41 protein-coding genes and 1 pseudogene (1 of these 42 only partly in view) are annotated in these 55975 nt (G+C 67.1%); 16 read left to right on the top strand and 26 right to left on the bottom strand.

The annotated features are described in order from the left end of the window. Nucleotides 1-423: 423 nt before the first annotated feature. Together WG924_RS20090 and WG924_RS20085 are read left to right on the top strand one after the other, a co-directional pair. A complete protein-coding gene (locus WG924_RS20090) occupies nucleotides 424-1005 on the top strand; it encodes a flavin reductase family protein (RefSeq protein ID WP_345934873.1) in 582 nt (193 codons plus the stop codon). 134 nt (nucleotides 1006-1139) lie between these two features. Next, nucleotides 1140-1592 (top strand): hemerythrin domain-containing protein, encoded by a 453-nt coding sequence (locus WG924_RS20085; protein ID WP_345934872.1) that lies wholly within the window; start codon nucleotides 1140-1142, stop codon nucleotides 1590-1592. Here WG924_RS20085 and WG924_RS20080 read toward each other — a convergent pair whose 3' ends face one another. After that, nucleotides 1593-2174 carry a DUF2147 domain-containing protein gene (locus WG924_RS20080; protein WP_345934871.1) on the bottom strand — a complete coding sequence of 194 codons (582 nt, stop codon included), beginning with the start codon at nucleotides 2172-2174 and terminating at the stop codon, nucleotides 1593-1595. 196 nt (nucleotides 2175-2370) lie between these two features. Between WG924_RS20080 and WG924_RS20075 the strand changes: the two genes are divergently transcribed. From WG924_RS20075 to WG924_RS20065, 3 genes are all read left to right on the top strand, one after another. Beyond that, nucleotides 2371-3033: a histidine phosphatase family protein gene (locus WG924_RS20075; protein WP_345934870.1), complete on the top strand. Its 663-nt coding sequence runs from the start codon at nucleotides 2371-2373 to the stop codon at nucleotides 3031-3033. A gap of 295 nt (nucleotides 3034-3328) precedes the next feature. Beyond that, entirely contained in the window at nucleotides 3329-4588 is a 1260-nt protein-coding gene (locus WG924_RS20070; RefSeq protein WP_345934869.1) for an MFS transporter, read from the top strand. An 89-nt stretch (nucleotides 4589-4677) separates the two neighbouring features. Continuing rightward, a complete protein-coding gene (locus WG924_RS20065) occupies nucleotides 4678-5397 on the top strand; it encodes a hypothetical protein (RefSeq protein WP_345934868.1) in 720 nt (239 codons plus the stop codon). Here the strand turns inward: WG924_RS20065 and WG924_RS20060 are convergent. The 8 genes from WG924_RS20060 to tmoA form a co-directional block, all read right to left on the bottom strand. After that, nucleotides 5331-6224 carry a class I SAM-dependent methyltransferase gene (locus WG924_RS20060; protein ID WP_345934867.1) on the bottom strand — a complete coding sequence of 298 codons (894 nt, stop codon included), beginning with the start codon at nucleotides 6222-6224 and terminating at the stop codon, nucleotides 5331-5333. The genes WG924_RS20065 and WG924_RS20060 overlap by 67 nt on opposite strands. Nucleotides 6225-6318: 94 nt before the next feature. After that, on the bottom strand, nucleotides 6319-7494 hold the full coding sequence (locus WG924_RS20055) for a M50 family metallopeptidase (RefSeq protein ID WP_345934866.1): 1176 nt from the start codon (nucleotides 7492-7494) through the stop codon (nucleotides 6319-6321). After that, on the bottom strand, nucleotides 7491-9911 hold the full coding sequence (locus WG924_RS20050) for a lantibiotic dehydratase family protein (protein ID WP_345934865.1): 2421 nt from the start codon (nucleotides 9909-9911) through the stop codon (nucleotides 7491-7493). Before WG924_RS20050 ends, WG924_RS20055 begins: the two co-directional genes overlap by 4 nt. After that, nucleotides 9908-10789 (bottom strand): hypothetical protein, encoded by an 882-nt coding sequence (locus WG924_RS20045; protein ID WP_345934864.1) that lies wholly within the window; start codon nucleotides 10787-10789, stop codon nucleotides 9908-9910. The genes WG924_RS20050 and WG924_RS20045 overlap by 4 nt, the downstream gene beginning before the upstream one ends. Next, nucleotides 10789-11718 (bottom strand): MbnB/TglH/ChrH family RiPP precursor modification enzyme, encoded by a 930-nt coding sequence (locus WG924_RS20040; RefSeq protein ID WP_345934863.1) that lies wholly within the window; start codon nucleotides 11716-11718, stop codon nucleotides 10789-10791. Before WG924_RS20040 ends, WG924_RS20045 begins: the two co-directional genes overlap by 1 nt. Before the next feature lie 61 nt (nucleotides 11719-11779). Continuing rightward, nucleotides 11780-12403, bottom strand: a complete 624-nt coding sequence (locus tag WG924_RS20035) for a LysE family translocator (RefSeq protein WP_345934889.1) — start codon at nucleotides 12401-12403, stop codon at nucleotides 11780-11782. Between the two features lie 150 nt (nucleotides 12404-12553). Beyond that, entirely contained in the window at nucleotides 12554-14614 is a 2061-nt protein-coding gene (gene tmoD / locus WG924_RS20030) for a 3-thiahomoleucine biosynthesis radical SAM protein TmoD (RefSeq protein WP_345934862.1), read from the bottom strand. Nucleotides 14615-14901: 287 nt separating this feature from the next. Then, nucleotides 14902-15126 (bottom strand): pearlin 3-thiahomoleucine biosynthesis carrier peptide TmoA, encoded by a 225-nt coding sequence (gene tmoA / locus WG924_RS20025; RefSeq protein WP_345934861.1) that lies wholly within the window; start codon nucleotides 15124-15126, stop codon nucleotides 14902-14904. Between the two features lie 422 nt (nucleotides 15127-15548). Here tmoA and WG924_RS20020 point away from each other — a divergent pair, with 422 nt between their 5' ends. The 10 genes from WG924_RS20020 to WG924_RS19975 all read left to right on the top strand — a co-directional run bounded on the left by WG924_RS20020 (nucleotide 15549) and on the right by WG924_RS19975 (nucleotide 32547). Then, complete coding sequence (locus WG924_RS20020) at nucleotides 15549-20273, top strand: choice-of-anchor I family protein (protein WP_345934860.1); 4725 nt, start codon at nucleotides 15549-15551, stop codon at nucleotides 20271-20273. 21 nt (nucleotides 20274-20294) lie between these two features. Beyond that, complete coding sequence (locus tag WG924_RS20015) at nucleotides 20295-22310, top strand: calcium-binding protein (RefSeq protein ID WP_345934859.1); 2016 nt, start codon at nucleotides 20295-20297, stop codon at nucleotides 22308-22310. A gap of 249 nt (nucleotides 22311-22559) precedes the next feature. Continuing rightward, entirely contained in the window at nucleotides 22560-23942 is a 1383-nt protein-coding gene (locus WG924_RS20010; RefSeq protein WP_345934858.1) for a TolC family protein, read from the top strand. Further along, nucleotides 23939-25765 carry a type I secretion system permease/ATPase gene (locus WG924_RS20005; protein ID WP_345934857.1) on the top strand — a complete coding sequence of 609 codons (1827 nt, stop codon included), beginning with the start codon at nucleotides 23939-23941 and terminating at the stop codon, nucleotides 25763-25765. Before WG924_RS20010 ends, WG924_RS20005 begins: the two co-directional genes overlap by 4 nt. Then, nucleotides 25749-27056, top strand: coding sequence for an HlyD family type I secretion periplasmic adaptor subunit (locus tag WG924_RS20000; RefSeq protein ID WP_345934856.1), 1308 nt, complete (start codon nucleotides 25749-25751; stop codon nucleotides 27054-27056). Before WG924_RS20005 ends, WG924_RS20000 begins: the two co-directional genes overlap by 17 nt. Before the next feature lie 99 nt (nucleotides 27057-27155). Beyond that, the gene (locus WG924_RS19995) at nucleotides 27156-28622 is read left to right on the top strand and encodes an ATP-binding protein (protein ID WP_345934855.1); all 1467 of its coding nucleotides are present in this window, start codon (nucleotides 27156-27158) and stop codon (nucleotides 28620-28622) included. A gap of 270 nt (nucleotides 28623-28892) precedes the next feature. Next, complete coding sequence (exaC, locus tag WG924_RS19990; protein ID WP_345934854.1) at nucleotides 28893-30419, top strand: acetaldehyde dehydrogenase ExaC; 1527 nt, start codon at nucleotides 28893-28895, stop codon at nucleotides 30417-30419. A gap of 15 nt (nucleotides 30420-30434) precedes the next feature. After that, a complete protein-coding gene (locus tag WG924_RS19985; protein WP_345934853.1) occupies nucleotides 30435-30971 on the top strand; it encodes a pyridoxamine 5'-phosphate oxidase family protein in 537 nt (178 codons plus the stop codon). A gap of 196 nt (nucleotides 30972-31167) precedes the next feature. After that, complete coding sequence (locus WG924_RS19980) at nucleotides 31168-32040, top strand: hypothetical protein (RefSeq protein WP_345934851.1); 873 nt, start codon at nucleotides 31168-31170, stop codon at nucleotides 32038-32040. Nucleotides 32041-32142: 102 nt separating this feature from the next. Continuing rightward, complete coding sequence (locus WG924_RS19975; RefSeq protein WP_345934850.1) at nucleotides 32143-32547, top strand: pyridoxamine 5'-phosphate oxidase family protein; 405 nt, start codon at nucleotides 32143-32145, stop codon at nucleotides 32545-32547. A 13-nt stretch (nucleotides 32548-32560) separates the two neighbouring features. On the opposite strand, the gene WG924_RS19970 is transcribed toward WG924_RS19975, so the two are convergent. The 6 genes from WG924_RS19970 to WG924_RS19945 all read right to left on the bottom strand — a co-directional run bounded on the left by WG924_RS19970 (nucleotide 32561) and on the right by WG924_RS19945 (nucleotide 39540). Next, entirely contained in the window at nucleotides 32561-33079 is a 519-nt protein-coding gene (locus tag WG924_RS19970) for a carboxymuconolactone decarboxylase family protein (protein WP_345934849.1), read from the bottom strand. A gap of 227 nt (nucleotides 33080-33306) precedes the next feature. Continuing rightward, complete coding sequence (fliS, locus tag WG924_RS19965) at nucleotides 33307-33780, bottom strand: flagellar export chaperone FliS (protein WP_345934848.1); 474 nt, start codon at nucleotides 33778-33780, stop codon at nucleotides 33307-33309. Between the two features lie 32 nt (nucleotides 33781-33812). Continuing rightward, nucleotides 33813-35933: a flagellar filament capping protein FliD gene (gene fliD, locus WG924_RS19960; RefSeq protein WP_345934847.1), complete on the bottom strand. Its 2121-nt coding sequence runs from the start codon at nucleotides 35931-35933 to the stop codon at nucleotides 33813-33815. A gap of 138 nt (nucleotides 35934-36071) precedes the next feature. Then, a complete protein-coding gene (locus WG924_RS19955; RefSeq protein WP_345934846.1) occupies nucleotides 36072-36491 on the bottom strand; it encodes a flagellar protein FlaG in 420 nt (139 codons plus the stop codon). Between the two features lie 291 nt (nucleotides 36492-36782). Next, entirely contained in the window at nucleotides 36783-37946 is a 1164-nt protein-coding gene (locus WG924_RS19950) for a flagellin N-terminal helical domain-containing protein (RefSeq protein ID WP_188574357.1), read from the bottom strand. 430 nt (nucleotides 37947-38376) lie between these two features. Then, nucleotides 38377-39540, bottom strand: coding sequence for a flagellin N-terminal helical domain-containing protein (locus WG924_RS19945; RefSeq protein WP_345934845.1), 1164 nt, complete (start codon nucleotides 39538-39540; stop codon nucleotides 38377-38379). 371 nt (nucleotides 39541-39911) lie between these two features. Here WG924_RS19945 and WG924_RS19940 point away from each other — a divergent pair. Beyond that, nucleotides 39912-40289: pseudogene (locus WG924_RS19940) on the top strand (carboxymuconolactone decarboxylase family protein); the annotation flags it as partial. 133 nt (nucleotides 40290-40422) lie between these two features. Here the strand turns inward: WG924_RS19940 and bcsN are convergent. The 11 genes from bcsN to WG924_RS19885 all read right to left on the bottom strand — a co-directional run. Further along, nucleotides 40423-41097: a cellulose biosynthesis protein BcsN gene (gene bcsN, locus WG924_RS19935; RefSeq protein WP_345934844.1), complete on the bottom strand. Its 675-nt coding sequence runs from the start codon at nucleotides 41095-41097 to the stop codon at nucleotides 40423-40425. Nucleotides 41098-41212: 115 nt separating this feature from the next. After that, nucleotides 41213-43675 (bottom strand): hypothetical protein, encoded by a 2463-nt coding sequence (locus tag WG924_RS19930; protein ID WP_345934843.1) that lies wholly within the window; start codon nucleotides 43673-43675, stop codon nucleotides 41213-41215. Beyond that, entirely contained in the window at nucleotides 43666-45039 is a 1374-nt protein-coding gene (locus tag WG924_RS19925; protein ID WP_345934842.1) for a family 8 glycosyl hydrolase, read from the bottom strand. The genes WG924_RS19930 and WG924_RS19925 overlap by 10 nt, the downstream gene beginning before the upstream one ends. Continuing rightward, nucleotides 45036-47948, bottom strand: coding sequence for a cellulose biosynthesis cyclic di-GMP-binding regulatory protein BcsB (locus tag WG924_RS19920; protein WP_345934841.1), 2913 nt, complete (start codon nucleotides 47946-47948; stop codon nucleotides 45036-45038). The genes WG924_RS19925 and WG924_RS19920 overlap by 4 nt, the downstream gene beginning before the upstream one ends. An 18-nt stretch (nucleotides 47949-47966) precedes the next feature. Beyond that, a complete protein-coding gene (gene bcsA / locus WG924_RS19915; RefSeq protein WP_345934840.1) occupies nucleotides 47967-50297 on the bottom strand; it encodes a UDP-forming cellulose synthase catalytic subunit in 2331 nt (776 codons plus the stop codon). Between the two features lie 313 nt (nucleotides 50298-50610). Then, on the bottom strand, nucleotides 50611-51834 hold the full coding sequence (gene fliB / locus WG924_RS19910) for a flagellin lysine-N-methylase (RefSeq protein WP_345934839.1): 1224 nt from the start codon (nucleotides 51832-51834) through the stop codon (nucleotides 50611-50613). A gap of 36 nt (nucleotides 51835-51870) precedes the next feature. Beyond that, the gene (locus WG924_RS19905; RefSeq protein ID WP_188574339.1) at nucleotides 51871-52329 is read right to left on the bottom strand and encodes a flagellar assembly protein FliW; all 459 of its coding nucleotides are present in this window, start codon (nucleotides 52327-52329) and stop codon (nucleotides 51871-51873) included. A 198-nt stretch (nucleotides 52330-52527) separates the two neighbouring features. Beyond that, a complete protein-coding gene (locus tag WG924_RS19900) occupies nucleotides 52528-53430 on the bottom strand; it encodes a flagellin (protein ID WP_345934838.1) in 903 nt (300 codons plus the stop codon). Nucleotides 53431-53515: 85 nt separating this feature from the next. After that, nucleotides 53516-55327 (bottom strand): flagellar hook-associated protein FlgK, encoded by a 1812-nt coding sequence (gene flgK / locus WG924_RS19895; protein ID WP_345934837.1) that lies wholly within the window; start codon nucleotides 55325-55327, stop codon nucleotides 53516-53518. A 60-nt stretch (nucleotides 55328-55387) separates the two neighbouring features. Beyond that, a complete protein-coding gene (locus WG924_RS19890; protein WP_345934836.1) occupies nucleotides 55388-55912 on the bottom strand; it encodes a hypothetical protein in 525 nt (174 codons plus the stop codon). 52 nt (nucleotides 55913-55964) lie between these two features. Further along, a protein-coding gene (locus WG924_RS19885; protein WP_345934835.1) for a hypothetical protein crosses the window boundary here: on the bottom strand, nucleotides 55965-55975 show its 3' portion. 373 nt of this gene lie beyond the right edge of the window; the window shows 11 of its 384 coding nt (coding positions 374-384); the start codon falls outside the window, past its right edge; the stop codon is at nucleotides 55965-55967.

The raw sequence follows: 55975 nt of genomic DNA, 5'->3' as shown, positions 1-55975 counted from the left end.
CGCGACGTCTCTCCACGGGCCGGGCCAGTCAGCGGCATAGCAGTCCTCCAAATCAGGGTGATTCAGAGAATCACGGCACGAGCAAGCCGTAAACCGCGTTAACCCGAGTTCGGGGCCCTGCCCGGCCAGCCTGATGGCTTGCAATTTTCCGATAAACAAGTAAACGTTTCACAACACAGGTTCTGGCAGCTTGTCGGGCCACCACCGGGGGGGAGGGTGGTCTGACCGAGACGCCCGGTGCAGGTTCATCCTGCGCCGGGCGTTCTCGTCTGTGCGGCCCCGGCCACCGGAGCATCCGCTGTGCCCGCGACAGGGGATCGGCGGCCGTGGCCTTCTGCCGCCATTTGACTTGGGGCGTGCTGATCGCATATCCATGGGCCAGGGACACGCTTGGTTCCAGACCAGCCGCAGCGGGGGATGGCCATGGATGGCAACGAACACGGCCGATCGACCACCGGCCTCCGGGCGGATGCCGGTTGGGCTGATGCCGGTTCGACTGGTGCCGCTGCGCCGGCCGGAGAGGATGGCCGCGCCTATCGCCAGGCGCTGGGCCGGTTTGCCACCGGCGTTACCGTCGTCACCTGCCGCGACGCCACCGGCCGGCCGGCGGGATTGACGGTCAATTCCTTCACCTCCGTCTCTCTGGCGCCACCGCTGGTGTTGTGGTGCCTTGAGAAGACATCGCCAAGCCTGGCGATGTTCACCACCTGCGGCCATTTCGCGATCAATGTTCTGGACGTGTCCCAACGCCCGCTGTCGGATGTGTTCGCCGACCCCACCGCCGACCGCTTCTCCGGCCTTCCGGTAGAGGATGGTCTTGGTGGCGCGCCGTTGCTGCCGGGCTGTCTGGCGCAGTTCGAATGCGCGCTCGATACCGTGCATGATGGCGGCGATCACGTCATCCTGATCGGCGCGGTGCGGCGTTATCGCCAGCGTGCCGGCGACCCCCTGATCTATTTCGGCGGCGGCTATCGCGATCTCGGCGGCACCGGCGCGGGCGGGTGACCGTCCAGCGGCACAGGCGGGGCCCCGGCATCTCTGGTGACGGCCGTATTGGTGTTGCGCTGGTTGGAAACCATGGCGCACATTATGTAGAAAATATTATCGGAAAATTCGGATCAGGCCAGGTCGAGGTGACAATGTCGGAGATTGACGGCCTGCTTTCGATGATCGAGAGCCGCTATCATCCGATCCCGATCGACCGGCTTCCGGCCATCGTCGGGCTGGCCGAGACGGTGTATGCCCTCTGCCACGATCACCCGTCTCATCCGGCGCGGCTGATCGAGGCGTTGATGCGGCTTCAGGATCTGCTGACGGCCAGGATCAGAACCGAGGCCGGCATCCTGTTTCCGTTGATCCGCATCGGCGGCAGCCCGGTCGTGGCCGAGATGGTGGCGCGTCTGCGGATCGATCAGGGGGTCGCCGCCGGCCAGTTGGACGATATCGGCGCGATGACCGGTGGTTTCAGACCGCCCGCCGACGCATCGCCGTCCTGGCGGGCGCTCTATCTGGCGCTGGCCGGACTGGCCGACAGTCTGGCCGAGTATGACCGGGTGATGACCGATCGGCTGTTTCCGCTGATCGGGAGCTGATCAGCCCTCACGCAACCAGATCTGGCTGCGTCCGAACAGCGACAGGCCCACAAAGCCGCGCACTTCCAGCGTCCGGCCATCGGGTGCGAGCGTCATGCGCAGGTCATAGATCTCACCATTGGCGGGGTCCAGAATCTCACCGCCCTCATAGGTCAGGCCATCGCGCAGCAGGCCGGACATGATCTCCAACCCCACCAGCTTCTGCCCGGCGCGGCTGTCGGTGCAGGTGGCGCAGACCGGGTCGGGATCTTCGCCCGGCTCGCGGAACAGGCGCTCGATCCGGCCGTGATAGCGGCCATCGGTCTCGCTGATCCGGACCAGCGATCGGGGCTTGCCGGTCTCGTCGTCGATCGTCCGCCACAGGCCCTCGGCCGTCGGGGCCGGACCGGCGGTTTGTGCCATGGCCACCCGGCCGATGAGGGTCATGCCCGGCAGAGCCAGTGCCATGGCCACAAGGCCCAGGCCGCGCAGCATGGCGCGGCGGCTGACCGGTTTCGCGGTCGGGTTGCCGGGGCTGACGGCCACGGCCGTGGTGGCGCGGCGCAGGGTGCTGGACCGACCGGCCGGCGGGGGATGGACCATGGCGCGGGGCTCCTGTGGCAGGCGGGCAGGGTGAGGTGACATCTCAAGTCTGTCACGTCACCTTGTGATTGAACAGGTGGGTCTTTCGGCAAGGGCACGGCCGGCATCTTCCGGCACATGGCCGGTTCAGGTGGCGGTGGCGGGGCGTTTGCGGGGTTGCAACCGTCATGCATCCGCGGGCAGGCTCTGAAACCGGATGCCGCGACCGACGGCACCTGGTCCTCCCCCCATGTCTTTCCGAAAGCCGTTGCCCATGCCTGCTTCACCGACTGCGCCAGCCTCACCGATCAAGAGTGGCGACGCCCGCCTGTTGTTCATCCGTCATGGCAGCGCGATGCGCATGACTGAAGATCTGCGTGATCCGGGCCTGACCACCCGGGGCCGGGACGAAGCGGCGGCGACCGCGTCGCAGCTTGCGGTAGCACTGGCCGGGATAAGCCCGCATCTGCTGGCAAGCCCGCTGGCCCGCACGCAGGAAACCGCCGCGATCATCGGCGCCGCCATCGGCTGCCGGGCGGTGCTGGCCCCGGCCTTCGCCGAGGTGCCATGGACCGACGGCCAGCCGGTGGTCTCGCGCGCGGCCGACATCACCGACTGGCTGGGGCGGGGTTGGGGGGACATGCCGGCGGCGCAACAGCGCTGGGCAGGCGATGTTGTGGCTGCTGCCCGTCAACTGACCGGACTGGTGGTGGTGGTCTCGCATTTCGTGCCGATCAACGTCATGGTCGGCCACGCCCGGGGCAGTGACCGGGTGCTGGAATTCCGCCCGCGCCCGGCATCGGTGACCATCATCACCCGCAATGGCGGGGATTTCGCCATCGAGTCGCTGGGCTCCGAAGACGAAACACTGTTTGCCTGATCACATGCGTCCGGTGGCGCTGGTATGCGGGGGTGCAACCTGACGGATGCCGCGCCGCCGGATTGCAACTCACCCGTGGCGATATGATCATGGGATGATATTCCACCATTGAAGCGCGTGCGGCGACGCGCAATACTGAGCGCCAGACAACAAGAACAAGGCTCGATGGAGCGCGCGCACCGCGCTTCCCCAAGGCCATGCCGCCTGGAACGATAACGAGCCAGAGCCCGCAACGGGTCGGCGGCGGAGGTATTTCTGCGCCGACATCTGCGGGCCATGTGGAGGAGACGACGCCATGAGCATGGCGCGCGGCACCGCGGGCGGTGTGGCAAGTGGTCGGGCGGCGGGCAGGATGCCCCGGTCCCTGGTCCTGATCGTGATCTCGGCCGGGTGTATTCTGGCCCTGTCGATGGGCGTCCGGCAAAGCCTGGGCCTGTACCTGACCCCCGTGAGCGAGGCCATCGGCACCGGCCGCGAATATTACGCCCTGTCCATGGGGCTGATGAACCTGATGTGGGGCATCTTCGCCCCCTTTGCCGGCATCATCGCCGACAAGCACGGCCCGATGAAGGTCGGGCTGGCCGGCGGACTGTTCTATGCGGTCGGCGTGATCTGGCTGGCCTTGTCGGGCTCGGCGCTCGATCTGGCGGGGGCCGGCATCCTGATCGGCATCGGCCTCAGCGGTGCCGGGTTCACCGTTATACTGGGTGCCGTCGGCCGGGCCGCTTCTGAGAAACACCGGGCGTCGGCGCTGGCGCTGGCGAGCCTCGGCTCGTCGATCGGACAGTTCGTGGCGCTGCCTTATGCCCATGGCATCACCGATGTCGCCGGCTGGTGGTGGAGCCTGCTGATCCTGGGCGTGACCTCGGCCCTGATGGTGCCGCTGGCCATGGGCCTGAGGGGGGCCGCCAAGGCCGGCGACCCGATCACCAGCAAGCAGACGGTGGGCGAAGCCGTGCGCGAGGCCTTCACCACGCCGGGCTTCTGGCTGCTGAATGCCGGTTTCTTCGTCTGCGGCTTCCATCTTGCCTTCATTGCGGTGCATCTGCCGGCCTATGCCGCCGACAAGGGGCTGGCGCCCTGGGTGGCGACCGCGGCGCTCACCGCCATCGGGCTCGGCAACATCTTCGGCACCTATGGCTTCGCCAAGCTCGGCACGGTGATCCAGCGGAAAGAGGCCCTGGCCCTGCTCTACACCATCCGCGCGCTGGTGTTCGTGGGCTTTCTGATGCTGCCGCTGACACCGGCGCTGGTCATCGGCATGTCGTTCCTTCTGGGGCTGACCTGGCTTGGCACCGTACCGCTGACCAGCGGCTTGGTGGCGCATATGTTCGGCCCGGTGTTCATGTCGACATTGTTCGGGCTGGTGTTCATGGGCCATCAACTGGGTGGTTTCCTGGGATCGTGGCTGGCCGGGCGGATTTTCGACAGCGTCGGTTCCTATGATCCGGTCTGGTGGCTGTCGGTCGGGCTGGGCCTGCTGTCCGCCTTGTTGCACATCCTGATCCGCGAGAAGCCGGTGGCGCGCTTGCGGGCATCGGCGGCGCCGGCCTGATCCAGCCTGCGCGTGGCACGCCTTCCCGCAGCCATCCGGTTCTGACAGGATGTCATGATGATCCGGTGTGCGGCTGGTATGGGGTGACGATGTCGGGTGAGCAGACGATTGGTCGCGACACGGCCGATGGTGACCACGCGGCGGCTATGGCCAGGGCCATTCCGCCGCAACCCGCCCCGGCCGAGCGGCTGGCCATGTTGCGGGATCGTCTGCAGGCGGCCAGGGCGGTCGATTGCGGGATGGTTCACGAACAGGTGGTGTATGCGGCCGATGGCGTGACGCCGGTCAGGGCTGATACGGCAGGCACCGCCGCGGCGTTCCAGCGCCGCCCGTTATGCCCGATGCCGCTGCGGGCGCAGCGGCTCAGTTGCAGCCATACATCGGCACGCCAGACGCTCGGCGATGCGCTGTCGCTGATGATGACGCAGACCGCCGTTGCAGACGGTCAGCGGCGTCAGCGGCTGGGTGAGTTGATGGCCCGGTTCAGCAAACTGGATGCGGCCATCGGAATGATCGACCACGCCCGTGGCGATGCGGAGCGGGACCATGCCCGTGCCACAGAGCGGCAACTGGCCGGTGAGCCCGGTGCGGGCGAGGCTCTGGATCAGGCCCTGGCGCAGATCGCCCGCGGCCGGCAGGAGTTCACGGCGGCCCTTGCGGCGCTTGTCGCGCTGAAGCAGGCGGTGCTGGCTCAGATCGACGACATGCTGCGACAACTGCCGCCACCGGCCGGGTCCGACGGTCAGCCTGCCCGTATCGGCGCCAGCACGCAGAGCGACCACGCGATCGGTGCCAGCCAGCCATCCTGATCCGGTGGCAGTGTCGGGTCGCGGCTCAGCACCCGGCCAAGCACCCCCGGCAGTGCTGCATCGATCCGCGCGCGCAGGGCGGCTGGCGCCTGTTTGCGGGCCGCCGCCGCGGTTTCCGCGACGGCATCGAATTCACGCCAATAAGACGCGGCATCGGTCACCCGGACCGCGGTCTCGCCGGTCTCGACCCGGTCGAGCGCCAACCCGGCCGGCGTCGCCATCTCCGCCAGCACGGCCGGGGTGATGTCGAACGGGCTGGGCACGCCGGCCGGCCGGGTGAGGGATGGCAGCGCCTTGCCAAGCAGGGCGGCGCCGGTGCCGATCAACCGGCAGCGCGCCGCCTCGGCCCACAATTGAACCAGCAACCGCCCGTCGGGCTTCAGCAGCCCGGCTGTGGCCGCCAGTGCGGCCGACGGATCGGGCAGGGTCCACAACCCGCGCAGGCAGGTCGCGACATCGACGCTGCCCGGCTTCAGGGCCGGATGCAGAACATCCGCCGCCAGCCCACGCGGCGACGCCCCGTCGCCGATATCGCCATGGCGCCGCGCGGCGGCGGCCAGGGGCGCTGCCGCGATGTCGCTGGCGACGACCAGCCGGTCGGGCCCCGCCAGTGCCCGGGCCAGCCCGCCGTGCCCGGCGCCGATATCCAGCAGCACGGCACGGCGCGCGCCGGGCGAGGTTGCAGCGGTTCGTGCGTTCAATGTGGCATTGACCAGGGCGACCATATGTCCGACCACGGCATTGGCCGCGATCGCAGTTTGATGATCGGTATCGGCCACCGCATCATGCACCTCGTCCCAATGGTCGCGGGTGCCATAATCGGACATGGCTTGTCTCCGTCTGGTGGGCGGGGGCCAATGGGCATAGGCCAATGGATGGGGCCAATGGATGGAGTCAATGGATGGGCACCGGTGGACGCGATCAGATCAGGCCGGCGACCATGTCGGACAGCCACCATGCCATCCCGATCCACAGCGCGCCCCAGCCGATGATCGTGCCGATGGCGACGAACAGATACAGCGCGCCGCGGCCACCGGCCGCCATGGCTGTGGTCTGAGCCGGTGATGGCCCGGCACCGCCGCGCTTCAAGCCGGCCACCCGGCGCAGATGCTCGAACGACCGGCGGCGCAGATTGGGCAGGCGGAACACCTCGACCAAAAGCAGATAGCCGTCGCCGTTCAGGAATGGCAACAGCGTGACAATGGCGCCGAACAGACCGGCCACGGCCAGCACCACACCGATCGTCGACGCCGTGCTGCCCTGGGCCGCGACCATCATCAAACCCAGTCCGATACCGGCCAGGGCCTGGCTCGCGAACGGGCCGGCCAGGATCGCGACCATCCGGTGCCCCATGGGCAATGCCTCCCAGTCGCGGCGATCGGGCCGGGTCCAGGCGAAGGGCATCAGGAAATAGATCGCAAACCCGGTCTCACGCACCCGCACGCCCATGGCCCGGCAGGCCAGGGCATGCCCACCTTCATGCAGGAAGCCGCTGGCAAGGGTGGTGAGGTACAGGGCGGGCAGGGTCCAGCCGGTCAGGGTGGCGAGGGTGACATCCAGAAAGCGGCCGCCCATCGCCACCAGCAGCACCGGCACTGCCAGGGCAGCGGCGCTGGCAAGAGCCAGCAGCGCCAGCCGCAGCACCAACGGCCAGGCCAGCAGCCGGTCGAGCACCGGTTCGGGCCGCACCGTGCCCAGCCGCTGGATCACCAGATGGTGGAGCACACTGAAGTGAAACCCGGTGAAGGGGTCGCGGCTGCGGGACGTCTGGCCGTCGGCCTCCAGCACGCCCAGCGCCAGCAGTCGGTCCTCGAACCGGGCCAGTTTGGCGGCATCCGCCCGCACGCCCGATGCGGCAAGCCGCGCAGCCAGGTCATCGAGCGTCGATTGCCCGTCGAACACCCGGGCCACAGCGAATTCCGCCGGCCCCAGCACCCAATGGCCCTCGCCCTCGGGATCGGTGATCTCGATGCGGCGGCCACGCGCCGGCTCGGTGATCTCGATATGCTCGAAACGATCGGGGAACCGGCCGCGGGCCACACGTGACGCCGTTGCCGTGGTGTCGATATCGGGTGCGGATACAGGCATTGCGGTCATGGATGAACACCGGCGGCCAAGGTTGAGGGGCGGGCATCGGCGTGGGTGGTGATCCGGGTCGACAGGCGGAACTCCGCGGTGACCGCGCCTTCCTGCCCGGCATCCAGCCATAATTCATCCGGCGCCGGCCGCATTTCCGACAGGTCGATCGGCTCCGGCCGCTCCAGCAACCGCGCCAGCATCTCGGCGCCCTGCGGCGCATCCAGCAGAATGCACACCGGCTTCGGCTCACCCGGTGCCTTGGCAAAGATCGCCGGCGGCAGCCCCAGATCGCGGGCCCAGGCCCGCATCGCGCGGAAGGCCGCGGCATCTTCGGCGGGCTTGCCGCCGGGGCGTGGATCGCCGATCGCCACCCGCCAGCTGCGCCGCTTCACGATCAGCCGGCCCAGTACCAGGCGCGGGCGGAGATGCCGGCCGATGACCGCCGCCGCCAGGGCGAACATCGCCCGGTGCAGGGCGGTCTGGGTGACCGTGCCCAGATCGTCGACCAGCCCGCATCTGGTGCGCACGACCAACCGGCCATCGCTGTCACGCATCACGCGACAATCCGCTGCACGAACACGCTTACGCATGCCGCATGCAAGATCTCCCGGCAGGGCGATGTCCACGAAGGCCGGGTCGTCCGGCCAATCGATATGCGATCGCTGATAATGCTGCCCGTCATCGGCCAGACCCAGCCGGGCCGTGGTATCGGCGCGCGCGGTCGCCATCGCCCAGTTGGCGGCCGTGCGCACCACCCGCGACGGATCGGGACAGAACGGCATCGCCACCGGCTGGGCCGCGGTCAGCACTGCCGGATGAACCTCGCCGATCACCAGCCGGTAATCGCCGCGATTGATGGCGGCGATGCTGGCGGCAGCGATCATCAGATCCGGAGAGGCGATGTCGAGCCCCAGCGTCGCCGGCACAGGCAGATCGGCGGGCAGCAGACCGGCGATCGCCATCGATACCGCCGTGGCAATCCGGTCCGGATCATCCGGCCGCAGACTGATTTCGTCGTGGCTGGCGGGATCGGTCATCCGTTCGCCCGCCAAGGCATCCCAGGCCGCACGCAGCGCCGGTTCCAGAACGGCCACGACTTCATCGGCAAGGCCGGGCGCGGGGGCCGTGGCCAGGAATCGCACCAGATCGATGCCACTGCCATTGGTGTCGGGATTGCCGTCGTCAGCCGACAGCCGGTCGAAGACCTGTGACTGGCGGGCTGCGATCAGCGCCGCCGCGGCGGTGGCGACCGCCCGGTACAGCGCCAGCACCGGTGCCAGATCGGTGGTGGCGGCAGCAAGCAGCGGCCCACCCAGCACAACCCCCGCTCCACGCGCGCAGTCTTCATAGACCGGCTGGCGACCGACATACATCTGTCCGCGCTGCCGCGCCCGGTCGGCGCCCATCTCGGTCAGCAGCGCATGCATGCGGTCGAGTGCCATCATCCGCGCCGGCAGATCGCCGGCGGCGAAATCGTCCCGCGCGGCCGCAAGATCGCGGATCCGCACCCGCCAGCCTGCCGCGGCCGGCGTTCCGATCGCGGCCAGACAGCCATCGAGATGGGCAAGCGGCGCCGGGCCGCCCGGGGCCGGCCGGATCGCCGGCAGCAGCACCCGTCTTGCTGCCAGCACGGCCATGGCGGCGGTGACGCGGCCGGGATCGTGCCCCTGCGGCCGCAGCCGGTCATGGATGTCGTGGGGATGAAGCCCGCTATCGCCGCCGGCTGCCACGGCCGAGAGGATCGCCGCATGCAGCGGCGGCAACGCCACCTGCCGGTCGACCGGCAGATGCAGCCGATTGCCCGCCAGCACCGTGCAGCCGGGGTTGAGCGCTAGAGGCAGATCGTTCTGAAGAGCCGGGTCGGCTGCAACCGCCTGGGCCAGCGCTTCCGCGACCCAGTGTTCGATGACCGTGTGGCGGGCGCCGATCAGACGGTCGGGCGTGCCGGTCAGGGCAAGGGCCCGCGGGGCATCCGGATCGAGCACGCCCCAGGCCACCGGGCCGAAAAAGCTGGCGGTATCGTTCTTGGCAGCGAAACGCTGAAGATAACTCCAGGCCAGCCGCAATTTCTGACGGGCGCGTTTGCGCGGCTGGTCCAGGTTTTCAGCGGCAAGCTCGGTGATCCGCGCCGGCGCATCGCGGTTGGACAGGAACAGGGCTTCGGCGGCCAGCGGATCGGTCAGGCCGGCGACCAGACGCCTGCGACCGCTGGCCGCGGCGCCGGCGAAGACGGCCTGCCGTTCGGCGGCCGGAACGGTGTCGTCGTCGATCACCGACAGCACGTCATCGGGCAGGCAGGCGGCGGTCAACCGGTGGAAACCGAAGCCCGCGCCGCGCATCCAGCCCAGCGGGAACCACTCGATCCTTGTCGAAGACGCCGGTGCGTCGGCGTCGTGGCCCGGGCGTCGGGCAGGCGGCGGCGTCGCGATGGTCATGCGAGGGGCCCGACAATGGCGCCGCGTTCGGCCAGCCGGGCAATCAGTGCCGTGTCCTGGGGCGTCTCGGCCAGCTCTCCCACATCGGCCAGACGCTGCCGCAGACCCTGCCGGTCGACTGCTCCGGCGTTCAATGCCGCCAGGATCCGTGCCGCCCGCAGCGGCAGCCCACTCAGCTTGGGCGACGCCGCCAGATCGGACATGGATGAGAGATAGGCCGACGGCTTCGCCGGCAGATCATCCTGGCCGATCCGTGCCGTACTGCGCAGCCAAGGCGACAGGTCATGGGCCGTTTCCACCGCCACCGCGCGGCCGGTGACGTGCAGCCGTCCATCGTCCGGCGTCGCCGCTTGCGGCCGGTCGGCCAGCGACCGGATCAGGCCCGCGGTGGCGCGGTCGAGCGCGATCAGGTCGCGCAGGCCGGCCGGGTGTGCCGTGGCCGGGGCCTCGGCCAGAAAATCGAGCACCCGCGCGCAATAGCCAACCACGAACGGTCCGTCATCGCGCCACCCGTCGCTGTCGAGAAATTCCGTGGCCAGCGCCTTGAGGTCGAGGCCGGCCCCCTTGATGGCGCGATAGGTGAGCGGGGCCGCCGATTCAAGCGCGTTCTGCACCGAACCGACCATTCGGAAGCGATAGTTCAGGATGAACATCCGGGTCGGCTTGGGCGTGGCGGCATAGGCCCGTACCGCCGCGCATTCCGGTGCCGACAGCGCGAAGCGCCGTTCCAGCGCCGCATCATCGACCGCGTCGTCGAACATGGCCTCGGCCAGCGGTGCTTCACGCAGGATGCGCCGCCAGACGCCATAGACCAGCCGGGCCGGCAGTGCCATGGCGGCGGATTGCGGATCTGTCGTCATCGTTGGCGTCATGGACATCACACCGTCTCCCGCGCGGCCGCCCGTCCGGCCACGGCCATGCCGTGGCGGGCCGCGGCCGCGTCCCAGGCGGTCTTGGCGCGGATCAGGTCGCCGCGGATCATCGCCTCGTCCTCGGCACCGCCCAGCTCGCGGGTCTGGGGATGATGGGCGCGGCCCTGGAATTCCAGGATCACGGCCGAGGGCAGCGTGCGGGCCAGCACCACGTCCAGCATCTCCCACACCGGTTCGGGCACGGTGCTGTCATGCCAGTCGTGATACAGCCCGTCATACCAGGAACCGCCCGCTAGGTGGATGCACAGCACCCGGTCCAGCGGGATCGTGTCCAGATAATCGCGGGCGTCATAGCCCGTCAGATTGACCGAATTGGTATAGACGTTGTGCAGGTCCAGATGCAGCCAGGTGCCGGCCCGTTCCACCATGCGCGCCATGAATTCGGCCTCGCGCATCTGCCCGCCCGGCGTCGGCATGTAATAGGCCGCGTTCTCGTGGGCGAGCGGCATGCCATAGAGATCCTGAAGCCGGCGGGCACGATCGGCCACACGGATGATCTCGGGGCGTGAGAACTGCACCGGGCTCGACCAGATATCGAGCCAGGAGGCATCGCCATAGAAGCAGTGGTCGGCCACCCAGGGACTGTTGATCGCCTGCGCCAGCGCCACATGCCGGCGTACGGCCGGGCTGTCTTCCAGCGGACCGAAGCCGAATTCGCAGCCGTAATTGGAATGGGCCAGAAGCGGCGTCCGGTCGCCGAGCGCCCGGGTGCGGCGTTCCTGTCCGGGACGGAAAATCCACGGGCTGTCCAATGGCCCCATGATCGCGTCCAGCAGCACTTCGAACAGATCGACCGGCTGGCTCTCGAACGGAAACCAGTCGAGAATTTCAGGGTTGTACTGAAGGCCGACGCCGACCGGTGCGGGCTTGTCCATGGCGGATGGTCCTTATGATCAGTCAGCGCGGAGCGTGACGGGCGGCCAGCCCGGGATTAAGTCAGCCCAGGACGATGGGGATCAGAGACGCCACCAGCAGCACCGCCATCACCCAGTTGAAGATCCTGACCGCGCGGCGGGTGGCGAGCAGCCGGCGCACGGCGACGCCGAACCCGGTCCAGATCACCGCCGCCGGCACGCAGACCACGAAAAACACCAGGGCGATGATCACCGCCTGGATCGTCGGATTGTTGGCCGCCGCCCCATAGGCGCCCATGGTCGCCACGGCCATGGTCCAGACCTTCGGGTTCACCCATTGCAGCAGGGCCGCCTGGATCAGCCCGACGGGTGTGCCCTCGGCCTGACCGACCGATTGATCCAGCCCGCGCGGCTCGGCGCTGGCGATCTTCCAGGCCAGCCAGAGCATATAGGCGATCCCGAGGATCTCGATCGCGATCCGGGTCTGGGGGATGGTCTCCAGAATCGTGCCCAGGCCCAGCCCGACCGCCAGGATCAGCAACGGCGCACCGAAGCAGATACCGGCCATCGCCGGCAGGCTGCGCCTGAAGCCGAAACTGGCGCCAGACGTGGTGAGCAGGACCGTGTTCGGTCCGGGAGAGAGCAGGGCGACGGTCGCGAACAGCACGACCGGCCAGACGAATTCAAGCGAGGGCACGTCCAGCATCGGCACCGGGGGGCGCTCCGGAAATGTGGGGTCGCATAATCATAGGTTGATTTTTCAGGGGGCGGAACATGAATCCGGCGGCAGCGCTGCTCCGCCGCCGGATTTCTGCCCGGTACCCCGGATTTCTACCCGGTGCAACTGGGCGTCCCGTCAGGCGCTGCCGGCTTCGGCGACGATGCCGATCTTGACCAGCTTCGACAGGATCGGCGCCAGCCCGGCGCCTGCCGCGGTATCGCGCCGGGCCGCCTCGATCAGCGAGGCCATGCGGCCGCTGATCCGGTACGAGATCGGCACCAGCACGCCCTGGTGGCCGGCCTTCTGGGTGAAGGCGACATGGCTGTCGGCGATGTCCATGTCCATGATCTCGATATCCGACTGGCCACGCGCGGCGATCAGGAAAGCCGGAATGTTGAAGCGGCTGTGCATCAGCTCCACCCGGATCGCCAGATCGGCCGCACCACCACCCGCGGACAGGGCCGGCAGCGGGCTTTCGGCGATACCGCCCACGGCCACACGACCCATGGTGACCTCATAGCGGAACAGGTCGTGCAGGCGTTCGACGATCGCCGGATCGGCCATGCCGGCATCGGCCAGCAGGTGATTGACGACATATCGCTCGAACAGCTTCGACAGATCGATCGCGCGCCAGCGACCTTCCGGCCGGTTGCCGGCATAGATGCTGCCCAGGATCCGTTCGCGGCCCGCCCAGTCCACGAAGCTCTTGATCAGACCGCTGAACCCGGTCAGGCCCAACTGGTCCTTCATGGTCAGCAGGCATTTGATCGTGGTGCCGTGGAAGTGATAGAGGTCGGCGACGGCGAAGCCGAAGGTTTCGACCCAGGCCATCTGATCCAGGTTCAGCCACTTGGTCTCGTAGACCATGTGGTTGGGCTCGCGCATGTAGCGGATTTCGTGCTCTTCCGCCTGCCGCTCGAATTCCGACCCCGGCAGGATCGACAGCCGGAAGGCCTGGATGCGATGCGGCGACAGCGAATAGCAGAAGTCCACGGTCTGCATGAACTGCTCGATGCCATCGCCGGGCAGGCCATAGATGCAGTCGATGATCGCCGAGGATTTCAATTGGTCGGACAGGCGGTTCCAGGCCTTGCGGAAGCGGTCTTCGGCAAAGGGCCGGCGCATCAGCTTCGCGGCTTCCTGGCTGGCGCTCTGCAGGCCGAATTCGAAGGTCACCAGCGGGTTCAACTGGACCAGTTCGTCCATCACCCGCGCCAGATTGTCGTCGATGATCTCCAGCTTCAGTTCCAGAAGCAGGCTGAAGGGCTGCACCCGGCCATCGCGGAGATGTTCGACCAGGATTTCCAGGATCCGCGCCGCCCGGTCCTTGCGCATGTTGAAGGTGCCGTCGCAGAACATGATGTGCGACGGATGATGCGCCAGGATGTTGTGCAGCTCGGCCTCGACCCGCTCCATCTCGTATTCGCGCACGCCCTTGCTTTCGCCCCAGATGCAGAACGAACAGCGATACGGGCAGCCACGCGAGGCTTCATACAGGAAGGCGCCGCCCATCGGCAGGTCGATGGCGCCGAGATAGGGCGAGGGGATGTCGTTGATGTCCTCGATCAGCGTGGCGTCTGCCGTCTCGTGATAGAGCCGGTCGGCCGGCACGCGGCCGAAGCCGTCGAAGATGTGGAAGCGGTCGGCATCGCCGGCGACCTTCATATACGAGATGCCGCCCACCGCCGACAGCTTCGGCGTGCCATCGAGGAAGTTGAGCAGCATGTCACGGAAGGTGACTTCGGCTTCGTTGCCGACGCAGATATCGGCACAGCGCTCGCGGTCGAACACGAACGGGATATACGAGCCGCGGATCTGCTGGCCGCCGAAGATGATGACGGTCTCGGGCCACAGCTCTTTCATCGCCTTGGCCGCGCGCAGAACGAATTTGATGTTCCAGATGTAACAGGAGAATCCGATCACGTCGAACTGGTGCGTTTCCTGCCATTTCAGCAGGAAAAACAGTTGCGCCTCTTCATCCATCAGGGATTTGGGCGTGGCCGCGCAATGCTCGACGAAGGTCACCCGGTCGGCGATGGCAGGCGTGCGTCGGGCGTAGGTCACGAGATTCCACAGGGCGAGCGAGGTATCCGCTTCCCAGTTATAGGCGACGAGGCCCACATTCAGCCGCGCCTTCGCGCCAAAGCCGGCCGAAGCCGAACAACTGGCGCGGGTGGTCATCATGGTATCAGGCATGTCCATCCCCTCGAAATCCGCCGGGCCTGTCTGCGGGGGCCTTTGCGGATTCTGGCTCGTTCGGGGACCGGCGTCTGAGCGCCGGTCATCGGGATAGCCGGTCGTGGGCGGGAACGGAGCGACGCAGGTATACGCCGCATGCGTGGGCCGGGAAGGCTCCGTCACGGATGGCGCACGCCGGATTAGTGGCCCTTATGGCCGGTCGGCGGTCTCTCGTGCGGGGACTGATCGGGCCGTGGATGCGCAGCGGTGCAGCGGGGGCAGCGTCGCGCGGACCGCGCGGCCGGTCAGGCGAAAACCTTGCTTTCGATGATTTCGACGTCGTCGAGGTCGAAATCCTCCAACCCGTCGACATCGCCGTCGCCGGCGTCGACCTTGCCGGCATCGATGCCACCGGCCGTGCTGCCCGTCGCCGTGTCGGCGGGGCTGGACGGCGTCGTGTCGATCTGGGGCGAGACCTCGTCGGCGACACGGTCGTCGGTGGTCTCGATGGTGGTGACGCGGTCGGTCATCTTCGTCTCCTCCTCAACGTTCCGGTGAAGTTGGCACAGGGCAGGTGGCCTCGGTCGTGGGGGCCACTCTTTTTGATATATAGGACTGTAAGTTTTGATCGCGTGAGGATGTTTAGTCAACCCATTGCATATTCATTGTGAAATATTTCTCCGAATAGTAGATGACTTCGCATGCATGCATGAGTAGGTAGCGGCATTTTCATCCGCCTGGCGAGGCTCTGCCAGGATGGGCAGCCACATATCGGCTCGGCACTCATCAGGGCCGGCACAAAGGTTCGCGCCTCGGCACTGATTTAACGAAGTCGACCCATTTCTGAAACCGACCTCCGGCATGGTGATCCCGCAGCATCAGGCGCGGATGGTCGCGGCGTGATGCGCAACCCTGCGTCAGACGCAGTCCCGACAGCCGGAGATAATGGACCATGCAGCTTCAGATCCTGCACGCCTCGGACCTTGAAGGCGGTGTCGACGCCATTGGCCGTGCCGCCAATTTCGCGGCGCTGATCGATGCCTATGAAGACGACTACGGCTATTCGATCACGTTGTCGGCGGGTGACAATTACCTGTCGGGTCCATTCTTCAACGCGGCGTCGGATCCGTCCTTCGCATCGACCGGCGTGTTCAACGACGTCTATAACGATCTCTACGACCTGACCGGCGATGCGGCCTATGCCGCGCTGGCCGTGGGTGGCGGGCGTGTCGACATCTCGATCATGAACGTGATCGGTTTCGACGCCTCGGCGCTGGGCAATCATGAGTTCGACCTTGGCACCGGCACCATTGCCGGCCTATTGCAGCCGGGCTTCGGCGCGGCGGACGGCACCGCCGATGACAACTGGGTCGGCGCGCAGTTTCCCTATCTGTCGGCCAATCTCGACTTTTCGGGCGATAGCAGCCTGTCGGGCCTGTATACCGGCGACATCCTGAACGCCGATGCCTTCGCGACCGGCCCGGACCAGTCGGCCGGCTCGACCACCACGCCCAAGATCGCGCCGGCGACGCTGATCGACGTCACCGACCCTGAGACCGGCCTCACCGAGACCATCGGCGTGGTCGGTGCCACCACCCCGATCCTGGCCACGATCTCGTCGCCCGGCGGTGTCGAGGTGCTGGGCAGTGCCTCGAACGACATGCAGGCCCTGGCCGGCGTGCTGCAGCCGGTGATCGACGAGATCATCGCCGGCGGCGTCGACAAGGTGGTCCTGGTCAGCCATCTGCAGCAGATCGCGCTGGAACAGGAACTGGTCAAGCTGCTCCATGGCGTCGACGTGGTCATCGCCGGCGGTTCCGACACCATTCTTGCCAATGACGGCGATGTCCTCAATCCGGGTGACACGGCGGTTGCCGGCTATCCGATCGTCACCACCAATGCCGATGGCGACACCGCCGTGATCGTGTCGACCGATGGCGAGTATTCCTATCTGGGCCGGCTGGTCGTCGAGTTCGACGATCAGGGCCGTGTGATCGCCGACAGCGTCGCCAATCCGGATAACGGCCCGGTCGCGACCACGACCGACAATGTCGCGGCCGCCTGGGATGGCGATATCGACGCGGCCTTCGCCGAGGGCACCAAGGGCGATCTGGTCGATGATCTGGTCGACGCGGTGCAGACGGTGGTGGTCGAAAAGGATGGCAACATCTTCGGGCAGACCACGGTGTACCTGGATGGCGATCGCGCCGATGTCCGGACCCAGGAAACCAATCTGGGCAATCTTTCCGCCGACGCCAATCTGGCGACCGCGCAGTCGGTCGACGAGACGGTGATGGTCTCGATCAAGAATGGCGGCGGCATCCGGGCCGGGATCGGCGAGGTCGTGGTCGACGATGCGACCGGTGTCGTCTCGGCGCTGCCGCCGCAGGCCAATCCGGTTGCCGGCAAGGACGAGGGCGACGTCTCGCAGCTCGATATCGAGAACGCGCTGCGGTTCAACAACACGCTGTCGATGCAGACGGTCACGGCGGAACAGTTGAAGGCGGTGATGGAACACGCGGTGGCCGCAAGCGGCCCCGGGGCCACTCCCGGCCAGTTCGCGCAGATCGGCGGCATGACCGTCGCGTTCAACCCCGACCGCGCCGCCGGTGACCGGGTCGAGACGCTCCAGATCGTCAATGCGGCGGGCGAGGTGGTCGACACCATCGTGGCCGGCGGCGAGGTGCAGGGCGATGCCGCCCGGCCGATCCGGGTCGTCACCCTGGGCTTCATGCAGGAAGGTGGCGACGGCTATCCCTTCGCCGAATTCGCTGCCGCCGATCCCGACTTCGCCAATGTCGTGGCGCTGGATGGCGACAATGTCGCCGCCGGCGATGCCGATTTCGCGGCACCGGGCAGCGAACAGGACGCCCTGGCCGAATATCTGCTCGACAACCATGATACCGACACTGGCGGCACCGCCTTCGATGCCGCCGAGACCGATGCCGATGCCGACACCCGCATCGTCGATCTGGCAGTGCAGAGCGACATCGACAGCCGCCCGGTGGCCGGCGATCGCGCGATCACCGTCAGCGGTGACGACACTGCGAGCGGCTCGGTGATCGCACAGTCGGTGTGGACCACCACCAACACCGACACCACCGCCGGCGCCTCGGAAATCGTGGCCTATGACAAGGCCACCAACCGGGTGTTCATCGTCGGCCCCAATGGTGTCGATATCATGGATGCGCGCACCGGCGTGGTGCTGGGCGGCCTCGACACCTCGGATTTCGGCGGCGCCAACTCCGTTTCGGTCAAGAACGGCATGGTCGCGGTCGCGATCGGCGCCGAGGACAAGACCCAGCCCGGCACGGTGATGGTGTTCGACACCGACGGCGCCGAAATCGGCCGCTACACCGTCGGCAGCCTGCCCGACATGGTGACCTTCACCCCCGACGGCACCCGCATTCTGGTGGCCAATGAGGGCGAGCCCGAGGATTACACCCAGGGCGATCCGGAAGGCTCGATCAGTGTCATCGATCTGGCGACCGGCACGGTGCAGACCGCCGGCTTCACCCAGTTCAACGATCAGGCTGATGCTCTGAAGGCCGACGGCGTGCGGATCTTCGGCCCTGGGTCGACGGTCGCGCAGGACATCGAGCCCGAATACATCGCGATCAGCGCCGACGGCCAGACCGCCTATGCGACGCTGCAGGAGAACAACGCGATCGCGATCATCGATCTGTCGGGCGATGCCCCGGTGGTGACCGAGATCGTGCCGCTCGGCTACAAGGACCATTCGCTCGCGGGCAACGAGTTCGACGCCTCGGATCGTGATGACGGCATCAATATCGCCAATCATCCGGTCTTCGGCATGTATATGCCCGACACCATCGCGTCTTATGCGGGCCAGGACGGCAAGACCTATCTGGTGATCGCCAATGAGGGCGACGCCCGCGAATGGGCCGATTATGCCGAGGAAGAGCGGGTCAAGGATCTGACCCTCGACCCGACCGCCTTTCCGGATGCCGAGGCGCTTCAGGCCGATGACGATCTGGGCCGGCTGACGGTCACCAAGGAACTCGGCGATACCGATGGCGACGGCGATTACGACGCGCTCTATGCCTATGGCGGCCGGTCGTTCTCGATCCTCGACGATCAGGGCCGGATGATCTTCGACAGCGGCGCCGCGATCGAGAAGACCATCGCCGCCCGCTACCCCGAGCTGTGGGATGACAGCCGCTCCGACAACAAGGGCCCCGAGCCCGAAGGTGTGACGGTGGGGCATTACGGTGCCAGCACGCTCGCCTTCATCGGCCTGGAGCGGTCGAGCGCCACCATGGTGTTCGACATCACCGATCCTGAGAACGTCACCTTCCTCGACCTGATCGCGACCGAAGGCGATGTCAGCCCCGAGGGGCTGCTGTATATCGCGGCCGGCGATGCGGCGGACGGCATCGCCAAGCTGATCGTCGCCAACGAGGTCAGCGGCACCACCACGCTCTACAACATCACCGCACCGCTGGCGGTGTCGAGCGATGGCGATGCGTTGACCTTCTCGGCCGGCGAGGCGCCGACCAAGGGCACGGTCGAGATCGACGAGGCCGGCCGCTATACCTATCAGGCCGATGCGGCGGTGCTGGCCTCGCTCGATCCGGGCGAGCTTGCGACCGACAGCTTCGAGGTGATCGCCACCGACGCGGCCGGCGGCACCGACAGCGCGACCGTCACGGTCGAGATCGTGGGTGCGGCGGAAGGTGGCGCCGGCGATGACAGCTTCAAGGCGGTCGAGGGCGGCGACGCCCATATGTCCGGGGCCGGCGGCGACGACATCATCGTCGGCGTGGGCGGCGACGACATGATCAGCACCGGCAGCGGCGCCGACATCGCCATCGGCGGCGCCGGTATCGACACGGTCAGCCTGGATCTCGACCCGGCCATGGTCACGATCACGCAGATGAACGCCTTCGACATCAGCCTCTACAACCGGCTGCTGGCGGCGGGTGAGACAGCCTTCGATGCCGATGCGCCGGCCTATGTGATCACCGACACCGAAACCGGTGCTCAGAACCGGGTGCAGGCGGATGTCATCGCCTTCGGCGACCGGGCCTATACGGTCGAGGATGGCGTGCTGGTTCTGTCGGCCGGCAATGACGATGCCACCTTCGGTGCGCGTGCCGACACCGTCCGGGGTGGCGCCGGCGACGACGTCATCGACGGCGGTGCCGGCAACGACCGGATCGACGGCGGCAAGGGCACTGACACCCTGATGGGCGGCGCCGGTGACGACGAGCTGTACGACGCGGCCGGCAATGACGCGCTGTCGGGCGGCTCGGGCAACGACACCATCGCGGCCGGCCATGCGGCGGGCGAAAACGTGGTGATGTTCGGCGGCTCGGGCGCCGACACCTTCGGCTTCATGGCGGCGGACGATGCCGGCATCGATGTCGCGGCGGTGATCGCCGATTTCTCGACGATCGAAGGCGATGTGCTCGACCTGTCGGGGCTGCGCGGCGCCGATGGCGCGGTGCTGGTGCTGGATGACGTGATCGGCCGCGCCACCGCCACCGACGGCGATGCGGTCATCGATCTGGACGGCCTGTTCACCACGGGTGGTGAGGCGGTTGCCGGTTCGCTGACCCTGGCCGCGATCGGGATCGACGATCTGGGCGCTGGAAGCTTCGTGTTCTCGAACGGCAGCTTCGACGACGACATGGCCGCGGCGGCGGCCGCCTGATCGGGACGGATGATGATGACCATGAGCCAGATCCCGACCTTCACGGATCTCGGCCTGGATGACGGCACCGGGGGGCTTCGGCTCCCCGGTGCCGCCACCCTGTCGGGAACCGGCCTCTTTTCTGCCACCCGCGCGGCGCAGGCTGCCGATGCGGCCTCGACGAGCGCTCTGCGCCGCAGCCTGCGCAACCGCCTGGTGCGGTTCACGACCGATCGCGGCGCCGGCTTCGGCGGTGTCGCGGTCGCGGCGCTGGCGCTTGCCGCCTGCTCGTCCGACAACAATGATCCGCTGCCGGCGCGGGTGACCGATGCGCGTCTGGTCAAGGATCAGGTCGCGGGCGCCGGTGCCTTCCTGGATGCCGATGGCGACCGGACACGCGACGAAGGCGAGGCCGGTGCCGTCTCCGATGCCGATGGCCGCGTGCGCATCGACGGCCAGAGCGGCCAGATCGTCACCGAGGGCGGCGTCGATGCCACCACCGGTGCCGTGATCGGCCGGCTGATGGCGCCGGAGGGGTCCGAGATGGTGACCCCCCTGACCACGCTGCTGGTCGAGACCGCCGATGCCTCGGCCGTGCTGGCGGCACTTGGCCTGCCCGCCGGCACCGATCTCGCCACCTTCGATCCGCTGGCGGCCCTTGGCGGTGCCGAAGATGCCCTGGCGCGCGACGTTCTGGCCCAGGGCCATATGGTCTATGCCACCCTTGCGGCCCTGCAGGCGGTTCAGGACGGCGTGACCGACATGGCCGCGGCCGATCGGGCGCTGGATCTGCTGGGCGAACGGGTTACCACCGGCGAGACAATCGATCTTGCCGACCTTGCGACGCTCGATGGCTTGCTGACCGCCGCGGCCGGCACCGATGCGGTTGCCGCCGATATCAGCCGGATGGCGGATGCGCTGGCCGCGATCAACGCCCGTCTCGACACCGAGATGGCCGCCGATCCGCTGTCGTCGACCGCGCGGGCGACGGCACTGCTCGCCGATCAGGTGCTGCCCGAGGAAATCGCTGCTCTGGCGGCGGGCACCGCAGATAACGGCGCGGCCGATCGTCTGGAGGCGCGTTACGGCGCCGATCTGGATGCGCTGATCACCCGGCTGGCCGATGTGCTGCCCGATGTGGCGGCGGCGGATGCGAAGCTGATCGCGGCCGCCGACGTCTTCAGCGTCGCGCGCGGCGACAGCCTGACGCTGACACCCGATGACGCGACCTACCCTGTGGCCGACGATGTGGCGCTGGCCGACGGCGCCGGCACGCTGACCCTGGTGTCGGTGGCGGTGCCGGCCGCGATGGCGGGCGAGATCGCGGTGACGCTGGACCCGGACACCGGTGCCCTGACCATCACCCCCGACCGGACGTTCTTCGGCACCACGGCCTTCACTTATGTGGTCGAGGATGCGCTGGGCAATCGGGCCGACGGTCTGGTGCTGGTCGACGTGCCGGCCTGGCGTGCCGGTGCCGGCGACGACCTGCTGATCGGCACCGATGGCGCCGACCGGATCGACGGGCTGGACGGTGCCGACATCATCCTGCCCGGCGCCGGCGAGGACACCGTCTTCGGGGGCGCCGGTGACGATCTGATCGTCGGCACGGCCGGCCCCGATCATCTGTCGGGCGGGTCGGGGGCCGACCGGATCGTCGCCGGTCATGCGGCGGGCGAGGCGGTCGACCTGTTCGGTGGATCGGGTGCCGACCGGTTCATTCTGGCCCCGCGTGAGGCGGATGGCGCGCTCGACCTTGCGGTGACCATCGCCGATTTCTCGGGCGCCGAGGGGGATCGGATCGATCTTGGCGATCTGCGGGGCGCCGATGGTGCTTTGCTGACCATCGCCGATGTGCTGGGCCGCGCCATCACGGTCGAGGGCAATGCCGTGATCGATCTGGACGGCCTGCTCGGCAGTGGCGGCGGTGCCGTCTCGGGCAGCCTGACGCTGGCCGGTGTCGTGGCCGACGATCTGGGCGCCGACAGCTTCGTGCTGGATGGGCCGGCGGGCTGGCGCGACGACCTGGACGATGCCTTGGGCGTGGCGGCGGCCTGAGCCGCATCCGCCGCCCGATCGCCACATGATCCTCCCCACAGGCCTTGCCGCCTGTGGGGACACCCACTTGCAACCCGTGGCCCCCGCCCACGGCCCGACCGACCGGAGTAACCGGCCCTGTTTCCGATCCATATCAACCGCAGTGCCGCCGCCAGACTGGTGGCGGCCGGTGTCGTGACCCTGCTGCTTTCCGCCCCGGCCGTCGCGTCGGATCGTGTCCTGCCTGTCGAGGCGACGGAGGCTTTGCCGTTGACCGGCCCCATGCCGCCGCTCGCGATGCTGCCCGGCATGCCGGTTCTGCCGCCCCTGCCACTGCCCGACGGCTTCCGGGCGCCGCCGGTCGCGGTCGATGCGGCGCCGGTGGCATGGGCGCGGTTCCGTGACCGGCTGATCGCGGTTGCCGCCGATCACCCGCGCCGCGATGCGGCGCGGGCGGTGATCGGCGGCGCCGAAGGCCGGGTCACGGAAGCGCGTGCCGCGCAATATCCGGCGATCGATCTGGGCTTCGATGCCTCCCGCCGGCTGGCCGATAACGGCATCGATGCCCTGGACAGCCGCATCCGCAGTTCCGACGACCGCAGCGACGCGGTGCTGACCGCGCGCCAGCTTATCTATGATGGTGGCGCCACCTTCGACCGCATCGACGGCGCGCGTGCCCGCGTGTCGGCCAGCCGCGCCGAGGATGTCGACGAGGCGGCGCTGCTGATCCGCGACGCGGTGCTTGTGTACCTGGATGTCGTGGAGGCGCGCACCCGGCTGGCGCTGGCCGAGGCCGAAACCGCGGCCTATCTCACTCTGGAAGAGCGCATCGCCGAACGCCGCAGCCTTGGTGGCGGCACGGAGGGCGACGAGGTGCGGATCAGGGCGCGGCTGGCCGATGCCCGCGCAAGCCGCGCCGCCGCCACCCGGTCGCTGGATCAGGCCCGGCAGGCCTATGTCGAATTGTATGGCGCAGCACCGGGCGATGATCTGGCGCTGCCGCCGCGCCCGGATGCGCCGACGGTGACCGATGATGCGCTGGCCTTGATCGAGACCGCCAGCCCGGCGCTTGCCGCCCGCCGCGACCGCGAACGTGCCGCCCGCTTCGATGCCGATGCCGCGGCGGCCACCGACTGGCCCGAATTGAGCCTGCAGGTGCAGGGGCGGCGCTATGACGTGCTGGATGGCGGCCGTGAAAGCGATCTGGTCGGTCGGATGGTGGTCAGCATGCCGCTTTATGACGGCGGCGCGCGCGGTGGCCGTCAGGCCCAGGCCAGGGCCGCGATGCGGGCGGCGGAAGCCGAGACGGCCCGGTTGCGGCGGATCCTGACCCGCGATGTCACGGCGGCGATTGCCGCCCGTGCCGCCCGCGATGCCGAGTTGGGCGCGCTGATCGGCGCGCTGGCCGCCAATGAACGGGCCCGCGACATCTTTCGCGGCGAGTTCGAGGCCGGGGTTCGCGACCTGCTGGATCTGATCGAGGTGGAGCGCGACTACCACCTGGCCGCGAGCCGGCTGGTTTCGGGCCGGGTGGAGGCGGAACGTGCCCATTGGCGGTTGCTGGAAGCCAGTGGTGTCCTGCGCCTGCATGTCCTGGACGGTGACGGCCCCATCGATGCCATGGGTGCCGGCAAGGTGGGAGAAACCGAATGACCGGTCATGACATCGACGGGTCGCCGATGGACCGTCTGCACCCGTCGAAGCGCCCCGGACACTGGTTCTGGGGCAGCGTGCGCCGCGAATGGCGGGCCTTCGGTCAGATCGCCCTGGCGGCGGCGGTCATCAACCTGTTCGCGTTGGGATCGTCGCTGTTCATCATGACGATCTATGACCGGGTCATTCCCAATGACGCGATCGAATCGCTGGTTGCCCTGACCCTGGGCATGGTGCTGGTGCTGGTGTTCGATTTTCTGCTGAAGATGCTGCGCGGCCATGTGATCGACGTGGCCGGGCAGGCGGCGGATGAACGCATCGGCCGCCGGGTCTTCGGCCATGTGCTGCGGATTCCGCTGGAGCATCGCGCGGGGTCGTCGGGCGCCTTTGCGGCCACGGTGCGCGAATTCGAATCGCTCAGGGATTTCCTCACCTCGGCCAGTCTGGCGGCGTTTGTCGACCTGCCCTTCGTGGCGCTGTTTCTGGGCGTGATCCTGATCGTCGGCGGGCCGCTGGTCTGGGTGCCGGCGCTGGCGGTGCCATTGGTGGTGGCGGCAGGCCTGCTGGTGCAGCCGATGCTGGCGCGTGCGGCGCGCGAAGGCCACAAGGCGGCCCAGACCAAGCATGGCGTGCTGGTGGAAACCGTGGGCGCGCTGGAGGGCGTGAAGGGCGCCCGCGCCGAACGGGTGATGGCCCGGCGCTGGCGCGACTCGGTGGAACTTCAGGCGGCGATCCAGTCGAAAAGCCGGTTCTGGAGCCAGCTTGCGATCAATCTGGCGAGCTTCGTGCAGCAGGGGGCGCAGGTTGCGATCGTGTTTCTTGGCGTGTTCCTGGTGCGTGAGGGCACGGTGTCGATCGGCGCGCTGATCGCCAGCGTCATCCTGTGCGGCCGGGCACTGGCGCCGCTGGCGCAGATCGCCACCCTGCTGACCCGGCTGAACCATGCCGCCCAGTCCTATCGCGCGATCGACCGGCTGATGGCGCTGGCCGCGACCGTGGAGCCGGGCCGGACCTATCTCACCCGGCCGCGGATCGATGGACGGGTCACCTTCCGGGGCGCGTCGTTCACCTATCCGCGCGGCCGCCAGCCGGCCTTGACCCAGGCCGGTTTCATCGTCCAGCCGGGCGAGAAGGTGGCGGTGCTGGGCCGCATCGGTTCGGGCAAGAGCACGATCGTGAGGCTCGCGGCCGGCTTGTATGCGCCGAGCGACGGAACGGTGCTGCTCGACGATGTCGATCTGCGCCAGTTGCATCCCGATGAACTCAGCCGCCATGTGACGGCGGTGCTTCAGGATGCGCCGCTGTTCAGCGGCACGGTGCGCGACAATATCCTGATGGGCGCCGACGAGCCGTCGGATGAACGGATGCTGGCCGCGGCCGGGGTCGCGGGCGTGCATGACTTCATCGGCGGCATGACCGATGGCTATGACGTGATGCTGGGGGAGCGGGGCGAGGGGCTGTCGGGCGGCCAGCGCCAGGCGATCGCCCTGGCCCGGGCGCTGGTGTCGCCGGCGCGGGTGCTGGTGATGGACGAGCCGACGGCATCGATGGATGTCCGGTCGGAAACCCTGTTCGTCAAACGCCTGAAGCCGCATCTGGGCGACCGGACGCTGATCCTGGTCACCCATCGCATGTCGATGCTGGAACTGGTCGACCGGGTGATCGTGCTGGATCACGGCCGGGTGGTGGCCGATGGTCCCAAGGCCGAGGTGCTGTCGGCGCTTCAGGGGCCGGTGGCCGATGCGCCGGCCAACCGGCCCGATCCGGTGACGACACCGGCGAAGATGCCGAAGAGGGAGGCGACCCGTGGCCATCTCGACTGACCCCACCGCCGATCTGTTTCCGGGTGAGGCGCCAGAGCGCCGATCGCTGGTGCCGGGCGTCATCATCCTGACGGTCTGTCTGGCGGTGATTGCCCTGATCGTCTGGGCGGCGATCGCCGAACTGGATCAGGTGACCCGTGGTGATGGCCGGGTGGTGCCATCCAAACGCGTGCAGGTGGCCCAGAACCTGGAAGGCGGCATCGTCTCGGAGATCCTGGTCAAAGCCGGCGACCATGTGGAACCGGGCGATCTGCTGATCCGGCTGGATGCCACCCAGTTCGGGGCCGAATACGACCAGCGCCGGACCGATTTTCTGGCCGGTCGCGCCCGGCTGGCGCGGCTGGCGGCCGAGGCGCGGTTCGAGGCGCCGGTCTTCGCCGCCGATCTTCTGCCCGAGGTGGTGGAGGTCGAGCGCAGCATCCATGGGGCCCGGGCGGCGGAACTGACCTCGACGCTGGCCATGCTCGATGCCCAGACCCGCCAGCGGCGCGAGGCGCTGAACGAGGCACGGGCAGCGCTCGACAATGCCGGGCGCCGGCAGGCACTTGCCGCCGAGGAACTGGGTGTGCTGGAGCCGCTGGTCGCGCGCGGACTGGCCCCGCGGCTCGACCGGATCCGGGCCCGGCAGCGGCTGGCCGAGGCCGAGGGCGCGATCGAGGGCGGGCGGCTGGCGGTCGCCCGCGCCGAGGCCGCGATCGACGAGGTCGAGCAGCAGCGCAAGACCGCCCAGGAACGCTTTCGGACCCGCGCGATCGAGGAGCTGGCGACCGCCAAGCTCGATCACGACCGGATGGTCGATCAATTGCCGGCGCTGGTCGACAAGGTACGGCGGACCGAGGTGCGCTCGCCGGTGAAGGGCATCATCAACCGGGTGCTGGTCACCACCGAAGGCGGTGTCGCGACCCCCGGCCAGCCGCTGGCGGAGATCGTGCCGGTCGAAGATGCGCTGCTGATCGAGGCCGAGGTGAAGCCGGCGGATATCGCCTTTCTGCATCCCGGCCAGATGGCGCGGGTGAAGCTGACGGCCTATGACTATTCGGTCTATGGCATGCTGGATGCGACGGTCGAGACCATCGGCGCCGATGCGATCTCCAAAGAAGACGGGTCGAGCAGCTATGTCGTGCGGGTGCGCACCACCGACGGCACGCTGACCGCCCCCGATGGCCGACCGCTCGACATCCTGCCGGGGATGGTGGCACAGGTCGATATTCTGACCGGGCGGCGCACCGTGCTGGATTATCTTCTGAAACCCGTCGTCAAGTTGCGCGAAATGGCACTCACCGAACGCTGAGCGTCAATCGGCGGCATCCACACGCTTTTTTCATGGTTAATGGCGTTTCCTGTCTGCAGTGGCGACTCAACGGGCAGCCACTATGTCACGGGAGACGAGATGGCGATGGGCGTGTACGACACCCCTGGCCTTCAAACCCCGACGGCCGGCGGCCGCCGGGTGGAGGTTTGGTTCACCGGCATTATCGTGCTGGTCACGATGATGCTCGCCCTGCATGTCTGGGCGGGCTATGGCGTGCTATCGTCCAGTCGTGCCTTGGTCAGCGGCGACGCCCTGCTGCGGGAGACCGACAATCTTCTGCATCTTCTGCAAGAGGCGGAGATCGCCGAGAACAAATATGTGCTGACCGGCAAGACCACCGACCTGAACGAGTATCACCTGGTCCGGGGCAGCGCGCCGGCGGCTTTTGGGCAATTGGATCTTCTGGCCCGGGAAGAGATGCCCCATGCCGAGGACACCTGTCAGGTGGTGATCGCATCGGTATCGGGCGCGCTGACCGCGATGGATGCGGTGGTCGCCGCGCGCACCAGCCAGGGCATGGAGGTGGCACGCGCTCTTCTGACGCATGATCAGAAGCTGCGGTCGACGGAATTGGCGCGGTTCGAGATTATCCGCGCGCAAATGGCGATCACGGCGCGGATCGATCAGCGGATCGAGTCGGCGAAATCCGATTTCGATCTGGCGGCGCTGGCATCGTTTCTGGCCTTCGGCATTGGCCTGCCCACAGGCATTGCGATGTTACGACGGATCAGGCGGGCAGGCGCGGCGGAACGGCGCCTGCGCCTGCAGGTGGAGGCGGCCAATCTGCAATTGGAGGCGCGTGTCGCGATGCGCACGGCCGAATTGTTGAAAGCCAACCGGGCTTTGGCCGATGCCAACGCGGTCAAGGACCGCTTCCTGGCCAATATGAGCCATGAGCTGCGCACGCCGTTGAACGCGGTGATCGGCTTCTCGGAAATGATCTCGACCGAGATGCTGGGGCCTGTGGGCCAGCCTCGCTATGCTGATTACGCGCGCGACATCCTGGCCAGCGGCCGCCATCTGCTGGCCCTGATCGAAGACATTCTCGATCTGTCGCGGATCCAGGCCGGGCGGATCGATATCGCGCGGGCCGATGTCGAACCTCGACGGCTGGCGCTGGAAGCCCTGTCGATGGTGGTTCCGATGGCACGTGCCGCTGGTGTTACCGCATCGCTGGTGATGCGTGATGCACCCGATCAGGCGCATCTGGATGCGCGCCGCGTGAAGCAGATCCTGATCAACCTTCTGTCCAATGCCATTCGCTACAGCGATCGCAATGGCACTGTTCGCCTGATTCTGGACCGTACCGAAAGCGACGGGCGCAGCCTGCGCATCGAGATCGTGGATGACGGCAGCGGCATGACCGATGTGGAACTGGCGCGTGCGATGCAGCCCTTCGAACAGGTGTCGCGCGATCGGGAACGCCGCTCCGGTGGCACCGGGCTGGGGTTGCCGCTGACCAAACTTCTGGTCACGGCGCATGGCGGCAGTTTCGATATCACCAGCACGCCCGGGGTGGGCACGCGCGTGGTGGTGGAGCTGTAGGGCCACGTTCGTTTTTTCGGGAGGGGGATGTCTAGCGCATGGCTGTCGCGTCATGCGACAGCCATCCTGCCATCCGCGACACCGACCACTGTCGCGCATCGCGACACCAGCAACGCGGCGTGGTTGAGCCCGCCGCTGATCACGCCCGGATTTCCGGCTGAAATCCTCATCATTCCATCTGCGTCTTCCGGGCATTCCGTTCTGGCATGCCCCTTGCTGTTCAGGCAATGCAGCACGTATCGCGCTGTAAATGCTTAGGGGAGGATAATCATGGACATGATCCAGCCAAAGACGATGGGCCTCGACGTCGACTATCCCTATAAGACGCAGTACGAGAATTATATCGGTGGCCAATGGGTCGCGCCGGTTTCAGGGGAATACTTCAACAATATCTCGCCGATCACCGGCAAGCCGTTCTGCCGGGTGCCGCGTTCGGGTGCCGCTGATATCGAGCTGGCGCTGGATGCCGCCCATGCCGTGCGGCGCCGCTGGGGCAAGACCTCGGTGACCGACCGGGCCAATCTGCTGTGGAAGATGGCCGACCGGATGGAGCAGAACCTGCTGCTGCTGGCGGTGGCCGATTCCATCGACAACGGCAAGCCGGTGCGCGAAACCATGGCCGCCGATCTGCCGCTCGCCATCGATCATCTGCGCTATTTCGCCGGCTGCATCCGGGCGCAGGAAGGCGGCATCTCGGAAATCGACGACGACACCGTCGCTTATCATTTTCATGAACCGATGGGTGTGGTCGGGCAGATCATCCCGTGGAATTTTCCGCTGCTGATGGCGGCCTGGAAGTTGGCGCCGGCGCTGGCGGCGGGCAATTGCGTGGTGCTGAAGCCGGCCGAGCAGACCCCGGCATCGATCCTGCTGCTGATGGAACTGGTCGGCGACCTGTTTCCGGCAGGCGTGATCAATATCGTCAACGGCTATGGCCGCGAGGCCGGCGAGGCACTGGCATCCAGCAAGCGCATCGCCAAGCTCGCCTTCACCGGTTCCACGCCCACCGGCAAGCATGTTGCCCGCACCGCCGCCGACAACCTGATTCCGGTGACCGTGGAACTGGGCGGCAAGAGCCCGAACATCTTCTTCGCCGACGTGATGGATCGCGACGACGCCTTTTTCGACAAGGCGTTGGAAGGGCTCGCGATGTTCGCGCTCAACCAGGGTGAGGTCTGCACCTGCCCGTCGCGGGTGCTGATCCAGGAATCGATCTATGACCGCTTCATCGAGCGGGCGATCAAGCGGGTCGAGGCGATCACCACCGGCAATCCGCTGGATGCGCGCACCATGGTCGGTGCCCAGGTGTCGCAGGCGCAGATGGAGAAGATCCTGTCCTATATCGACATCGGCCGCAACGAAGGTGCCGAATGTCTGGTCGGCGGCGAGCGGAGCCTGTTGGGCGACGACCTGACCAACGGTTTCTACGTCAAGCCGACCATGTTGCTCGGCAACAACAAGATGCGGATCTTTCAGGAGGAGATCTTCGGGCCGGTCGCCTCGGTGATGACCTTCAAGGACGAGGACGAAGCGCTGGAACTTGCCAACGACACCTTCTATGGCCTGGGCGCCGGGGTGTGGAGCCGCGACGGCACCCGCGCCTATCGCATGGGACGCGAGATCGAGGCCGGTCGCGTGTGGACCAATTGCTACAACCTGTATCCGGCCCATGCGGCGTTTGGCGGCTACAAGCAGTCGGGCATCGGCCGCGAGAATCACAAGATGGCCCTGTCGCATTATCAGCAGACCAAATGCCTGCTGGTCAGCTACAGCGCCAATGCTCTCGGCTTCTTCTGATCGGCGGGCGGTCTCATGGCAAGGCAGCCTTACCATGAGGGCGAGCGCGCGGCCCATCGCCGCTTCGGGGTGACCGATGCGGCCGACGCCATCGCGGATATGATCACCGACCGGCTGAGCCTGGGGGTCCGACGCTTCATCGAAGCCCGGCCCCTGGTGTTCGTCGCCACCACCGATGCGGCCGGCCGGCCGGTCTGCGCCGTAATGGCGCGGACCGGCGGGGCCGATCGCGACCCGCCGCCGCTGGTGCGGGCGCCGGACGCAAGGCGACTGATCTTTGCGATTGATGAACCGGAAAACACAACCGGAGGGCTGGACGTTCTAGCTCGACGGTTGCAGGATAGTCGGGCTGCCGATGACGTCGGTATCGGGCTGCTCTTTGTCGATTTTGCCCGACGGGCGCGATATCGCGTCAATGGCAGTGGCCGTCTGGCATCTGATATCGATGCCGTGGGATGGCCGGCGGCGGCAATCGTGGTCGAGCTCACCGTTGTGCAGGCCTATGCCAACTGCCCGGCCCGGATCGTGGCGCCCCAGCCCTTACCCGAGTAACCAGCCCTTACCTGTGTAACCGGCCTTTGTCCGACCAATGGGCCGTCGTGTCAGCCGCTCTCGCCTGACCCATGGGCTCTGACCGCTGCCTGCTTCCGCACCCCTTGTAACCGGCACCTGTCCGCGTCCCGCGACCGGCCGGATTCTCACCATGCTTGCCCTTGATCACAACTTGCGGTTATCGAAGGACGACGTCATGACATCCCTCGCGTCAGCCGACCTGAACAATCCCCGCCAGCAGGCCATCGCGGCCATGAAGGCCAGTCTGACCGCCGACCAATGGGCGGAGAATGCACGCTTCGTCGCCGAGTTGCGGCAGGAGATTTCCGCCCATCCGGTATCGCGGCATCCGGCGATCGACATCCTGAACCGGGGTGTGCTGGATCATGCGGACATGCGCCGGATCCATCTGGAATACCGCCACGCCATCGTCCAGATCTTCACCGATGCCCTGCTGGCGGCCCAGATGCAGAGCCGGCAGCTTGAACCGCGTCTGGCGCCGGCGTCGAAGATGGCCGGCCGCTTTCTGCTGACCTTGAACATCCTGGATGAGTTCGGCTTCCGGCCCGGCAAGGATGCGGAGGGCCATTATCGCGGCAATCCCGCCTGCGCCCATTATCCGCTGTTCGAAGCGGTGCTCGACGATTACGGCGTGACGGTCGAGGACAGGGCCGCTTTCCGCCCGACAGGGATCGCCACCGAGGTGCGGGATTTCCTGGAAGCGAGCTATGGCAGCTATACCGATGTCGCGGCCCTGCTGGCGGTGGCCGAAGAGGAAGTGATCCTGTTCAGCCCTCCCTTGCGGCGCGCGACCGGTGCATTGGGGCTGCCGGTCGATGACGGCTATTACTATGTCCACGGCGTCAGCGAGGACGTGACCGCCGAAGCGGCCGATGACGACCATGAGGATGATCTGTGGTTTATCCTGACCCAGTCTCTGACCCCCGACCAGTACGACCATGTCCGCGCGATCAGCCTGGCCTATTGCGATCTGTGGGTGCGGTTCTGGGATGAACAACTGGTTCTGGCCGGCATGGCGCTGGCGGAAACCGAAGCCGGCCTTGGCTGATCCACGCCGGTTTGCACCCAGAGGAGGGCAGGGGCGGCGGCAGACCGGATGGATGTCGCCGCCTTCTCTCTATGGGGGCGGGTGCACAAGCGGAGAGACGGAATGGAGGAAGACGGAATGGGGATCGATGGCGCGCGCGGTGCGGCACTGGCGCAGTTGCCCTGCTTCATTCTGGCGACGGCCGATGATCGCGGGCAGTGCGATTGTTCCTATCGCGGTCGTGCGCCGCGCGACGACGGCGGCTTCGATCCGCTGGTGGCGATGCCGGGCCCGGCGGAACTGGTGTTTCCGGACTATAGCGGCAACGCGATGTTCAATTCCCTGGGCAATCTGATGGTCAATGACGGCATCAGTCTGTTGTTTCCGGGGTCGGAGGACGGGTTGTGGACCAGAATCGACGGACGGGCGCGGATCGTTGACGATCCGCGCCCGTGGGCGTCGCTATGGCCATCGGCCCAGCGTTGTGTGGTGGTGTCGGTGACGGCGGTCCATCGGCCCACGGAGTGATCAGGGCTGGCCGTCATCTGGATGACGATGGATCAGCCTGCGTCCACGACCTGCCGGCCGCCACGGCCCAGCCGGTTCCAGGCATTGGCCAAAGCCACATGCAGGGTGATGGCACATGCAGGGTTATGGCGGCCTGGGCATCGGGCGACCAGTGCCGGGCCAGCCGCGCGCGCGGTTCATCGAGGGCGGCTTCGTCGCGGGGCAGGGTCAGCGCCTCGGCCCAGTTCAGGGCCGCGACTAACGCGGCATCGTCGACCAGGGCCACGGCCGACGGATCGCCCATGGCGGCGATCAATGCCGGTGGCGCGCCGGCGGCGGTGGCTTCGGCGGCGTGGAGCCGCTTGCAATAGCCGCAATCATTCAGCCGCGACACATGCAGATCGATCAGATGGGGAAGGGGAGCAGGCAGGATCGCGTTGTCGTGCAGGTCGCGGCCGGCACGGACCAGCTTGCCCACGGCGCGGCTGGTTGCGCTGCTGCCATGGATATCGATCAGCACCCGGGCGGCGGGAGGCTGTGGCAGGTCGGTCATGATCACGGGCTCCGTCATTCGTCTGTGGGGTCTCTATCCCAAGGACGAACGAAGGCGCGCGTCTGTGACATCACGACCAAGGTCCGGTCGCCGTTCCCCGAATTGCAGCGGCAGGCATAATCGCCCCGGCAGAATCTGCCGGCCGGCAGATCTTTCCGGGTTACAGCAGACGACACGGGCCGGACAAATATGCCGGCCGGTGCGTGGGGTCTGCGGTGTCAGGTCTGTCAGGCGGTGGCGGTGATCCGGTTCTGACCGGTGGCATTGCCCTGGCCATAGCTCTGCTGACCGGCCGTCCGGCCGGCGGCGCCGGCCTCCGCGACCATCTGCGCATCCAGTGCGTGCCAGGCTTCGGCCAGCGGCCGCAGCAATCCGATCACGTCATCGGCGGCCTTGGCATCGTTGCGCAGATCGATCTGAATCATGCGGGTCAGCATGAAACGGTACAAACGGTCGAGATTCGCGGCAATTTCAGCGCCGCGATTCATATCCAGGGTTGCACGCAGGTGATTGATGATCTCGCCGGCGCGATCATTCGCGGTATGGCGGGCGCGCACATCGCCGCGCTCAATGGCGGCTTTCGCCTCAAGCAGCCAGGTGATGGCACGGTCATAGAGCATCGCCACGCGCTGGGCGGGGCTCGCCGTCATCACCGACTGGATGCGATAGGTCTGTGCGGAGGCGCCGTAGGGGTTGTTCATCGGCTGTTTCCTCGTCTGGCAGCGGCCGCGGATCAGCTATCGGAATTGCTGCTCTGGGCATCGATCTGGGCCTTCAACGCTTCCATGATGGACTCCATCCGGGAGAGCGCTTCTTCCATACGCAAGAACTTTGCCGTTATCCGGTCCTTGTACAGGTCCAGGCGCAATTCCATGCGGTCGATCTGCAATTCTGCCGCAGAATTCCGGCTCTCGAACACGCCGAGCTGCGCCTCGATGGTGCCGGTTTTGGCGGTCAGTGCCTTGTCCGCCGCGAAATACATCTGCGACGCGATGCCCGAAGTGATATTGAGCTGGCTGGTGGTGGTGCCGTCATCACCGGGGCGATAATACAGTTTCAACCCGGCGGCGCTGCCGCTGGTGACGGTCAGCGTGGTGCCGTTGACCTCGACATCCTGGCCATCCAGTTTCGCCGAGGTGATCACCCCGCCTGCGACCGTGACTTCCAGGTTGTAGCCGCCGTTCTTATAGCTGGTGTTGGCACCGAAGTTCACCAGCGTCACATCCGGATTGTCGCTGGAAAAGCGGAAGCTGAACAGGTTCCGGACGTCGTCGGGCTTATTGAGCAGAACCTCGTCGAATTTCGACTCGTCGATGACCAGGGTTTCGCGGTCCAGCGGATCGGTCAGGGTGGCTGTCGGTGCGATGGTGATACCGATGGCCGACAGGGCCGAGAAGTCGATGCCAAGCCCCGCGACATCACCGTTGACGGTGTCGCGCAGCATCGTGTTCATGTCCTTCAGCGCGCTGTTGCCGAACAGCGGCCCGGCATCTTCAGATTTGCTGCCGTCTGCGCCGGTGAGGTTCTGTTCGTTATAGAACCGGCGCATCGCGTTATAGGCGTCGAGGAAGTCGTAGACCTGATCCTTGACCGCATTCAGGTTGCGTTCCACCTGAAGATTGATCTTGGTGCCTTCCTCGGCCTGGAACAGGTTGAGCGTCATGCCGGTGAACAGGTCGGAGATCGTGTTGCTCGACCGTTCCACCACCAGATCATTGTCGACGCCGAGCGAGGCCATCAACCCGTCATTGTCGATCACGCCCAGCTTGCCGCCATTGGTGTCGCGCAGCACCAGGCGCTTGCCGCCGCCATCATCCATGATCGTCGCCTCGACGCCGATTGCGCCGGCATCGGCGTTGATGCGGGCGGCAATGTCGTTGAGGCTGTCGGTGGTGCTGTTGAAATTGATCGCGACCGTGCCGAGCCCGGTCGACAGGGTGAAACTGCCGCTGTCAGGCGCCGTCGATACCAGCGACTTCACGGATGCCGAGGCATTGGCGAAACGCAGGCTTTCATAGCGCGACGGATCCTTCAGCCCGTCGACCGCCAGTCGCGCGGTCTGCGGTTCCTGCAGCACGTTTGAAAAGGTGCTGCCGCCATCGCTGGAAATGCCAAGGCCGGACAGAACGCCGCCGGTCTCGTTGTCGAGCTCGATTGCCTTGCCGGTCGCGTCGTTGGTCAGCACCAGATAATTCTGGCCGGTGGTGACGGACACGATGCTGGCGGTGACGCCGGTCTTGGCGCTGCCGGTGTTGGCGTTGTTGATCTTGTCACGCAATGACTGAAGCGTGTCGGTGCCGGCAACCGTGATCGTGGTCGCTGCACCATCGCCGTTCACGATGTCGAAGCTGCCGGAAATCGAACCGGCGGCACCGCCAAAGGCCGTGCCCAGATCGACGGTTGCCGAGTTTGCGACGCCGGTACCGACTTTGGCCTGGGTTGCAACCCGCAGAATCTCGACCGAACGTGCGCCAACCTCGGCATTGTTGGTGGCGGTGATGCCGACCAGATTGGTGGCCGTCGACGCCGTCTTGCCGTCGACGCGCGAGGTCTGGAGATAGACGTTCTTGGCGTCGAAGGCGTCGCCGCTCTTGTCGAAGGTCACTTTGCCGCGCAGGCCATCGACCGCCGTACGGAAATCCCGCATCAGCGTCTGATATTCTTTCAGGGCCGCGATCTGGGTGTCGGTGGTCTCGATCTTGGTCTCAAGCCGGTCGATCGGTACGCGCTTGGCCGCGACCAGGGCCTCGACCGCCTTCTGGGTATCGATGCCGCTGCCCGACAGACCGGTGACCGTCAGCCGGCCGTTCGAATCCGTGGTCAGCGCGAAATTGCTGCTCAACGAACTGACCATGATGGCTGATCCTTATCGGTTGTCTGTCGTATCGGCCGCGCTGGTGGCGAACGTGCCTGCAAGATGGGTCATCAGGGGACCAGAAGGCCCACGCCTGATGCACACATTCACAAACCGGGCCAGATGGCCACTGACAGTTTACAAGGTTCGGTCCACCAGGGCACCGACCATTTCACGCAAGGCGGCAATCATCTTGAGAGTCTTTTCCGGCGGCAACTGCTCCACCGTCTCCCCCGTGGTCCGATCGATCAACCGGCCGACCAGATCGCCGGTGTTGGTGTCGATATCGATGGCCAGTTTGACCTGTGTTCCCATCGTCTCGGGCCCGAATCCTTCCCGGGCAAGAGCCTCGGCCAATGCATCGGCGACCCGTGCATCACGCTGGGCCAAATCCGCCAGAGACGGATCGTTGCGGTCGATTGTATTGGTCCGGGTCGGATAAGATGCCGATCCGCGTCCGGAAGCAGCGCCATCGCCAAATGTGCTGCGCACGGCCGGAGACGTCCGGTCTGCCACCGAACTGGCCAGGGACGCGCCGCGCGTCGATGCGATGTCCATTGCCCCCTCCATCATCGGCGCTGCCCAACACGGGCCCCACGTATCCTCCGGGGCGATCGTCGTCTGCCGATAGCCGGTCGGATTTACGATCAGGTAAGCATAATGCGGCTTGGACAGGATCCGGTGCGGGTTATGAAGCCTCGTGTCCGGATCAGAAGCCGCAAAAGCGGACGGCAGTGCCCATACTGGCCCCGCCGCCCGTCAGGTGCGATCATATCGATCGTGCCAAAAGGTCAGGCGTCGCCGGCGCCGATCCATGGAAACCATGGTTCGACGCCGGCTGGGCTTGGGTCAGGACAGCAGCTTCAGCAGGTTCTGCGGCATCTGGTTCGCCTGCGCCAGCATGGACACACCAGCCTGCATCAGGATCTGCTTCGAGGTGAACGAGGTCATCTCGGCAGCGATGTCGAGGTCCAGCAGTTCCGAGCGGGCGGCTTCGCTGTTCTCGATGCTGGAGGCCAGGTTGGCCGACGCGAATTCGAGCCGGTTCTGGTTGGCACCGATCGCAGCGCGGCGATCGTTGACCTCGTCGATGGCGGTCGCGACCGCGTCGATCGCGGTTTCGGCATTGGCGCGGGTATCGAGCGTCGCGGCACCCAGGCCGGCCGACAGAGCCGAGACCGAGGCCGCATCAAGGGTGAAGGCCAGATCGTCTTCGGCGGCTGTGGTGCCCGTGCCGACCTTGAAGGTCAGGGTCGTCGAGGTGCTGTTGGCAACCGTCGCGTCGAAGGTGTTGTTCGCCGCAATCGCCGTCGCCGGGTCGAAGTCGCTGGTCAGGGTCAGGGTCAGGCCGAACTCGTCGAACCGGACGTCCTGGGTGCTGCCGGCGGTCGGCGCCGCGGTCACCTGCTCAGAGGTCTGGGCAACACCGGTGGTGGTGTTGGTGACCGTGAACCGGCTGGTGGCGGTATCGTAGGCGATCGAGAACTGATCGGCGTTCGAAACGTTCGCCGCGTTGTTGTCGAACTTGATCGCGCCGAAGCCATCAGCCGCTTCAATATCGGTACCGATGGTGCCGGCCGTGATGGTCTGCGAACCGTTGATCAGCTTCTGGCCGTTGAACTCGGTATCACCGGCGATACGGTCGATTTCCGACCGGAGCTGGGTGAATTCGTCGTTCAGATAGACGCGCTCGGCATCCGACACCTGATCCGAAGCCGACTGGGTGGCCAGGGTCTTCATCCGGGTCAGAATGTCACTGACGCTCGACAGGGCGCCGTCGGCGATCTGGAGCATCGAACCGGCCTGACCGGCGTTGACGCTGGCCTGACGCAGAGCGGCCGTCTCGGATTCCAGCCGCTTGCCGATGGCAAGCGAAGCGGCATCGTCACGGCCCGACAGCACGCGGGTACCGGCAGAGAGCTTGGCGAGCGAGCGGCTCGCGTCGGAATCGCTCTCCTTCAGGTGACGATAGGCGACATTTGCGGAATAGTTGGAGGCAATGGTCATAGCCATGGTACGGTCTCCTACTTGGAAACAGAGGCGCGGACAATACGGCCCGCTGATGCCGACATCCTGTCGGCGGAACGTCCTTCCTGGTCGTTCCTGAAAATGAGTATGCAACGGCGATGCCAGTTACGCAAGAGCGCATTGCGCCTGCCGTTCCAGAGTCTTATCACCTGTCTGCGTGGTGCCGCCCGGCAATTTCTGCCGGGCGCGAGGCGGGTCTTCCGGCAATTTTTGCCCCATGGATGATGCAGGTCGGCGATTTCTGCCGGGTGCCCGATTGTCGCCGGCTGGCGCCGTCACGACCATGGGCCGATGCGGTTCTGAGGAGGCCGCGTTGAAACGGCTTCGGGGCGGCCGGTCCTGCGGATGAGGACGGGCCGCCCCGATGGGGCCGTGCTGGTGACGAGGGGGGCGCCGGGGCAGCGGCGCCGCCGGATCAGCCCAGCAGCTTCAGCAGGTTCTGCGGCATCTGGTTGGCCTGCGCCAGCATGGACACGCCGGCCTGCTGCAGGATCTGCTTGGAGGTGAACGAGGTCATCTCGGCAGCGATGTCGAGGTCGAGCAGCTCCGAGCGGGCGGCTTCGGTGTTCTCGATGCTGGAGGCCAGATTGGCCGCGGCAAACTCCAGACGGTTCTGGTTGGCACCGATATTGGCGCGCCGTTCGTTGATCTCGTCGATCGCGTTGGCGACCTCGTCGATCGCGGTTTCGGCATTGGCGCGGGTGTCGAGGCTGGCGGCGGCGAGGCCGGTTGCGAGCGATGCAACCGCGGCGCTGTCGATGGTGAAGGCCAGATCGTCTTCGTTGGCGGTGGTGCCGGTGCCGATCTTGTAGGTGAAGGTCGTCGAGGCGGTGTTGGCGATGGTCGCGTCGAAGGTGTTGTTCGCTGTAATCGCGGTTGCCGGGTCGAAGTCGCTGGTCAGGGTCAGCGTCAGGCCGAACTCGTCGAAGCGGACATCCTGCGTGCTGCCGGCGGTCGGGGCCGCGGTCACCTGCTCCGAGGTCTGGGCAACGCCGGTGGTGGTGTTGGTAACCGTGAAGCGGCTGGTGGCGGTGTCGTAGGCGATCGAGAACTGATCGGCGTTCGACACGTTCGCCGCATTGGCGTCGAAGGTGATGGCGCCGAAGCCGTCGGCCGATTCGATGTCGGTACCGATGGTGCCGGCCGTGATGGTCTGCGAGCCGTTGATCAGCTTCTGACCGTTGAAATCGGTGTCACCGGCGATCCGGTCGATTTCCGTCCGCAACTGGCTGAACTCGTCGTTCAGATAGACGCGCTCGGCATCCGACACCTGATCCGAGGCCGACTGGGTGGCCAGGGTCTTCATCCGGGTGAGGATGTCGCTGATGCTGGACAGGGCGCCGTCGGCGATCTGGAGCATCGAGCCGGCCTGACCGGCGTTCACGCTCGCCTGCCGGAGAGCCGCGGTTTCGGCTTCCAGCCGCTTGCCGATGGCAAGCGAGGCCGCATCGTCGCGGCCCGACAACACGCGGGTACCGGCCGACAACTTGGCGAGGGAGCGGGTGGCGTCGCTGTCGCTGTCGCGCAGATGGCGTTGCGCGACGTTCGCGGCGTAGTTCGAATTAATCGTCAGCGCCATGACTTGGTCTCTCCGATACTTGCGCTTCCGGTGGCAATGGAGCGTTTCATCGCGCCTCTGCTGCCGTTTGCAAGGTATGCAGCCGACGCGGCACGATCTGATCGGAAACCCATCTTGCATGGGCTGTGCCAAGTCATAAAAATCAATAAATACAGTTAGATAAACTGATGTACCGGCAACGGTGCCCGGTCATCCGGAGATTCCGACCCGGCAGTTTCCGCCCGTGCGGCAGGCAGAAACTGCCGGTCTGGCCGCTCTGACCGGTGCGCACCGATGGCGCCATGCCGGTCGGTGCGGGTAGAGTGATGTGGTTGGAATTGGATGCCGGCCGGCCGGGAGCCGCGCCGCCAGCAGGGAGCGGAAGTGCCGAGATGGCCGGACCCGAGATGATTGAATACGCCGACGCGTCGCCAGAGGTGCGCGCTGTCTATGACGATATCATGCAGACCCGCCGCATCGACCGGCTGAACAATTTCTGGAAGGTGATCGCGGTCCATCCGCCCACCTTGAAGCGGACATGGGACAGTCTGAAAGAGGTGATGGCGCCCGGCGCGCTGGATCCGATGGTGAAGGAACTGATCTTCACCGCCGTCAGCGCCACCAATGGCTGCGCCTATTGCGTGGCCAGCCACGGCGGTGCCGCGGCCAAGGCCGGCGCCACGCCCGAGATGATCCGCGAAATGCTGGCGGTGGTGGGCATGGCGAACGAGACCAACCGCCTGGTCTTCGGCTATGCCGTGCCGCTGGATGGCTCGCCGGCCCCGGCGCCGGCCCCGGATGCGGATGCGGCCGACGGTCAGAAGCGCCGGACGCGCGCGGCCCAACCCCGATCGCGCCGCATGCCCGGGCAACGCTGATCAGGGCTGCCCGGGCATATCCCGCTCAGCGATAGCCGTACCCGACAACCCCGGTCTCGGGCCTGATCTGCAGCGTGTCGTAGCCGGTCAGCAGGTCTTCGGGCCCCAGCACCGGGTCGCAGGCGCGGAAAGTGATATCGAACCCGGCGATATGGCGTGGCAGCAGGCCGGTTTCGTCCTGCAGGCGCTGCCAGGTGAAGATGCAACTGACCCCGAGAGGCCGTCGCGCCACCGCAAAGCCATAGCGACCATAGGCATTGCGGCGCGGCACCGCCGAGATCCGGGCGTCGAGGTCGGGGAATTCCTTTGCCAGGAGGGCTTCTACGGTTTCCTGGCTGAAGCGCTGGCGGGGCGGCTCCACCTGAAGATCGGCCAGCGCCCACAGACTGTCGGTCCGCCTGAGCCACAGGTCGACCTCCAGCCGGTTCTGCCCCGGTTCGACCGACCGGTTGGGCAGCACCGAGCGTTGATGCAGCTCCGACCCGTTCTTGGCCTCCATCTGAACCACCAGCAGCGGATCGGGTGCCGCGGCCAGACGGCTCAACGCCTCAAGCGGGCTGACCCGCGACCAGCCGCCGGCCTCCATGATCGGCGTCGGACTGGGCCCGTCGCGGTCGGACGCGCAGGCCCCCAGCATCAGGCCGGCTGCGATGGACAGCATGGCGCCACGGCCGCGCATGCGCTTTGCAGGATCGGCCATTGTCCCACTCCTCACGGCGGCCATCGGTGTTTTAGCGGAAGCCATCTGTGCTTTAGCGGAAGCCATCTGTGCTTTAGCGGAAGCCATCTGTGCTTTAGCGGAAGCCATCTGTGCTTTAGCGGAAGATTGTGACAACACGAAGCCCCTCACGCGATTCAGGGGTGCTCAGCTCGTTGTCGAGCCGCTGGAACAGGGCGCGCGCCGCCGACCCCTTGCTGGTGTGATACAACGACCATGCGCGCATCAGCGCCAGATCACGGCGCTCGGGTGCGATCTGGCGGCGGCTGTCCAACAGGCGCATCGCCAGGGCATAATCCTCGGCGTCATAGGCGTCCTGCGCGCGTGCCGCCAGCAGCTCCGCTTCAATGTCGGTGCGGCGTTCGGCCGAAAGCGGCTGGGTTTCGATCAACCGTGCCGCTTCGGTGGTCAGGCCCGACTGCATCAGGGCCAGAATCTCGCCATAAACCGCATCCGCCGCCTGCTCGCCGCCGCCCGCGCGGGCCTGAGCGAAGGCATATTGCGCCTCGACCGGCCGGCCCAGACCCATCAGACACCAGGCGCGTTGCATGGCGGTTCCCGGCGCTTCGACCGGCACCGGTGGCAGCGTGGCCGGCACGGGCTGCGGCAACGCCGCGCCATATCCGGTGGCCGCGATGCCGGCCCCTCCGGTCATGGTGGCGGCACCCGGGGTGATCGACCAGTTGTTGCCGGCGGTCTGGCCGGCTGTCAGGGCCTGCGGCGCGGGCAGGCGGCCCGCCGCCTGCATGGCGACGGTTTCCGGCGTATAGCCATAGGTGGCGTTGCGGCCATACCCGGCCACCGGGCTCGGCATCGCGCCAGTCCCGGCCAGGCCCGCCCGATAGACCGGTTCACCCGATGGCACGGCGCCGGGCGTCCAGGCGGCGGTGGGGGTGGCATAGCCGGCGCCATAGGCGGCAGGGACACTGGCTGGCGGTAGAACCGGCGGCATGCGCCCGGCCAGCGCCTGACCGGCATCGGCCTGCACCACCGCGGCATAACCCATGGCGGCATAACCCATGGCGGTACTGCCGCGCGGATCGGCGACCATGCGGCCGTCCAGCACCATCAGGCAGCCGGTATTGTCGCCGCGGGCATAGGCATCGGTCGCGGGTCCGCCACCACCGCCACCGCCGCCACGCAAGCTGGTGAAGAATTTGGTCAGCCGCGCGGAGCGGCCGGCATACTGCTGCTCAACCGCCTGAAAGCGTGCGGTCTGGCCACTGGCCTGAAGGCCCAGCGCCAATCCTTCCACCGCCTCGTCGCCGCCGCCCCATTGCAGGGCATTGTCGAACCACGCGGCGGCGGTGGCCGGATCGTCGCGCCGGCTGTGCCACCAGCCCAGCGCCTGGGCCGCGCGGGCGCTGCGCTTGTCCTCGGCATAGCGGGCGAAATCGACCACCATCGCGCGCGGCGGGTCGTCGTTCCGGCCCAGAAGCGCACTCATGCTGTCGACATAGTCGCCCCCAAGTCCCTCGGACCGGGCCAGCCGTGCGGCTTCTGCCGCCTTGCCTTGTCTGGTCAGCGCCTGAACGCGGCCGCGCAGCGCCGCCTGACCGCCGCCCCAGCCTTGTGCCTTGCGGAACCAGCCATCGGCGTCGCCGGCGCGGTTCTGCCCCATCAGATACCAGCCGATCAGCAGCGCCGCCTCACTGTCCCGGCGGGTCTCGGCATCGGCCTGAACCGCGGCCAGCGTACCGGCCGTCACTTCAGGGCGTTTGCCGCCGCTGCGGCTGGCGGGCGTCATCGCGGCGGCGAGTTCGCCCCGGCGCAGCCCCGCCAGCACCTGGTTGAGCGCCGCGGTTTCGGCGGCGCTGTGGGGGCGGGTCTGCTCCAATGCGATCAGCGCGTCGAGATCGGCGCCCGACAGGGTGGCTGCGGCCTTCTGGATCGTGGCCCGCCGCTCGGCCGCACTGCTGCAGGTGCCGATGATGGTCCGGTACAGGCTCATGGCACCCGCGGGTTCGCCCAGGGCGGCGCGGGCATCGGCCAGCCGCCACATGCTGTCGACGCTGCTGCAACTGATCAGGGCGGGATAGCGATCGGCGATCTCGACCACGGTCCGCCACTGTCTGGCGTCGCTCGCCGAAATCAGCCGGCTGCGGTCTTCCCCCATCGACAAGGTGTCGAGCATCGATTGCGACGGCGCCCAACCCGGATAGCGGCCGCGAAGTTCGGCCACCCGGGCCCGCGCCTCGGCGTATTTACCGTCGCCGATCAGATCCCAGACCGGGCGTTCATCCACCGGACTGTCGGGCGTGCGGCTGAACAGGTCGGTGGGGGTGTTCCAGCCCGGGTGAAGCGCCTTCAGACGGCGGATCTCCGCTTCCAGCTTTTCCATATCGCGAATGCGGGCGTAATAGCGCAGCGCCGTCTCGTCGACCGCATTCGAACCGGCGGGCGCGCTCGACTCCATCTGAACCCGCACGCCAGGCGCCAGGCTTTCGCCGCCGGATGGTTGAGACTGGGTATGGGCCGGCTGAATAGTCGCCAGAAGAGCCAGGGCCGAGACCATCAACGGTCCGCCGGCCCGGCTTGCGAGCGTGCGGGTCAGAGACATGCGGGCTTCCTTTCGGCGGCGGCCATCCGCACCATCAGCATCAGGCTGGCGGCGTAGTAGGAGGCGGTATCGTCGACCGCGGTAACGTCATCGGGTAGCCGCGCATCGTGGACGATGCAGGCAACCAGGCCGGCGACGGCACGGAAACCGGCATCGCGGCCGCGCTCGCGGACCACACCCTCGGGCAGTGCCACGACCTGCGGGCGATCGATGCCCCGCACGGCACCGGCCGGCCACAGCCGGTCGAGTTCGGCATAGATCGGCAATGCCGGATCGGTCACACCGGCCCAGGCCAGATACAGCGGCACGCGGACGGCGTTATAGCCGAAGGTTGCCGCGAAATCCGGATCCTGTGGCAACGCGAAGCCGCCATCGGCATCGGCCACCACCCATTCGGGCGGCAGGGACGGATCGCCGAAGCGCACCGCCGCCATCACCGCCGGGGTCTCGCCGGCAAGCCGGGTCCACACCGCCGCGCCGTCGGCGTCGACGGTGGCCAGCACCGGAAATGCCGGCAGCACCCAATAGGCGGGGTTCACCACCAGCCCGGCATCGCGGCGAAAGCCTTCCTGGCCTGGCAGCACCATCAACCGCCCGCCATGTTCGACGATCACGGTCTCGCGTATGGCGGCGGCAAGGCTGGCCGCCGCATCGGTATAATCGGCATCGCTCCAGCGACGGCCGGCTTCGGCCAGTGCCCAGGCGACCAGGATATCGCCGTCGGATGCGCTGTTGCGATCGGTGATCGGGGGCGTGGCCTTCGGGTCATAGCGCCAGGCCATCATGCCGTCGTCGCGCACGAACAGCGTGGTATAGGTCCACGACCATATCCGCGCGAAGCTGGCGCGATCGCCGATCCGGGCCGCCAGCAGCATGCCGTAACCCTGGCCCTCGGAATGGCTGATGCCACCATTGCCGGTATCCAGCACCCGCCCGTCGACGGTGAGGAAGCGGCGGCGCCAGTCTTCCCACAGGGCGACGGTGCCGGCATCCAGTGTCGCGCGCCGGGCGGCGTCGACACCGCCCGGCACCGGCGGCCGTTCAGACGACGGCATTCCGGCCTGAACCGAGGGCGGCGGCGATGGTGCCTCTGCTGCAACCATCGAGCTGCCGGATGCCGGAATGATCCCGGCGGATGCGGACCCATGGGATATCGCTGCCGCTGCAGATATGGCGGCGGTGGGGGCCGCGACGGCCTTGGTGTGCACGGGATGCGGGGAAGGCGGTGTCGACACGGCGGCTGCGGGCACGGGGCCTGCATCACCACCATCGCCTGGCCGGGTTGCCGGCTTGGTGGTGGCCCAGACGGCGAGGGCGACCGCACCGACAACGGCCAGGCTGATCAGGCGGTTCTGCGCGCTCATACCGGTCTCCGTGGCGAGGTCCGGACCAGCAGATAGGACGTGGTGCCAGCTATGATGATCAGCACTGCGATCACGCCGGTCCAGATCAGAACATTGCGCGAGAACCAGCTCGCGGTGATCGACAAGGCGCCAAGCGGCCCGACATCGCTGGTCAGAACGGTGTAGCTGCGTCCGCCATCGGCGGCGTCGACGGTATGCCCGTCGCTTGCCAGTGTCGCAACCGATCCGTTGAGCGCGTTCCAGGCGTCGTCGCGCACCAGCAGTCGGGTGCCCCCCAGCAGTCGGCGATCGTCGGCGGCGGTCACCAGCGTCCAGGTCGTGCCGACACCTTGGGGGCTGGCATATTGCACCACCGCCAGCAGCGGGCGCTTGTCCTCGGTGAACAGGGCTGCGGCCGGCCGGCTGTCCGGTAGGGCCTCGTCCAGCACCCAGCGGGTCTGGGTGCGCAGCCATCCCCAGCTTCCGCTGGCCCAGGTCAGCGGGCCGCCTTCATCCTGACCGGCCGTGCTCTCGGCGCCCAATCGGCGGCGCCATTGTTCGCGCAGGTCATTGGACCAGCGGTCGGGGCCGGTATCGGCCGCGTCGCGCCGGGGTGGCGCTGCCAGCAATTGCGGGCCGGCAGCGGCGGCACCGGCACCTTCGCCGGCGGTCCCTGGCTCCTCGTCCGGCGCGGCCTCGGGCAGACGTCCGCGGTTCAGCCGGCCGATCTGGTCGGGGCCGACCGGTGCTGCGGCGATCAGGTCCAGGCCAAGCCGCGCGGTGGGCGCCACGATCAGGGTGTCACGGCCCTGAAGGCGGGGCATGCTGTCATGGAAGCTCGCCTGAAGCGGCTGGCCGGCCGCCCGTGCCATCCGTGCCACCACCAGCATCGCCGCCGTCACCTCCGCCGGCCGGTCCATCGCCACCACGACATCGAACGGCGCCAGTTGGCGGCCTGGTCGGTCATAGGGAAAACCGGTTCCGGCGGTAACGGCCAGATCCGGCAGATTGGCCAGCCGGGCGAAGCGCGGGAAATCGAGGGTGGTGGTATCGAACAGCGTGAAGCGCGGCGTGCCGCCCCCCGCCGGCGTGCCGCCGCCGGGTCCGGCCATGATGCCGTCGGGACCGCAGAAGGCCGGCGGGGCGGGCAGGCGGGTTTCGAACGAGATGACGTTGCGGCCGGGCTTGAACAGCGACATCGGGATCAGAAGTTCGCCATCCTCGATCAGCGCGCCGCCCGGATTTTCAAACCGCAGCGCGGCGGCGAACCTGCCGTTGACGAGGGCTGCCAGTTCGGCACGATCGCCGACGCCGGGCCCATAGGCCGCATCCACCGATACCCTGACCCGCGCATTGTCGCCGACATAGAGATCGACCGGCAGGTCGACGGGCAGGTCGATGCGCTGCCGCATGCCGTCGAACGACCGGCTGCGATAGTCGAGCCGCGACAGCGGCAGCGCGCCATCACCGGCGATCTGCGGGATCCAGGTCATCGGCGCGCGGGTCTCGATGTCATAGAGATCGGCGACCAGACGGTCTATGCCGGGCAGCGGACGGCTGGCATCGCCCAGGCGGCGGGCGGCGAGGGCTGCATCGTCGATGTCCCGGCCGGTCAGCAGAAGCACGGTGCGGTCCGATCCGGCCCAGCTTATCATCCGCAACACGCCGCCGGCGATGTCACCCTGGTCTTCGCCGGTCAACAATGATGCGGTCGGCGCCGCGCCGACCACGACCACCCGCCTCGGCAGCGGGACCGGGCGATCGCCCGACGGTTCCGTCCCGGCGGCGGCGGTGGCCGCCTGCGGCATCACGTCGCTGGCGGGCGAGGTGAGCGCGCTGGCAAGCCGAGGCTCGGCGGTGGCGTCGATCAGGTCGATATCGGGCATGGCCGGCCCGCTGCGCAATGCGATCGCCTGAACCGCCAGCGAGGCGGCGGTCAAGGCGCCACGCGCGTTGAAGCCATCGGACACCACCACCGCCACCGATTCATCGGCCATGCGCGGATCTGTGAGCAGGCTGTCGACACTGGCCAGGGTCGGTCGCGGCAGCGTGCCGCCGAAATCGAGCAGCAGCCGAGAGCGGGTGGTATCGATCCGTGCCCAGAGTTCATAGGTGGACTGGACGGTACACAGCAGCCGGTGGCGCTGGCGTGCCACGACATCGATCCGGTTCGGGCCGACGGTCAGCATGTCGACCGGCAGATCGATACGGGCGGTGACAGGACCGCGATGGGCTTCCAATGGCAGTCTTGCCGCCGGCTGCCCGTTCACCCAGACATCCAGCGCCGACGCCTCGGCGGCATCTTCGATGGAGTTGGTATAGACGAGCTGCAGTATCGCCCGGTCGACAGCCACCGAGTCGGGTAGCAGAACCCTGAAGCGTCCGATGTCATACTCGCCGTCAAGCACCATGCCGCGCCTGGTGGCGCCGTCGATCGGGATCAGGGCATAGCCGCCACCCTCGGGCATGGTGGTCGGAACCGGGACCGGCACCGGCGCAAGGGGGGGAACCGAAATCACCTCTGTGGGCGGCACGGTCACGCGCGGTGCGGGTGGGGCTGCGGGCGCTTCGCGCCGTGGGGCTTCCCGCGCGGGCGGCGGTGCCGGTTGCGGCCGCGGCGGGGTGGTCGCGGGTGCGGGCTGGGGGGCCGGCTGCGGTACTGTCAGGACGCCGCGATTGCGGCCGCCGGCATCGGCCGGTGTGGGCCCCCACAGCTTCAGGTCGACCGGCCCCTGCGACTGAGCCTGGGCGGCCCCGGGCAGCCCCGACACGGCGCTGGCGCCGGCAAGTGCCACACCCACCACAGCGGCATGCGCGGTTCTGCGGACCAGTGGCCTGGTCAACCGTCCGGCCCGCCCGCACAGATCGCGGGCCTGTCCGATCCGGGTGCGGGGCTGGTCGTGCCGGGTGGACGTGCTTGAGATGGGCATCGGTCTGTCCGCTCCCGGTCAGCTGCGGCGCGGCGCAAGGCCGTCGCTGTTCCAGGTGAGTGGGGGGGTGAAGTGGCCGTCGGGCGGCGTGCCCGCCGCACCGGCCGCACCATCGGTGCCCGCCGGTGCGGCCGGTGCGGGGGCCGGCGACCTGCGACCCCCGCCCAGCAGGAACCCGGCCGATTTGAAGCCATAGCCCAGGCTGAGGCCGAGAAAATGGGTCAGGCCGCGCAGAATGCCCGGGCGCCGGTGCCGTCGCGCCAACAATTCGGACCAGAGGGCGCTGGAACCATAGACCAGATCGACGACGGCTTCCTTCTCGGTCTCGGTCGTGGCGGCGAATCGCAGGCCGATCTGGATATTGCCGTCGTCATCGGGCCGGCCATACCGCATCTCGACCGGTACGGCACGCGCCTCGGCGGCGCTCGGATGGGTGGGGGCGATCAGATCGTCGACCAGCAGATGGGCCACCCGGCCCGAGACGCGCCCGCCGGGCACCAGCTTGGCCGGCAGGGCAAGGCGCGCGCCACCTTGCGAGACATCGAGCAGGGCGCCGTCATAGATCACGCCGTCGATGCGGATGCGCGCGGGCCGGCGCACGACGGCGCGTGGGGCGCTGCGGTGCTGGGCGTGCTCGCACACCACGCCCAGAGCGGCAAGTGCCAGAAGCATGTTGAACAGGTTCCAGAACCCCACGACCAGCACGACATCGCGGGTCGACGGTTCCATCACATAGCGCCAGACCGTTGCCGCCACGCCCAGCAACAACAGGCCGACGACAACCAGCAACGGACGTGCAAGCGGCGAGACGTGATCATGGGCCAGGGTTGCGCCCTTGGCTGTCACCTTGAAGGTGGGTTTGCGCGGGTTGACGATCGTGGTGACAATCGCGACCGAGGTGTGGAGGGATTGGCTGAGTTCGTAGAGTTCCGAGATCAACGGCCATCGGAACCGCCCGTTCAGCGCATTCTGGATCACAAGCGATGCTGCCAGATAGGTGAGGGTGTAGGCCACGAACTCGGCCGCCGTGGCGCGATAGATCTCCAGACCGAAATACAGATAGAACAGGGGCGCGATCAGGAACATCAGACGCGAGAACGGGAACAGCCAGAACATGCTGCTGGCCAGATAGCTCAACCGCTGTCCCAGCTTCAGCCCCCGCTTGATCAGCGGGTTCTTCATGATGAAGATCTGGGTCATGCCCTGCGCCCAGCGGGAGCGCTGGCCGATGAAGGCCGCGAAGCTCTCCGGCTGAAGGCCGGCGATCAGCGGCTTGCCGTAATAGACGCTGTTATAGCCGCGGGCATGCAGGTCGAGCGCCGTTTCGGCGTCCTCGGTGACCGATGATCCGCTGAAGCCGCCGATTTCCTCAAGACAGGCGCGCCGCAGCAATGCCGCCGAGCCGCAGAAGAAGGCGGCGTTCCAGCGGTCGAGGCCGCGCTGGATCATGCCATAGAACATTTCGTTCTCGCTCGGCATCCGCTCGAAGGTGCCGAGATTGCGTTCAAGCGGATCGGGACTGAGAAAGAAATGCGGCGTCTGCACCAGAAACAGCTTCGGATCCTTCAGGAAGAACCCGGCCGTCGCCATCAGGAAGTCGCGGGTCGGCACATGATCGGCGTCGAATACGGCGATCAGGTCCCCCTGACTGTGGCGCAGCGCCGCGTTCAGATTGCCGGCCTTGGCATGAGCGTTGTTCTCACGCGTCAGATAACGCACGCCCAGGCGTGAACACATCGCCTGAAGACGCTCATGCCGTTCACGGGCGCGCATGGCTTCCTGCGGGTCTGCCGAATGCCGCTTGGCATCCGTGCCGCCATCGTCCAGCAGGTAGACCGTCACCCGCTCGGCCGGATACCACATCCGCCTGGCGCCGATCAGCGTGGTTTCGATCAGCGCGTCATCCTCGTTATAACTGGGCACGAAGACGTCGATCGAGGGCAGGTCTTCCGCCGCCTCGGGCAGGGGCGGGCTCTTACGGGTGACGGGGTCGATCACCACGAAATTGTTCACGAAGAACATCACGATGGCATAGATCTCGGCACCATACAGAACGATGCCGGGTATGAAGGCCAGCAGATCATCGGTGGGCGGCAGGGTCGACAGGGTCCGCCACGCCAGATAGCGCGCGACCACAAAGGCCCCGATCATCACCAGAATGGTGCGGCGTATGCTGCCATCCTCATGCGACCGGCGGCCTTTCAGCAGCGTCATCGCCACCAGCAGCATGGCCATCAGCACGATCTGCGCCGGCAGACTCACGGGTTGCGCGGCCGCTGCCAGCAAGGCGACAACCGACACGCACCACAGGATGATGAGCGCCAGACGCCCCAGTCTTCGTGCCATCATGAGATCCGTATTCCGTGCTGACCATGAGAGGGCGAGGGTCCGGCAAGTGCCGACCGCGCCGTTCAGGTCCACAATTCAAGACGTCAAAAAGATAAAATACCAGCAAAATCCATAGAAATATGAACACCTGTTGGCTGCATGACAGGTGCCTGTCGCATATCGGTGCGCCACGTCGTCCGGCATGCAATCAGGACGGGTCGAGTGTGCCGGCAAATAGATGAGGAAGGGTTAATGGCGTGGGGCATCAGAGGCTTGCGCAGACAGTCTTTCTGCACATGGCCCGATCGTTCTGCATCATGCCTTATGTGTGCGATCAGCCGGCCCGCGACGGCCCCACCAGCCCGTGCAGCCGCGCGGCGGTGGTCCAGCCGCATTCGGTGGCGAGGCCGTCGAGCAGCGCCGGGCGGCTGAGATGGTCGAGCAGACGGGAAAACACGGCCGCGTCGGCAATGAAAAGGTCGCGTGCCGTATGGGACGTCTGCAGCCCCTCTGCCACACCGAGGGCAGCCATCCGCGCGACCAGCCGCGCCACCGCGAAGCCGATGGCCAGCCGCAGACCGGGCAGAGCCTCCGGGGTGGTGGTCGGCAACGGCGCCGCCGTCGGTGAATGCGGCGACGCGGCGAGTTGATGATCGATCCAGGCCGAGAGTGCCGCATCCAGCCCGGTGCCGGCCGCGTGAACATCCCACGCCGTGTCGCGTGCCCGGGCCAGAGCCTCGGGGTCGGCATCCGGCCGGCCGGTCAGGTCCAGGGTCGCGCGATCCAGCGTCAGCCCAAGCGCTGCTTCCAGCCGCTGCATGGCCTGATCCAGCGCCGGTCGCCTGTGGCCGCCGGTGGCGTGCAGAACCGCACCCAATGTCAGCAGCAGCCGCGGTTCATCGAGCGGATCGGTGGCGGGCGCCGGCAACCGGTCGTGAATGCCGCGTCCCAGAGCCGTGGCCGCGGCCGGCCGATCCGGCATCGGAAACCGGGCAATCGACCCGGCCAGGGCAAGCACCGCCCGCATCCGGTCGGATGCCGGCCGGCCGGGCAGCAACGCGCAGAAGGTGGCGGTGATACCGTCCTCGCCGGCGCGCACACCGGTCCGGCCGGCGCCGGATCCGGCCGCCACGGCCAGCCGCACCACTTCAGGGCAGCCCAACTGGGCGATCTTGCGCCGAACGCCGTCGATATCCGTCGTCACACGTCGCGGAAACGCAGCACAGGCCTTCGACAGCATCTCGTGGCCATGGCTGCGGTGGATGGCACACCAGCCCTGGTCGAGTTTCACACAGGCACCGGTCGATGGCGCACGCGCCATCACCCGCCCGGCATCGGCATCGACCATGGTCATCGCCGACTGTTCGGCCGCCGTGAACACGCCCTGCCAGCGGGCCAGCGTCGCATCGTCCACCTGCATCGACCAGCCGGCACAACAGGTGTCGGAACAGGCCGCGCCGATGCAGGCGAAATCGTCGAGAACCGGCTGGACGCGGATCGCGCCCTCGTCGGCACCGGTTTCGTCCGGCGTTGCGTCCCCGTCTTGCGTTGGGGTCATCGTGCGGCGTGTCTCCTGCGGCGTGCCGGCGACGGCTCAGCCCGCGATCAGCGGCTGCCGGATCGGGTATTTCGGGTTGTGCAGCACATGCTGCCAGGCGCGGCGCGCCTCGACATCCACCAGGATGGGCGCGCGGCGGTTGATGGTCAGCAGCACCCCGCCGTCGACGCGATGGCTGGCCACCACCAGCAGCACGGCGGCGTTGTCGCGCGCGATGCCGAAATGGGTGAGGGCATCTTCCAGATCCTCAGGGTCGATGGCATCGGTCTTCACCGGCACCGGCAGCACCAGCATCGATACCCGCGGGTCATCGATCGAGACCAGGATCTTCAGATGGTCGATGCGCTCATCGGCGACCTCGGCCAGCACGAAGCGGCCACGACCGCCCAGGCCGACCAGGCCGCGAGGGACATCAATCGCCAGGGCGGGATCGATGGCGATCGGGCCGAAACGGGTTTCAAGAACGGTCGGGGTATCGGCAACGGGGTCGGACATGTCGGGTGACATCCGGATAACAGGGGTGACGGTGGCCAGCATGACATGCTTTCCTTCGCTTGAGCAGCCCCCGTCTGGGGATTGGGGGCTGGCGATGCAGATGACCGGCGGCGGGGCCGCCATGGCGGTACAGGTTCGCGCGCCGGCCGCGGCATGAGGGGGATCGGGACGGCCGGGTGCTGGATGGTGTCGGCGGGATCACTTCAGATAGTCGGCGAGCGACATCCGGTTGACCTGCGACACCATCATGTATGAGGCGTCGAGCAGGGTCTGTTCCGACGCCATCCGGATGGCGGCCGAGGGGATGTCGGTGTTCTCGATCGACGCGATGGCTTCATTCTGAACGACCAGACGGTCTTCGTGCGACGCCATGGTCTTGTCCAGCCGGGCCTGATTGGCGCCGACCTCGGCGCGATAATCGGCGAGTTTGCCGATGGCGTCGTTGACCATCGTCAATGCGCTTTCGGCGGTGGCGGTGGAGCCGATGTCGGCCGCGTGGATGGCGGCCTTCAGCGATCCGATCAGATCCTGAAAGGCCTGGCGGTCGGCGGTCATGCCATAGGTCATCTCCATCGCGTCATCCAGCCGCGCGGAGAGGGCGATGTCGTCGCCAGTATAATAGGTGTCTTCCGCGACGCCGAAGGTCAGCGGATCGGGCACCGGATTGGTCACGGGGGCTGTGTCGGTCCGCGAGCCGCTGAACAGAAAGCGTCCGTCCTCGGACACGTTCAGCGCGCTGATCACGGTCTGAAGCATGCCTTCGGCCTGCTCCTTCAACGGCACCGCGTCTTTCAGACCGTCACTGGTCGCCTGCATCAGGGTGGTGCGCAGGCTGCTGGCCACGTCCGACATCGTCTCAAGGCTCTGGTCGACCAGGGTCAGGCGGCGGTCGACGCTCGTGACGTTGCCCAGATAGTTGTCGATGCGGGTCGCTTCCGCCCGCAGACCCAGCGTGCGCTCGGCGTCACCGGCGATGCCGGCGAAGTTCTGTGCGACCTTGCCGCTGGAGATCTGGGTGTTGGTGTCATAGACCCGCCGCTGGATGTCGAGCATCGAGTCGAGGCTGCGGGTCTGTTGGGAGAACGTCGTGACGCGCATCATGGCCTGAACCTGTTCTGAAGCGTGAACCAGCGGTGACGGAAATCAGGAGATCCGCGGAAGGCGGGATGCTTAAGGATGGTCAGCATCAGTTGCCCACCATGTTCAGCAGCTCGTCGAACATCTGCTTGGCGGTGGTGAGCACGCGGGCGGATGCGGTGTAGGCATTCTGATACAGGATCAGCGCGCTCATCTCCTCGTCGACGCTGACACCGGCGACCGAGGCATCGCGAAACGCCAGATCGTCTTTCAGGATCCCGCTGTCCTCGGCCCGCGCCGATGCTTCGGCCGCGACCGAGGCGATATTGGTGATGATCTCGCGGCTGTATTCCGCCAGGCTGTAGCTTCCGGGCGACAGCGAGCCGATGCCCGGCATCGCGGCTGCGGTGTTGACCGCCTCGGCCAACGCCATCCCGTTGCGGTTGTCGCCGGCGGTGATCGCGACATCGCCCGCGGCGGCGGCCGTCGACTTCAACAGGCCGGTCGAGACCCGCTGAGGGTCGGCAAGGATGTCGGCCTTGACCGCGACCGTGGCGGCGCTGCCGCCGGTGAACAGGTTGTTCAGGCCCAGATGATGCGACAGCCCGCGCACGGCACCATCGCTGCCGGTGACCTGGCTGGTGCCTTCCGACATGGCGATACCGGTTCCGGCGCCGGTCGTCGTCAGGGTGAACTTGCCGTCGACGATGGCGGCGGTCATGTGGCCGCCAAGCGGGCTTGCGTTGATCGCATCGCGCAGGTCGCCGACGGTGGCGATGGTCGACAGATCGATGTCCAGCGGTGCCGCCAGCAGGGTACCGTCGCTCGCCACGGCGGCGATCCGCATGGTGCCGGTCGCCGCAAGTGCCGTGGTGCCGGTGACGTCGGTGCTGCCGGTCAGCGTCGATGGCGGCGGAAAGCTGGTGCCCTGGTTGTGGACGGCGTTCATCCGCTCCACCAGCGCATCGGCCACGGCGTCCAGTTGACCGGTCAGGGCCGCCAGATCCTTGTCGCGGGCCTGAAGCAGCCCGGCAAGCTCGCCGCCCTGGACGTTGGACGTGACCGTGCTGCTGGTGCCGCCCGATACCAGAACATCGCCGTCGTTCTGCTGGGCCAGCGTCTTGGGGTCGACCGCAACCACCTTGATCGGGCCGAACACGGTGTCGAGCGAGGCCTGTGCCGCGGGCGTATAGGTCAGCTGGCGCAGGCTTTCGTCCAGCAGGGTCTGACCGGAGCCGGAGTAGATCGAGATCTTGCCGTTCTGAGACGGCATGACCTCGATATCCATCTGCTCGGACAGGCGGCCCAGCGCCATGTCGCGGCGATCTTCCAGTTCGGAGACCGGCTCGCCAAAGGCATTGCCACGCTGGATCTGGACGTTCAGGTCATAGATCTCGCGCAGCGCATTGTTGATCGTGGTGACCGAATTGCCGATATCGCTGTCGGTGTTGGCCCGCAGGCGGCCCACCTGCTCGACATTGGCGTTCAGCCGCTCGGTCAGGCCCTTGGCGGCGGTGATCAGATTGTAGCGTTCGCTGCCGGCTTCGGGCGCGTTGGCGACCGCTTCGAGCTGGGTCAGGAATTCGTCGATATCGGCTGCCAGCGAATTATTGCCGCCGACCTTGCCGAACACGCGCTGGGCGCTGTCGAGCACACTGGCCCGGGCGCTGTCGCGGGATTCGTCCGAGGTGGCGCGGCGCAATTCGCTGCGCAGATACTGATCGACCGCCCGGGTGACGTCGGTGACCGCCACACCGCTGCCGGTGCTGCCGGTGATGACCGATTCCTGCGAGACGATCTTGCGCGAATAGCCGGGGGTGTTGGCGTTGGCCACGTTCTGTGACGTCACCGACAGCCCGGCCTGAGCGGCGTTCAGGCCGCTGACCGCGTTTCGGAAGGCTGTGTCGAGTGAGAGCGTCATGGCGGGCGGCTCCGGCGGCTTCTGGAATCAGGTCGGACTGACGGGCGGGATGCAGAATGGTCAGGCCTGGGTGTTGACGCTGATCGACCCGGCGCGGACCGACCCGGCGCGGCCGGCCGAACAGGTGCGGCCGTTGGCGCCATAGACTGTGGCGGGTGCCTGGGCGCGGACGATGGCGTTGCGCACGGCACCCAGGATCCGCTCGTTCAGCGACCGGGCGGCGCCGATGCGGCGCAGATTGTCTTTCACCGCCTCGGCGAAACGGGGGGCGAGAGCGCCCAGGCGGTCGAAGCCGGTGGCGCCGCGTACCAGCGCCTGATCATGCCGGCCCAGCAGCGCATACAGCTGTTCATAGCCCCGGCTGAGGCGCTGTTTGTCGGCCTGAAGCGCGCGCATGGTCGGGATGTCCTTGACCGTGAGTGCTGCGGTTTCCCGCTCCAGAACGTCGGTCAGCTCGTCCACCACGCGGACCAGATCGGCGACCAGGCCGTCGATCTCGGCATTGCGGGGCCGGTCCTGGGTCAGAACGGCCGCGGCGGGGCCGGCATCGGTGCCGGTGGCATGGGCTTGAGCGGAAGCGGTCATGGCGGCGGGCCTTTCGGAGGACGGTGCCGGTGCGTGGGCGGGCGCGATCGGATCAGGACTGGG

The organism is Tistrella arctica (assembly GCF_039630945.1).
Classification (GTDB): domain Bacteria; phylum Pseudomonadota; class Alphaproteobacteria; order Tistrellales; family Tistrellaceae; genus Tistrella; species Tistrella bauzanensis.
The sequence above is the reverse complement of the archived record's forward strand: the minus strand, read 5'-3'. Positions and strand labels throughout refer to the sequence as shown.

What these genes read in the sequence shown, in the direction of transcription:
- WG924_RS20090 (WP_345934873.1), top strand. Translation starts at nt 424, where the DNA reads ATGGATGGCAACGAACACGGCCGATCGACCACCGGCCTCCGGGCGGAT.
- WG924_RS20085 (WP_345934872.1), top strand. Translation starts at nt 1,140, where the DNA reads ATGTCGGAGATTGACGGCCTGCTTTCGATGATCGAGAGCCGCTATCAT.
- WG924_RS20080 (WP_345934871.1), bottom strand. Translation starts at nt 2,174, where the DNA reads ATGGTCCATCCCCCGCCGGCCGGTCGGTCCAGCACCCTGCGCCGCGCC.
- WG924_RS20075 (WP_345934870.1), top strand. Translation starts at nt 2,371, where the DNA reads ATGCCGCGACCGACGGCACCTGGTCCTCCCCCCATGTCTTTCCGAAAG.
- WG924_RS20070 (WP_345934869.1), top strand. Translation starts at nt 3,329, where the DNA reads ATGAGCATGGCGCGCGGCACCGCGGGCGGTGTGGCAAGTGGTCGGGCG.
- WG924_RS20065 (WP_345934868.1), top strand. Translation starts at nt 4,678, where the DNA reads ATGTCGGGTGAGCAGACGATTGGTCGCGACACGGCCGATGGTGACCAC.
- WG924_RS20060 (WP_345934867.1), bottom strand. Translation starts at nt 6,224, where the DNA reads ATGTCCGATTATGGCACCCGCGACCATTGGGACGAGGTGCATGATGCG.
- WG924_RS20055 (WP_345934866.1), bottom strand. Translation starts at nt 7,494, where the DNA reads ATGACCGCAATGCCTGTATCCGCACCCGATATCGACACCACGGCAACG.
- WG924_RS20050 (WP_345934865.1), bottom strand. Translation starts at nt 9,911, where the DNA reads ATGACCATCGCGACGCCGCCGCCTGCCCGACGCCCGGGCCACGACGCC.
- WG924_RS20045 (WP_345934864.1), bottom strand. Translation starts at nt 10,789, where the DNA reads ATGTCCATGACGCCAACGATGACGACAGATCCGCAATCCGCCGCCATG.
- WG924_RS20040 (WP_345934863.1), bottom strand. Translation starts at nt 11,718, where the DNA reads ATGGACAAGCCCGCACCGGTCGGCGTCGGCCTTCAGTACAACCCTGAA.
- WG924_RS20035 (WP_345934889.1), bottom strand. Translation starts at nt 12,403, where the DNA reads ATGCTGGACGTGCCCTCGCTTGAATTCGTCTGGCCGGTCGTGCTGTTC.
- tmoD (WP_345934862.1), bottom strand. Translation starts at nt 14,614, where the DNA reads ATGCCTGATACCATGATGACCACCCGCGCCAGTTGTTCGGCTTCGGCC.
- tmoA (WP_345934861.1), bottom strand. Translation starts at nt 15,126, where the DNA reads ATGACCGACCGCGTCACCACCATCGAGACCACCGACGACCGTGTCGCC.
- WG924_RS20020 (WP_345934860.1), top strand. Translation starts at nt 15,549, where the DNA reads ATGCAGCTTCAGATCCTGCACGCCTCGGACCTTGAAGGCGGTGTCGAC.
- WG924_RS20015 (WP_345934859.1), top strand. Translation starts at nt 20,295, where the DNA reads ATGAGCCAGATCCCGACCTTCACGGATCTCGGCCTGGATGACGGCACC.
- WG924_RS20005 (WP_345934857.1), top strand. Translation starts at nt 23,939, where the DNA reads ATGACCGGTCATGACATCGACGGGTCGCCGATGGACCGTCTGCACCCG.
- WG924_RS19995 (WP_345934855.1), top strand. Translation starts at nt 27,156, where the DNA reads ATGGCGATGGGCGTGTACGACACCCCTGGCCTTCAAACCCCGACGGCC.
- exaC (WP_345934854.1), top strand. Translation starts at nt 28,893, where the DNA reads ATGGACATGATCCAGCCAAAGACGATGGGCCTCGACGTCGACTATCCC.
- WG924_RS19985 (WP_345934853.1), top strand. Translation starts at nt 30,435, where the DNA reads ATGGCAAGGCAGCCTTACCATGAGGGCGAGCGCGCGGCCCATCGCCGC.
- WG924_RS19980 (WP_345934851.1), top strand. Translation starts at nt 31,168, where the DNA reads ATGACATCCCTCGCGTCAGCCGACCTGAACAATCCCCGCCAGCAGGCC.
- WG924_RS19975 (WP_345934850.1), top strand. Translation starts at nt 32,143, where the DNA reads ATGGAGGAAGACGGAATGGGGATCGATGGCGCGCGCGGTGCGGCACTG.
- WG924_RS19970 (WP_345934849.1), bottom strand. Translation starts at nt 33,079, where the DNA reads ATGACCGACCTGCCACAGCCTCCCGCCGCCCGGGTGCTGATCGATATC.
- fliS (WP_345934848.1), bottom strand. Translation starts at nt 33,780, where the DNA reads ATGAACAACCCCTACGGCGCCTCCGCACAGACCTATCGCATCCAGTCG.
- fliD (WP_345934847.1), bottom strand. Translation starts at nt 35,933, where the DNA reads ATGGTCAGTTCGTTGAGCAGCAATTTCGCGCTGACCACGGATTCGAAC.
- WG924_RS19955 (WP_345934846.1), bottom strand. Translation starts at nt 36,491, where the DNA reads ATGGACATCGCATCGACGCGCGGCGCGTCCCTGGCCAGTTCGGTGGCA.
- WG924_RS19950 (WP_188574357.1), bottom strand. Translation starts at nt 37,946, where the DNA reads ATGGCTATGACCATTGCCTCCAACTATTCCGCAAATGTCGCCTATCGT.
- WG924_RS19945 (WP_345934845.1), bottom strand. Translation starts at nt 39,540, where the DNA reads ATGGCGCTGACGATTAATTCGAACTACGCCGCGAACGTCGCGCAACGC.
- bcsN (WP_345934844.1), bottom strand. Translation starts at nt 41,097, where the DNA reads ATGGCCGATCCTGCAAAGCGCATGCGCGGCCGTGGCGCCATGCTGTCC.
- WG924_RS19930 (WP_345934843.1), bottom strand. Translation starts at nt 43,675, where the DNA reads ATGTCTCTGACCCGCACGCTCGCAAGCCGGGCCGGCGGACCGTTGATG.
- WG924_RS19925 (WP_345934842.1), bottom strand. Translation starts at nt 45,039, where the DNA reads ATGAGCGCGCAGAACCGCCTGATCAGCCTGGCCGTTGTCGGTGCGGTC.
- WG924_RS19920 (WP_345934841.1), bottom strand. Translation starts at nt 47,948, where the DNA reads ATGCCCATCTCAAGCACGTCCACCCGGCACGACCAGCCCCGCACCCGG.
- bcsA (WP_345934840.1), bottom strand. Translation starts at nt 50,297, where the DNA reads ATGATGGCACGAAGACTGGGGCGTCTGGCGCTCATCATCCTGTGGTGC.
- fliB (WP_345934839.1), bottom strand. Translation starts at nt 51,834, where the DNA reads ATGACCCCAACGCAAGACGGGGACGCAACGCCGGACGAAACCGGTGCC.
- WG924_RS19905 (WP_188574339.1), bottom strand. Translation starts at nt 52,329, where the DNA reads ATGTCCGACCCCGTTGCCGATACCCCGACCGTTCTTGAAACCCGTTTC.
- WG924_RS19900 (WP_345934838.1), bottom strand. Translation starts at nt 53,430, where the DNA reads ATGATGCGCGTCACGACGTTCTCCCAACAGACCCGCAGCCTCGACTCG.
- flgK (WP_345934837.1), bottom strand. Translation starts at nt 55,327, where the DNA reads ATGACGCTCTCACTCGACACAGCCTTCCGAAACGCGGTCAGCGGCCTG.
- WG924_RS19890 (WP_345934836.1), bottom strand. Translation starts at nt 55,912, where the DNA reads ATGACCGCTTCCGCTCAAGCCCATGCCACCGGCACCGATGCCGGCCCC.